Consider the following 57,671-nt stretch of genomic DNA (forward strand, 5'->3'; position numbering starts at 1 on the left):
ATTACAAAGCGGATTTCAAATGGGCCGAGCACCAATTGAATGTGTTGAAGTCGGCGTCTACCCAGCTAATCGCCAATGATGCCATGGATTTGTATTTGCTGATCAGTGACAATACGGTGGCGGATTCGACCCAAACGGCTTTGAAGAAATTTGCCCGTGCCGATTATTTGCTGTACCAAAATAAAAAAGCAGAAGCATTGCAGGCGTTTCAAACTATTTTGAAAGAACACAAAGGGCAGGAAATCGAACCCATTACGCTTCTTCGCATTGGAAAATTAGAAGAAGAACAAAATAATATTCCGCAAGCCATTGCGAGCTACCGTCAAATTATTGACCAACATAAAGAATGCATTTATGTAGATGAAGCGACGTATTTTGCTGCAGAATTATACAATAAAACAGGGGATGCTGAAAAAGCCAAACCGCTTTATGAAGACCTTATTTTGAACCATGAAGACAGCATTTACTATGTGGATGCCCAGAAAAAATTCAGACGTCTTCGCGGAGACAAAGAACTCTAAGGAATTATTATACATTTTGAATTATAAATTGGAAATGTAAATCGGGACGAAAATGCCCTTTGCATTAAAGAATTTAAAAAACATACATGATACTATACAATGTAACCATTAACATTCACGAAAGCGTTCACGACCAATGGATGCGCTGGATGCAAACCAAACACATCAACGACGTATTGGCTACAGGGAAATTTTCTTCGGCGCGTATGGTCAAAGTTTTGGTAGAAGAAGAAATGGGCGGCGTCACTTACGCCATTCAATACACTACCGATAGCATTGAAACGTTGCAACGGTATTACGACGAAGATGCCGCGCGTTTGCGTGATGAAGGACAAAAATTGTTTGGTGACAAAATGTTGGCCTTTCGCACGGAATTGCAACTGATTTCGGAGCATTTTCAAAATAACTAAAACATACCCATGAATCAAGTTAGAGCCAAAAAACATTTAGGTCAGCACTTCCTGACCGACGAGACCATTGCCCGTCGCATTGGCGATACCTTGTCCTTGGAGGGTTACGATACCGTACTTGAAATTGGACCCGGAATGGGTGTTTTGACCAAGTATTTGTTGGAAAAAAACACCGACACGCACGTCATTGAAATCGATACCGAATCGGTTGACTATTTGTCCCAACATTACCCGAAATTACACGGAAAAATTCTGTCTAAAGATTTCTTGAAACACGATTTTTACAAAGAATTTGACGGAAAACCTTTTGCCATTACCGGCAATTTCCCCTACAATATTTCGACGCAAATTGTATTTAAAATGTTGGAAATGCGCGACCGTGTTCCCGAGTTTTCAGGAATGTTTCAAAAAGAAGTAGCCGAACGCATTTGTGAAAAAAAAGGGACGAAGGCCTATGGTATTTTGTCCGTTTTAGTGCAAGCCTTTTACGACGCCGAATACTTGTTTACGGTTTCCGAAGACGTCTTCAATCCACCTCCAAAAGTGAAGTCGGGTGTGCTTCGTTTGATCCGAAAATCCAATTACCATTTGGACTGCAATGAAAAAATGTTGTTCAATGTGGTAAAAACCGCCTTTAATCAACGCAGAAAAACGCTTAGAAACAGTTTAAAATCCTTAAATTTGCCCGATTCTTTGCGGGAAGATTCTATATTTGACCTTCGTCCGGAACAATTGTCCACCGAAGATTTTATCGAATTGACCCGAAAAATTGAGGCCTATGCAGTTTAAAATCAGTAAAGAATTACTGGATCAAATCGATAATTTGATTCTGCACAATAAGGAGCGTGAACTGCACGACCTCCTTAGCGAACTGCATTATGCCGATATCGCCGAGATCATGGAAGAACTCGATGATAATCAGGCTTCTTACATCTTTAGCATCCTCGATTCTGAAAAAACAGCCGATGTCCTCATGGAAATCGACGAGGAACTCCGTGTAAAAATTCTTAAACGGATGTCGGCCAAAGAGATTGCCGAAGAAATCGACGAACTCGATACCGACGACGCTGCCGATATTATTGCCGAACTCCCTCAGAGCAAAAAAGAAGAAGTAATCTCCGAGCTCGAAGACGTTGAACACGCCAAAGACATTGTGGATTTGTTGCGCTACGACGAAGATACTGCCGGGGGTTTGATGGGAAAAGAGTTGGTGAAAGTCAATGAAAATTGGAATGTGCTAACCTGCGTCAAGGAAATGCGCTTGCAGGCCGAAAATGTTACTCGTGTCCATTCCATTTATGTGGTCGACGATGATAACCGATTAAAAGGACGTTTGTCGTTAAAAGATTTATTGACCACTTCGACCAAAACGCCCATTAGCGACGTCTATATCAAAAAAGTGGATTACGTTCGGGTGAATACGTCCAATACCGAAGTGGCGCGCATCATGCAGAAATACGACTTGGAAGCGATTCCCGTGGTGGATGAAATGGGCCGACTCGTAGGGCGCATTACCATTGATGATATCGTGGACGTGATTAAGGAAGAAGCCGACAAAGATTACCAGTTGGCGGCCGGTATCTCGCAAGACGTTGAGGCGGATGACAGCATTCTCGAACTCACCCGTGCGCGTTTACCTTGGTTAGTACTTGCCTTGTTTGGCGGATTTATCTCCGTACATACACTTGGGTTGTTCGAACCCGCCATGAAAGAACACGGACAGTTGTTCTTTTTTACTCCATTAATTGCCGCGATGGCCGGAAATGTGGGCGTACAATCTTCTGCGATTATCGTGCAAGGTTTGGCGAATAACTCCATCAGCGGTTCGTTGTGGAACCGACTACTTAAAGAAATTTCTCTTTCGTTGTTAAACGGAATCATCTTAGCTACTATCTTGTTTTTGGGAAGTCATTTTCTCCTAGGCTATGCCACGCAAATTGGCGAAATCATTGCCGTAGCCTTGATTTCAGTGATTGTCATCGCTTCGTTGATTGGAACGTTTATACCGTTATTGTTGGATAAAATGGGTATCGACCCAGCATTGGCCACGGGACCTTTTATCACCACCAGTAACGACATTTGCGGGATTTTGATTTACTTCTCCATCGCTCGTTTGATTTTAGGATTCTAGGTCCGATTTCCAATTCCCCTTTCTTATCTTTGTTTGGAATCAAAAGCACACGTTTTGAAACCATCCGCTATTCGTATTTTACATTTGGATTCCAATCATCCCTTGCTTTGGGAACAATTGGAAGCTGCCGGTTTTTTGAATGAAGCCGATTATACTTCAGACAAAGCCACTGTGGAAACCAAAATTGCCCACTACCACGGCATCGTCATTCGCAGTCGTTTTAAAATTGACAAAACCTTTCTCGACGCAGCGACTCAACTGCAGTTTATTGCTCGGGTTGGCGCTGGTTTAGAAAGCATTGATATCGAATATGCCCAACAAAAAGGCGTTCATTTAATTGCCGCTCCAGAAGGGAATCGCAATGCGGTGGGTGAACAAGCCTTGGGGATGTTGTTGTCCTTAATGAATCAATTGAATCGTGCCGATCGCATGGTGCGCCAAGGGCAATGGGTGCGCGAAGGAAACCGCGGGTATGAGTTGGAAGGCAAAACCGTCGGGATTATTGGGTATGGGAATATGGGGAAATCATTGGCCAAAAAACTGCAAGGTTTTGAGGTTAAAGTGCTTTGTTATGACATCCAAGAAAATGTAGGCGATGCATTTGCCCAACAAGTCGATTTGGCCACCTTACAAGCCGAAGCCGATGTGTTGAGTTTGCACATTCCCTGGACGCCCGAAACAGATAAAATGGTGAACGCTGCTTTTATACAGCAATTTGCCAAACCCTTTTGGTTGATCAATACTTCGCGTGGGAAAAATGTAGTGACTGCCGATTTAGTCACGGCCTTGGAATCAGGGAAAATATTGGGAGCAGGTTTGGATGTATTGGAATATGAAAAACTCTCGTTTGAAAGTTTGTTTACCGATGACAACCGCCCCGAAGCATTAGCCTATCTTTTACAATCAGAAAAGGTTTTGTTGACGCCGCATATAGCGGGGTGGACTTTTGAAAGTCATCAAAAATTAGCCCAAACCATTGTAGATAAAATTAAAATGCACTACGGATTGGCCGAGCAAATAGTACCCGAACAACCCCGAGTTACTGGCTTGGGTGGGTTTTTCTTTAAATCCAACAATCCAAAAGCATTGCGCGAATGGTACGGAACGCATTTAGGAATTCCTGTGGATGATTACGGTTGGTCATTTTGGTGGAAAGATGCCCAAGGGCAAGATGCCATGACGCAATGGTCGCCTTTTGAGGCGGGATCGGACTATTTTCAACCCAGTGAAAAACCGTTTATGCTAAATTATCGAGTAAGCGATTTGGAAGGATTGTTGGAAAAATTAGCTGCTCAAGGTGTAACAATAGTGGGGGAACCGCAGTCGTATGACTATGGAAAGTTTGGTTGGATTATGGATCCTGAAGGAAACAAAATCGAACTTTGGGAGCCAATAGATAGTGGTTTCAAATAATTTTCTTACTTTAGAACCGACAAGCTGAAAAATTATATCAACCTAAAAACAAAAATTATGGATTCACAAAAAGTAGACATGTTCATGATGGCTAATTCAAAATTCTTCGAAGCACATCATTTACCTGCTATTCGCGAGCGTTTATTAAGTTTAGACGAGTCAAAATGGGCTATGGTTCAAACTACTCAATTCAAAGACCCTACTACAAGTTTAATCATCTCTTTATTAGCGGGTGGTTTAGGAATTGACCGTTTCTACATTGGAGATACGGGATTGGGTATTGCGAAGTTATTAACCTGTGGTGGATTAGGAATTTGGAGCATTGTGGACTGGTTCTTAATCATGGGTGTAACACGTGAGAAAAACATGGAAAAATTCCAAAACGCTTTATACTAAAAGCTAAAAAAATATGACCCGAAATCGGTTGTACACTATCGTCATGATTGTCTCCATTTCGGGTTTGTTTTATTTAATTTACAGTTATTTTAGAGATCCAGATACCGGTGTTGGTTTATGCCTTTTCAAAAATGCAACCGGTTATCCTTGTCCGTCTTGTGGTACAACCCGTTCAATAAAACATTTGTACCAAGGCGAATTTTACAAAGCCATGATGACCAATCCATTGGGTTATGTAATGGCAATTGTTATGCTTGTCGTACCGTTTTGGGTAGGCTATGATTATGTTACCCGTAAATCGGGATTCTTTTATTTTTATCAAAAGTCAGAGGCTTTCCTTCGTAAACGCCCTGTTGCAATTGTATTAATTGGCTTGGTTCTTGCCAATTGGATTTGGAATATTTATAAACAGCTATGATTCAAAACCTCAATTTTCCCTATAAACCCTCTGAGCACGAAGCCGAAAAAGCATCCAACAGTTATTTGATGTCTTTAGTTGCTTTGGTCGCGGGGTTGCCGTTGCCTATTATCAATTTAATAGCCACGTTTTTCTTTTTTATTGCCAACCGAAAAGGCACCTATTTTGTGCGTTGGCATTGTACCCAAGCCTTGTTTTCCCAAGCGGGCTTGTTGTGCATGAATAGCTTTGGTTTCTGGTGGACCATTGACATTATTTTTTATAATTATCCGATTTCAGGTTCGTACTTCGCTTATCTGTTTACGGTAATTCTATTCAATATCACCGAATTTATATCGACCATATATTTAGCCGTGACTACCCGAAAAGGAAAACACGTCGAATTGTGGTTTTTTGGTCCTTTAACAAATTTAATCTGTAAGCCCGATGCATCAGCTCAATAAAGTTATTATTCAAGGAATTGTCCTTTTGGCCTTATTTTTCGGTTTGTTTTTTGGATTATCCCAAATCGATTTTATCAAAGTATTCCATATCAAGCAAACGAAATTGAATACCGCAAGTAAATTGGGTGATGTGCTTTGGAAACAAGTAGAAGAAAGTGAAATCATTATCCATAATGATACCTTACAAAAAACCTTGGATTCTTTGATTTCTCCAATTCTAGAAGCCAATGATATCCCAAAAGATTCCATTCATTTGCACCTTGTCGAAAACAGTCAGGTGAACGCCTTTGCCATGCCAAATAATCACTTGGTGGTGTATACCGGTTTGATCAAAGATTGTAAAAAACAAGAAGCGCTACAAGCGGTTTTGGGTCACGAAATTGCGCACATTCGCAAGAATCACGTGATGCAAAAGTTATCCAAAGAAATCGGGTTGTCGGTATTGCTATCGGCCTCAGGCGGGAATGGCGCATTAATTCGTGAAATACTCAAAACACTTTCTTCATCGGCGTATGATCGCGCGTTGGAAAAAGAAGCCGACTTAACCGCGGTTGATTATTTGATGAAAGCCAACATTAACCCGAAACCCATGGCTGATTTCATGTACCAATTGGCCCAAAAAGACGTTATGCCCGATGGTTTTGGTTGGATTTCAACCCATCCCGAATCCGAAGATCGCGCCCAATATATCCTCAGTTATGTAAAAGGTAAAAAAATAGGCAATAAACAAATGCTCAGCTCAAAAGGCTGGGAAACGTTTAAAGAACGTATTGCGGAAGAAGACTAAAAGTAAAAAACAAAAACCTGACACTTACGTCAGGTTTTTTGTTTTTTAAGGAGCAGGGTTGGGATGTAATTCCTGTATTTTTTGAATGCCGGCTAACACGTCATCAGAGAGTTCGATCGAAAACGCATCGAGGTTTTCTTTTAATTGTGCCAAACTCGTAGCGCCTACAATGGTTGAGGTCACAAACGACTGACGGTGTACAAAAGCTTCCGCCAATTGCACCAAAGTTAGACCGTGTGCTTCCGCTAATTCTTTATACAAACGCGTTGCTGTAAAACAGTTTTCGTTGGTGTAGCGCGTGAAATTGGGGAACAACTTCATTCGCGAATTTTCGGGATAGCCGTTTAAATATTTTCCTGATAAAAATCCGAAAGCCAAAGGAGAATATGCCAATAAGCCCACACCTTCGCGGTAGCACAATTCGCTCAATCCCACTTCAAACAAGCGATTCAACAACGAATACGGATTTTGAATCGTCGCGATGCGCGGTAATCCATGACGCTCACTTTCTTGTAAGAAACGCACCACGCCAAACGGATTTTCATTGGAAACGCCAATATGTTTGATTTTCCCTTCTTTGATTAAACCGTCAAAAACCTGCAATACTTCCAAAATATTGTCTTGCCATTGGGTGTCAAAATCGGTTAACCCGCGTTTCCCAAACATATTCATTATGCGTTCGGGCCAATGCATTTGGTACAAATCAATATAATCGGTTTGGAGGTTTTTCAAACTCAAATCTACCGCTTCGTGCAAACTCTTTTTGGAAAAATCCAACGGCTGACGAATGTATTCCATGCCGCGGTTGGGTCCGGCAATTTTCGTTGCCAACACCAATTTCTCGCGTTCACTCGCCCCAATTTTCTTAATCCAAGTCCCAATAAATCGTTCGGTACTTCCAAAGATTTGCGCATTCCCGCCGATGGGGTACATTTCGGCCGTATCGATAAAATTAATCCCGCGCTCAATGGCGTAATCCAACTGGTCATGGGCTTCAGCTTCGGTGTTTTGGTTACCAAAGGTCATCGTGCCGAGGCAAATCGTACTCACTTTCACATCGGTACGGGGAAGAGTCGTGTATTTCATGGTTTGGGTGATTGAGGCACAAAAGTACACAATTCTAAAAAAGGCGGTTAACGAACTTTTGTTAAACAAACCTGAAAAATACATAGAAGCGATACTTGAAATATGTAATTTTACTTTTTATAAATCCGCAAGTCATGAAAGCCCTTTTAATGGAAGATGATTTGGTGTTGTCCAAAGAAGTGGTTCACTTTTTACACCAAATGCAGTTTGAATGTGATGCCGTTTTTGATGGAGAAACCTTTTTTCGCCAACAGAAATCAGGGGGCTATGACATTTATTTATTAGACATCAATGTGCCTAAAATTAACGGACTGGATGTGTGTAAAAAAATCAGGGAGACGGATGCGACAACGCCCATTTTGATGTTGACCGCTTACCGCGATATTCAAGACAAACTGGATGCGTTCAATATGGGCGCCGACGATTACTTGGTGAAACCGTTTCATTTTGACGAATTGTTTGTGCGCATTCAAGCCTTATTGCGTCGCAGCAGTCAGCCCCAAGAAGCCAAAGAATTGATTGTTATCGGCGATTTAGAAATAGATGTTCGGGAACAATCAGCCAAACGAGCCGGTCAGAAAATCGAGTTGACGCCGAAAGAATACCAACTTTTACTGGTATTAGCAAAAGCCAACGGACGCACCTTGTCCAAACATTCGATTTCGGAACAAATGTGGGACAATCATTTTGATAGTAATCTCAACACGATTGAGGTGTACATTAATTTTTTACGCAAAAAATTGGATAAAAATTTTGATTCCAAACTCATCCATACCCGTCCAGGATTTGGGTATTATTTAGCGGAACAAGCATGACCTTAAAACGAAAAATTGCCATTAATGTATCCATTGCCTTTTCGATTTTATTCGGATTGGCGGCCACTTACATTTATATCAGTTTTTCCAATTTTAGGAAAGAAGAATTTAAAGATCGCTTGACCGAAAAAGCGTTGACTACCGCCAAGTTGTTGTTGGAAGTAAAAGAAATTGACAACACCATTCTCAAGTTAATCGATCAAAACACCATCAACAAACTCTACAACGAAAAAACCTTGGTGTTTGATGGTCAGTATAAATTGGTCTACCAAAGTTTGGACGATTCCAAAATCAAGTATACCAAAGATGATTTGGTAAGGTTGAACAATGAAAAATCATTTTATAAAGTCAATGGCGACCAAGAGCTTTTAGGAATTTATTTGCCTTTTGAAAACACCGATTACTATGTGTTGATTTCAGCGCAAGACAAATACGGATATTCTAAGATGCAGTACTTGTTGTATTCCTTAATTATTACGTACATCATCAGTATTACGCTGGTTTGGTTGCTGACCTATTTTTTCATCAAAAAATTATTGCAACCCTTGGATGAATTCCAAAAAACAATCACGACCATTTCTGCCAATGCTTTAAATATTCATTTGGTCGAAAATCAAAGTCACGACGAAATCAATTTGTTGACCAAAGCCTTCAATCAAATGTTGAATCGTTTGGAGTTTTCCTTCAATACCCAAAAAGAATTTACGTCCAACGCATCTCATGAATTGTATACGCCGCTTACGCGAATTTCATTGCAGTTGGAAAACTTAATGAACGCGGGTAACCATCCCCCAGAAACCGAGCAGTATTTGAAAAACATCAATAACGATGTGCACCAAATGGCGGATTTGATTAATTCCTTACTCTTGTTGGCCAAATTAAATCAGGATGAAATTGGCAAGAAATTGGAAACGTTACGCGTGGACGATTTGGTTTTTGATGCTTATAGTCAGATGCAACGCAACTTCCCCGATTTCACCATGCATTTTGAGTTGGAAGATAACGAAGCGGTTGACAATGCTTTCGAAATTCATGGGTTTAAATCTTTGCTGCAAATCGTCATCGTGAATCTTTTAAAGAATGCTTACTTATATTCTGAAGATAAAAAAGCCACCGTATTGATTCAGCAACCCGATGCTTCAACCACGCTTGTAACGGTTAAAAATTCCGGAAAAACACTAACTGCAGAGGAGCAACATAAATTGTTCCAACCTTTTGCGCGGGGAGAAAATTCGGCCAACATTCATGGCTCCGGATTGGGATTGCGGATTGTAAAACGAATTTTGGATTTTCATGGAGCCGAAATTCAGTATACTGCAGACGGCAAAACGAATCAATTTCAAATCGTATTTTCAGCCTAAAATTTCATTTAAGGTAAAATTAAGTCGGTTGTAAGGTCACTTTAAGGTGGATGCCGAAATTTTGTATCGTAAAACCTACGATATGAAAACCTTTACGTATTTATCGTTTCTCTTGTGTACCATCGGGATGATGGGACAACAAAAGTTGACGCTTCAAGATTGCGAACGTCAATTCTTAGACAAAAATTTAATGCTTCTCGCCAGTCACTACAACATTGACCAAGCGCAAGCGGCAGTCCTGCAATCCAAAATTTGGGATTTACCACAAGTAGGCGGTGAAGTCAATGCTTGGGCGCCCAACAATGATCAAAAGTTTTTTAATGCGGGAAAAGAAGGTCAGAAAGCCGCCTACATTCAACAGGTGATTAAAATTGGGGGCCAGCGCAAAAACCAAATTGAATTGGCTAAATCCAATGCCGCTATTACCCAATTGGATTTTGACCAACTACTTCGGGATTTAAAATTTCAATTGCGTACCGCTTTTTTTGCCATTTACTTCGACACCCAATCCATTGCCGAAATTGACAAACAACGGGACAATTTAAAAACATTGATTGATGCCTATTCGTTACAAACCCAAAAAGGCAATGTGTCGTTAAAAGACTTGGTGCGCTTACAGAATTTGTATTTGAGTTTAAAAAGCGACCGCAATGCATTGATGACGGAAATTTTGGACAACAAAAACGTACTCATTACACTTTTAAATTCAAATGACATCAATTTAACACCGGCGCCAACTCCACAAGAATTGGAAGTCTATCAAGCCGGATTGCTTTACCAACCCGAACAGTTGCAACAAATGGCTTTAACCAACCGCCCCGATGTTTTGCGCAGTCAAAAAGTATTGGAAGCCGACAATTGGAACATCAAATTACAAAAGTCGCTTGCCTTGCCATCGATTACTTTGGGCGCAGCCTATGACCAACGCGGAGGGGCTTTTAATAACCAAACCAATTTGACGTTGGGTATTCCATTACCGCTTTGGAACCAAAATAAAGGCAACATCAAAATTGCCAAATTTCAATTGGATCAAGACAAGGCCGGAAACCAACAAAAGAATTTGGAAGTCCAAAACGAAGTGACCACAGCCTATCAAAAGTACGTCGAGTTGAAAGATAGCTTTGTATCATCTCGCAGTCCGATTGCTCAAGATTTGGAAACCGTTTATCAAGGAATTTATACCAATTTCAAGAAAAGCAACATCAGCATTTTGGAATTTACCGATTTTATGGAAAGTTATAATTCCAGTGTTATTACACTAAATCAATTTCATAAAAACCTAATCAATGCCTGTGAAACGCTTAATTACGCCACAGCCGCTAAACTTTTTTAAAAACCAAATCGTATGAAAACAACCGTTTTAAAATATACCCTTATTGCCTCCTTAGTTGTTTTGGTTTCTTGTTCTAAAAAAGAAGAAACTGAGAAAAAAGAAGTATTTCAAATCACCGATGTGATGCTGAAAACGACTCAATTTGCCAAAGTAGAATCCCAACAATTAAAAAATGAGTTGCGCTTTTTTGGAAAGATTAGTGCCGACAAAAACAAAATGATTGAGGTCTATCCTGTAGTGGGAGGTAATGTAGAAAAAGTCTATGTCGAATTGGGTGATTACGTAAAAAAAGGACAAATTATGGCCACCATCCGCAGTACAGAAGCGGCCGGTTATGAAAAGGATTTGCAGGATGCCCGCAGTCAGGTTCTGGTGGCCAAAAATGCCCTGAAAGTCGCCCAAGAAATGTTTGAAGGGAAGTTAGTGACCGAGAAAGAAGTGTTGCAAGCCAAAAGTGATTTGTCTGTGGCCCAATCGCAGCTCAATCGCATGCAACAAACTTATAAAATCTACAACCTCAAACCGGGCTCGATTTACCAAGTCGTAGCACCGATTAGCGGGTATGTAATTCAAAAAAACATCAATCAGGATATGCAATTGCGCAGTGATCGCACCGACAATATTTTTGACGTAGCCGATACCAATGATGTTTGGGCGATTGCCAATGTGAACGAAAGCGATATCAATCAGGTGGGCTTGGGCATGGACGCTTCGGTTTCTACGTTATCCAATCCCGATAAAAAGTTTTCGGGTAAAGTGGATAAGATTTTTAAAGTGATCGATCCTGAAACCAACGCCATGAATATTCGTGTGGTGTTGAATAATTCCGCGTCACTTTTGGTACCCGAGAGTAAAGCCACGATTAACGTGTCTTATAAAGAAAACAAAAGTATGTTGGCGATACCTGCTTCGGCTTTAATTTTTGACAACAACAAAAATTATGTGATGGTGTATAAATCCAAAACCAATTTGGAAACCCGTCCTGTGGAAGTTTTTCGCCAAGTGGGCGATATCGCTTATATCGCTTCGGGATTGAACGAAGGAGAAACGGTGATTACACACAATCAGTTGTACTTCTACGATGCATTAAATGATTAATCCAAAACCAACTACACTATGAATCGTTTTATTCGAAATATCATTGCTTTTTCCCTAAAAAATAGAGCGTTTACGTTCTTTTGGGTCGGCATCATGGCCATCAGTGGGTTTTTGGCTTTTAAAAATATGCCTATTGAAGCGTTTCCCGACGTGACCAATACGCAAATCATCATTATCACCCAATGGAATGGGAAAAGTGCCGAAGAGGTAGAGCGTTTTGTTACAACGCCTATCGAGTTGTCAATGACTTCCTTACAGAAAAAAACCAGCGTGCGCAGTACGTCCATGTTTGGGTTGTCGGTGATCAAAATCATTTTTGATGATGGAGTGGATGATGCCTTTGCCCGTAATCAGGTTAATAACCAATTACGTAACGTGAATTTGCCCGATGATGTCGAACCAGAAGTGCAACCGCCTTACGGGCCAACAGGTGAGATTTTCCGGTATACGTTGGAAAGTAAAACCCAAGATTCACGCTATTTGTTGACCATTCAAAATTGGGTGGTGGACCGTGCTTTGCGCTCTGTTCCTGGGGTAGCCGATATCAATGCTTTTGGGGGACAAACTAAAATTTTTGAAATCAGTGTGGATCCTCGCAAATTGGAAAAATACAAATTAACACCACTTCAAGTGTACGATGCGGTAAGCAAAAGCAACTTGAATGTGGGCGGTGATGTGATTGAAAAAAATGGACAAGCCTATGTAGTTCGCGGTATCGGCTTGTTGCAATCCATTCCTGATATTGAAAATATTATTGTCACCCAAGATAACGGAAATCCTGTTTTGGTGAAAAATTTAGCGACCGTAAATGAAGGTTCGATGCCCCGTGTGGGTCAGGCCGGATTAAATGATAATGAAGATGTGGTCGAAGGAATAGTGGTGATGCGCAAAGGCGAAAATACGCCTCAAGTCTTGGAACGCGTAAAAGAAAAAGTGCACGAACTTCAAACAAAAGTATTACCCAAAGATGTAGAATTGAAAGTTTTCTACGATCGGGATAATTTAATGGAATTCTGTACGCATACAGTAATGCACAATTTGGTCGAAGGAATTCTTTTAGTAACCTTGATGGTCTTGCTATTCATGGCCGATTGGCGAACAACTGTGGTGGTTTCGATTATCATTCCACTAGCGTTGTTGTTCTCGTTCTTCTGTCTGAATTTGATGGGCATGAGTGCCAATTTATTGTCGTTGGGTGCAGTCGACTTCGGAATCATCATCGATGGCGCCGTCGTCATGGTCGAAGGGCTCTTTGTCATGCTCGATCACAAGGCGGCACAACTCGGCATGGAGAAATTCAATAAACTCGCTAAAGGCGGTTGGATTAAAAAAACAGGAACCGAAATGGGGAAAGCGATTTTCTTCTCCAAAATGATCATCATTACGGCCTTGTTACCCATTTTCTCTTTCCAAAAAGTAGAAGGAAAAATGTTCTCACCATTGGCCTATACACTTGGGTTCGCCTTGTTAGGCGCCTTATTGTTCACCTTGACCTTGGTGCCTGTTTTGTCGCATATGTTGTTGAATAAAAATGTGAAAGAAAAAAACAACAAGTTTGTGGATTTCTGGAATCGAATTGTAGAAAAAGGGTTCCGATTCACCTTTCACCACAAACGATTAACCTTAACAGTTGCCATCGGGATTTTAGCGGTCACTTTGGGTTTGGCGAAGTTTTTAGGAACCGAATTCTTACCGCCGTTGAATGAAGGGGCTTTGTGGGTAACAGCTGAAATGCCAATGAGTGAAAGCTTAGAGGAAAGCGTAAAAATGGTAAAAAAATTGAAAAATGAAATTGTCAGTTTTCCTGAAGTCAATGGCGTGTTGACACAAACCGGAAGAAGTAATGACGGGACCGATCCTAGTGGATTTTATTTTGCACAAATGCAAGTGAATCTGAAACCAAAATCCGAATGGAAACGCAAAATTTCCATAGATGAATTGGTAGATGAAATGGATCATAAATTAAAAAAGTATCAAGGGATTACCTACAATTATTCCCAACCCATTATTGATAATGTAGCAGAGGCCGTGGCTGGGTTTAAAGCTTCCAATGGGGTAAAAATATATGGGGAAGATTTAAAGAAATTAGATAGTTTATCCAAAATTGTGCTCGATCAAATCAAGAATATTGATGGTGTAAAAGAACCAGGAATCATTCGCAATATCGGTCAGCCGGAGTTGAGTGTGACGTTGGATAAAGAGAAAATGGCCGCGTATGGTGTATCTATTGCCGATGCGCAAGCAGTGTTGGAAATGGCTTTTGGCGGAAAAACAGCGACACAGAAGTATGAAGGCGAACGCAAATTTGATATCCGTATCCGGTACGATAAAGATTACCGAAAAGATTCCGATGATATGGGGAATTTGATGGTGCCTACCTTGCGTAATACCAAAGTCCCACTTAAAGAGATTGCCGAAATTAAAGCGGCAACAGGGGCTGCCTTTGTATATCGTGATGATTTAAAACGGTATATTGGAATCAAGTTTTCTGTTCGTGACCGCGATTTGGGGAGCACTATTGCTGAAGCACAAGAAAAAGTTGCTAAAAATGTAAAATTACCAGAGGGTTATCAATTGGGATGGATTGGTGAATTTGAAAACCAAGTGCGTGCCACCAACCGTTTAGGACAAGTGGTTCCTGTAAGTTTGATTTTGATTTTTGTCTTGTTATTCATCATGTTTGGAAAAATCAAAGATGCGGCATTGGTCTTGGCGAATGTTCCTTTCGCCTTGATTGGCGGGATTTTGGCGTTGCATTTAACCGGAATTAATTTCGGGATTTCTGCCGGAGTTGGATTTATTGCCTTGTTCGGAATTTGTATTCAAAATGGGGTGATATTGATCTCTGAGTTCCATAAGAATTTGAAAGCGAATATGGATATGGAAAACTCCATTTTACAAGCGGTGAAAGTGCGTACGCGCCCTGTTGTTATGACGGCTTTGATGGCGGCTATTGGTTTGATGCCTGCTGCGCTCTCCACCGGAATTGGATCAGAATCCCAAAAACCATTGGCGGTTGTGATTATCGGTGGTTTGATTTCAGCAACGATATTAACGTTATTGGTATTCCCCATTATTTTCTGGGTATTCAATCGTGTAAAAAATGAAGAAATAATTTAAAAAAAAGAAGCGCTAAAGCTAGTTAAACGCAATGATAGATTATGGTTAGGGTTGATTTTCTACTTTGGTAGAAATGAAAAAAGGGGTCGAAATTCGGCCCCTTTTGGTGTTTTTATAATTCGTCCAACATTTTGGAAATCTCATCCAATTTGGGTGTCAAGATGATTTCGATGCGTCGGTTTTTGGCTTTGCCTTCGGGTGTGGTGTTGGGCATTAAAGGTGCATATTCTCCACGACCGGCTGCGGTCAAACTTTGACGGTTGATGTCTTTATTTTCAGAAAGAATGTTGACGATGGCTGTGGCGCGTTTGGTGGATAAATCCCAGTTGCTTTCAATACCGCCGCCAATGTTTCCTAAGATTTTATCGTCATCGGTGTGGCCTTCGATCAATACCGAAATGTCGGGGTTTTGTGCGAGCACTTTTCCTAATTCCACCACGGCTTTTTTCCCTTCAACACCCACGGCCCAGCTACCCGTTTGGAACAACAATTTGTTTTCCATAGAAACGTAAACTTTGCCGTTTTTTTGTTCGATTGTCAATCCTTTTCCTTCAAAAGCATTCAAGGCTTTGGAAAGATTGTCTTTCAAACGTTTCATGTTGGCATCTTTTGCTGCGATGTAGGCTTCTAGTTCATTTAAACGTTTCGAACTCGCTTCCAATTCAGCGCGTAATTTATTCAAACGCTCTTGTTCGGCCGCGATGGTTTTTTCTTTGGCTTCTAATTGCGCTAAGAGTTCGCGGTTCTTGCTAATGTTGCTGCTCAGTGCGTCATTGCTGTCTTTTTCAAGTGCAGAATAAGCGGCTTGCAAGTTTTTCATGTTTTTTTCAGAAGCTACGAGTTCGGTTTGCAATTTATCGCGGTCGGCTTTGAGTTTGTCGTAATCCGCTTTGAGTTTGGCTCCATCCAATTCGAGCTGTCCTTTGGCTTTTTGCAAGTTTTCATTTTCGTCCGCCAATTGACGGTTTTCTTTTTTCAAATCGGCGTATTTGTTTTCCAATTCGTTGTAAATCTTTTTGGATACGCAGGAGGTTGACAAGGTAATCAGTGCCAGACCTAAAGTTACTTTTTTAATCATTTTGCTTTTGTTATTTCGGTTTGGGGAAGGTTATACAGTTCAGTTAATTTCGACAACAATCGGACAATGGTCGGAGTGTTTGGCTTCGGGCAAAATTACAGCACGGTGCAAACGATCGCGCAGGGGTTCGCTCACCAAGTTGTAATCGATGCGCCACCCTTTGTTGTTGTTACGAGCATTGGCGCGGTAACTCCACCAGCTGTAGTGGTGCGGTTCTTTATTAAAATGACGGAAACTATCGATGAATCCCGATTTCATAAAGGCATCCAACCACGCGCGTTCTTCGGGTAAGAAGCCCGAAACGGTGGCGTTGCGAATGGGATCGTGAATATCGATGGCTTCGTGACAAATGTTGTAGTCGCCGCAAATGATGAGATTGGGCACACTTTTTTTCAAATCGTTAATGTACGCTTGAAAGTCGTCCATGTATTTGAATTTATGATCCAATCGATCGATGTTGGTTCCCGAAGGCAAATACAAACTCATTACGGAAACATCACCAAAGTCGGCACGCAAGTTACGCCCTTCAAAGTCCATGTGTTCGATGCCTGTTCCAAATTCGACATGTTTCGGTTCGATTTTGGATAAAATGGCCACACCGCTGTACCCTTTTTTTTGTGCTGAAAAATAGTATTGGTAAGGATAGCCGGCGGCGGTAATGGCTTCGGTCGGGATTTGGTCTTCGGTGGCTTTAATTTCCTGAAGGCAAATTACATCGGGATTGGCTTGTTGGAGCCAGTCTAGAAATCCTTTGGTAATGGCTGCTCGAATTCCGTTGACGTTGTAAGAAATAATTTTCATGAATGATTTAGAATTCTGGGAGTAAAATGTTCCCTTTTGTCATTTGTTCAAAAATACTGATTTCGTCGGAACTGCAGGAACGATGTGGAAAAATTATAATAAATGTTTAACCTTTTTTTCGGGAAAAGGCTAAAATTTAAAATCGCTATTGGGAAGAATTGTTATCTTTGTTTTTTCACAATAAGCACACAACAGAAGAAGTAAATGGGTTTAGTCACAGCGAAAGAAGTAGCCAAAGCAATTAAAGCGGACAAATACGGTGTATTCGGTACGTTTGCAGGTTGGTTACTGATGAAAACACTTAAAATTTCGACGCTGAATAAAATCTATGACCGCAACAAGCATTTGAGCGAATTAGAGTTTTTGAATGCGATTTTGGACGAATTCCAAATCAAATTTGAAATCCCGGAAGAAGATTTAAAACGTTTACCCAAAGACGGAGCTTACATTACCATTTCCAACCATCCTTTAGGTGGAATAGACGGTATTTTATTATTGAAATTAATGTTGGAGCGCGAGCCCAATTTTAAAATCATTGCCAATTTCCTATTGCACCGAATCGAACCGATGAAGCCGTATATCATGCCGGTGAATCCGTTTGAAAATCATAAAGATGCCAAGTCGAGTGTTGTTGGAATTAAAGAAACGTTGCGTCATTTGAGTGATGGCAAACCGTTGGGGATGTTTCCCGCGGGAGAAGTTTCAACCTACAAAGATGGAAAGTTGGTGGTCGATAAAGAATGGGAAGAAGGTGCCATCAAAGTGATTCGTAAGGCCCAAGTTCCTGTGGTTCCCATTTATTTTCACGCGCAAAATAGCAAGTTGTTTTATCGATTGTCCAAGATCAGTGATACGATGCGCACGGCGAAGTTACCATCGGAGTTACTGACGCAAAAGGACCGAACGATTAAAGTGCGTATTGGGAAACCGATTTCGGTGAATGAGCAAAACGAACACGAGAATTTAGAAGATTATTGCGAGTTTTTACGCCGCAAAACCTATATGTTGGCCAATTCCTTTGACGATGAGAGTAAGTTTCAAGCGTTAAATGGATTGAAGCCCGCTAAAAATGTTAAGCAAATTGCCCATCCCGCCAATCACGATAAAATATTAGAAGATATAGCTGAGGTGCGCAAAGGCGATTTCCGTTTATTGCAAAGTAAAAACTATGAGGTTTTCCTAGTTTCTGCGGATAAAATTCCAAATATTTTGCACGAAATAGGCCGACTGCGTGAAATTACCTTCCGTGAAGTTGGTGAAGGAACCAACGAGTCCTTGGATTTGGATAAGTTTGACAAATACTACCAACACATGTTTTTGTGGGATGAAGAAACCCAACAAATTGCAGGTGCTTACCGCATGGGATTGGGGAATGAAATATTCCCGCAATACGGAATCGATGGATTTTATTTGAATGATTTGTTCCGATTCGAACCCGAATTGCATTCCATGATGTCACAGTCGATTGAAATGGGAAGGGCCTTTATTATCAAAGAATACCAACAAAAACCGATGCCGTTATTCTTGTTGTGGAAAGGTATCGTGCATACCACGTTACGTCATCCCGAACACAAGTATTTGATTGGTGGCGTGAGTATTAGCAATCAATTTACGGAGTTTTCGAAATCCTTGATGATTGAATTTATGAAGTCGCATTACTATGATCCGTATGTGGCGCAATATATTCACCCCAAAATGGAATACAAGGTAAAGTTGAAAGATGCCGATAAAGATTTTGTCTTCAACGAAGCGGAAGCCGATTTGAATAAATTCGATAAGATTATTGATGAAATCGAACCTGGAAATTTGCGCTTACCCGTTTTGATTAAAAAGTATATCAAACAAAATGCGCGTGTGGTGGCTTTTAATGTCGATCCACTATTTAATAATGCCGTTGACGGTCTGATGTATATTCGCATCGCCGATTTACCCGAAAGTACGGTAAAGCCCGTAATGGAAGAGTTTCAAGCCGAACTGGAACGAAAAATGGGAGAAAAATAAACGACTATAAATAGAAAGCCCTTCAGATTCTGAAGGGCTTTTTTAATTATTCAAACAGTATTTTTTCTGTGTAAGTGGCGCCGTTTTGGTTAATGTGTAAAAAATACATTCCGGGTGCAACCCCTTCAAAGTTTAATGCAATTGTTGAAGTGGTTTCAGGCTTGTGTTCGGCAATTGTTTTTCCCGTAAGATCGGTCAGTTGAATGTGATCGATTGCGACAAGTTTTGGGTTTTGGATTTGAACTATTCCCTTTGTTGGATTGGGAGCTACCGCTAACCCAAGGGCTGAAAATTGGGCGGTATTGAAAGAAGCATCTGTGATTCTAAAAATAGTGCTTCCTCCTGTAACATACAATTCGCCATTGACATCTTCACCAAATGTGGTGAAATTATTATTTCCATTGAAATAAGGCGTGTACGTTATACTTCCAGTGGCGATGTCTAAAATACCCATGCGGTTTTGGCAATAATCAGCGAAGTAATATTTGTTCAACATGTTGGGGTATAAACTTCCTGTATATACATAGCCGCCGGTAATGGAACAGCCTCCTGTAGCGGCGTGGGTATATTCAGCAACGGGAGCAATCATGCCTGTTGTATTCGAACAAGATGCATACACCGCCGTTCCTTCAAAACATTTCCAGCCAAAATTGAGTCCGGTATTTGGAAGTGGCGTTGAAATACGATTGATTTCTTCCACAGCATTTTGACCCACATCAGCAATCCATAAGTCGCCATTCAAACGATTAAAAGAGAATTTCCAAGGATTTCGCAAACCTAAGGCCCAAATTTCTTGTTTACCACTTTCGTTGATAAAAGGATTGGTGGGCGGATAGCCATAATTCAGAGAGCCAGCAGTCGTATTGACATCCAAACGTAGCATTTTACCTAAGTAAATTCGGGAGGGCGTAGTGGCATTTACCGTTAGGTTTTGCGCAAAATTTTGGGGATCTCCACCGCTGCCGCCATCTCCCATACCGATGTATAAGTAGCCATCGGGTCCAAATTTTAACGTTCCTCCGTTGTGGTTGTTGTAGGGTTGATCGATGGTCATCAAGATAGTTCCTGTAGGATTGGCCACATTGGGGTTGGAACTACTTACCGTGTAACGCGCAATCACGGTGTCGCCTGCGAGATCGGTATAATTTACAAAAAACTGACCGTTTGTGGCATAATTGGGATGAAAGGCTAATCCCAAAAAACCTTGTTCGCCACTATTTACGGTTAATGAGGAAATATCCAAAAAAGGAGTGGTGACCAAAGCATTGTTTTGGATAATCCGAATCTGTCCGCCTTTTTGTACTACAAACAATCGGGTATCACCACAGTGGGTAATTTCAACGGCACCCGATAAACCAGTGACATAGGTTTGAAGGCTAATGATTTGCGCCATAGATAGGCAGCTCCAACCTAGGAGTAGGAGTGAGTAAATCTTTTTCATGTGTTTTTTTGTTTTTACTAAGGTACAAAAAGTTAAAGACCTGACAATCAAATAAAAAATCCCGAGTTTCCCCGGGATTTAAGGCGTGAATAAAAAATGTGTGTTTTTGTTAGGCTTATAAATTATCGATGATTTTGTCTTTGGGATAGCGCACTTTATAACTGATCCGTATTTTTTTGGATTCGTTGGGTGCCAATTTGAGATCCCATGTCATGAAACCTGTTTCTGGATTGACGGATGCTTTGCCGTCTTCCAACAATTCGATCGTAATATCTTTATCCGAACTCAACGGATATTGATCTTTTAAAGTCAAATTAATTTCTTCTTTTTTATTGTTGCGAATGGTAATGTCATACGTAAACGTTTGCTCTTTGTACGAAGACAAAAACTTGGTGCCCGATTTATCGACCACTTTCTCGCGTTTGATAGAAATCTTTTTGTCGCGTCCCATGCTCAAACTCAAAGTGTCTCCCGTTTGCTCAGGATTGATGAAGGTTTTGCCCACATTCATTTCTTCAAATACAATATTGGCTTCGCCTGGTAACAAATTGTATTGGCCGTAGTTGTCAATTTTAGCCAACAAATACGCTTCTTTCTCCAATCGTGGCGCACTGTAGAATTTGTAAGTGGCCGGAATCTGGATTTCTTTCAACGACACACTGTGCATTTTTCCATTGGACAACACATCATACGGTATGTCAATGTCGAAGTTCACGTTCAGTTGGGATTCGGAGATTTGGGTGTAGTCGTCGATACCATTGTCAAATTCACCGTCAGTGTCTGTTGTATCAGTGTATTTATAATCTTTTTTTACAGCGTCATTTAAAGTATAAGCATTTAATGTGGTTCTATAACCTTGTACAACAACTTCTTCAAGTCTATTGGTTTGATACCTCAAAAACCACGCTTGTTGCAACGGTGCTTCGTTACTTTGGTTGGGGTTGCCGCTGGACAAACTCATTTTGATTTTTTTCCAATCAATACCGGTCGTTTGCCAAACTTGGGCTTTGTACAGCAATTGAATCGGGTCTTTAATGCTGTTGGCACGTAAGTCATACATGGGTTTCCACCCCGCATTGTTGGTGATGTATGAAAAATTCAAGGTGACATTCCCCGCGACTTCGTTTAAGACTTGCAGTACCAATTTCCCCTTCGACATTTTTTCTTCCTTGGCGGTATTCAACTGCAAACGTGCATTTAAGTTGGCCAAAGTTTTGTTCCACTTGGTTTCTTTTTCTTTGAACGCTTCAATTTGGTTGTCGAGTTCGATGCGTTTCGCTTTATAATACTCCACCATTTTTATCAATTCGGCGGTATTCAAACCCGAATTGGCGCCACCCACTTGTTGGTTGGTGTCTAACAAGCCAATGGTTTGTTGGTACGAATAAATTTGAATCTGTACTTTTTTGATTTCCTTTTTAACGATTTCAATACTATCGCGCACCTTTTTAATAGCGGGATTGCTTTCGTCAATTTCGTATTCGGAGATGTAATTTTTAGTAAACTGCACCGACATTACGGTTACCGATTTCGGAGCTTTGATTTGCAACGTACTCTCGTTGATGTAATCGGCTACATTTTTAATTACGATTTCGCTATTTCCAACGGGCAAATTCAATTGGGCCGAATGTTGGAGTTCTGCACCGCTAAAGTAAACCGTGGCGCCTTGAGTTTTGGCTGTCGTAAACAAGGGTTTTTGGGCCAAGATACTCACAGGAAGGAGCAGCAGCCAAAGGATATTTTTCATGTTTGGTTTTCTGTTGGTTAAGGATATTAACGTCGGTTTCATGATTTCTATTGTTTTGAAATTATAATTTTCCAATCGATTTGTTTTTATCGGAACGAACGGTATAGCTCAACCGCACCTTTTTGGTTTCGTTGGGTTGCAATGCGATTTTCCACCGTAAAAAGCCTTTATCCGTGTTCACTAAAGCTTTTCCGTCGTTGGTGAGTTCGATGGAAATACTTGAATCATTACTCAACGGATATTGGTCGCGAAGGTCAACCGTAACCGCTTCTTTTTTATTATTTCGAAGGGTGATTTCATACGTAAATTGCTGTTCTTTTTGAGACGACAAGAACTTAGTCGCTGATTTTGCTTTCACTTTTTCTCTGAGAACAGTGATTTTTTTGTCCCGACCCAAACAGACACGCAAAGTATCTTGGATTTCATTCGGATTGAGTTGGGTAGTGCCTACAACAGTTTCGTCAAAATACAATTGGGCGGTTCCTGGCAGCAGATTATATTTTCCAAAATCGGTGATTTCCGCCATTAAAAACACATCCTTGTTCATTTTTGGTACGGTATAAAATTGGTAGTTGGCCGGAATCTCAAGATTTTTAATTTCGATACCGTGTTTTTTCCCATTGGATAAAATAGCATATGGCAAATCAATGTCAAACGAAACGTTGAGTTCCCGTTCTACTACTTCGGTATAATCGGAAACGTTTTGTTTGGTCGTAATTAAAATGACCCCGTTACTGGCGCGACTTCCGTAAATGGAAACTGCACTCGCATCTTTTAACACTTCCACACTTTTTACAGCTTGAGGCGGAAGATTTCTAAAATCATCTGAACTGGCTGGCTTACCGTCAATAATGTATAAAGGTTCGGCATTGGCATTTAAAGAAGAATATCCCCGAATCATAACTGCACTTTTTGCGCCAGGATTCCCTGTTGCTGCAGTAATATTGACACCAGCCAGTTGACCTTGCAATGCATTCAAAACAGGAGCATTTTGCTGTATAGCCACTTTTTCTTTCCGTCCATACGGATTGCGGTAAACCAACGTCCACGCTTGTTGTAACGGCGCTTCGTGTTGAGTGGCCGGATTTCCGTTGGAGAGCGTGAGTTTGATAGAATTCCAATCGATGCCAGTGGTTTGCCACAACTGACTTTTCATCACCAATGCTAAAGGTTGGGTTAGGGATGTCGCTTTAAGGTCGTAGGTAGGTTCCCAGCCCGCCAAGGTTGTTGTGTAGGTTATTTGAATCGGATGTGTTCCCGCTTGTGCAGTACTGAGATACAACACCAATTGCCCTTTGGATTTAACGGATGAATTGGGTTGGGGTGTTAATTGTTGGTTCCAAAAATCCAGCTGCTTTTGGTACTTGACTTGCTTTTCACCCAACACAAAAGCTTCCCAGGAAAGTTCGTAGAGTTTGGATTGAAAATAGAGTGAATAATTCGCCAATTCTTGAGTCACAATCCCCGTATTATTGCCACTCAGCTTGGTGTTAGCATTCAACAAGGCAATTGTTTTTTCTACAGCTCCTTTTTGGATGATAATGGATTGGAGTTTGGATTGAAAAAAGCGAATGCTGTCGTGGACTTTGGCGAGTTCGGGACGTTCGTATTCAGGATCAAATTCGGTAGCGTAGTGTTGCGTGAATTGGGTGGCCAAAACGGTAACCGACTTTGGTGTGCTAATGCGCAGTGATGATTCATCCAATGCATTGGCGATATTAGAAATCACTAATTCTGAAGTTCCTTCAGGCAAAGTAACGCGGGTTGTATGTCGGAGTTCGGCACCGGAGAAATACACGGTTGCCGATTGGAGTTCGGCTTGTGCAAAAACAGGCTTTTGGGCCCATATTGTGCACGAAAATAATATGAGGAAAAGAAAGGCTTTCATGGTTATTATTTCAATTGGAAGTAGTATTCGGTTTTGTGGTACCAACTCGATTGATTGCCGTTCGGATAACTGTGTACATAGCGCAAACAGATGCGATTATCGCGTAAGGAAAAGACCACCCATTTCCCATTATACGGCGCGCCACGTGCTTCCGAAAGTAAGTTGACCATGAGTGGGTCACCGCTGTAGAGCAAGGTGTCTTGGCGGTAGAATTTCACAAAATCCAATAGCATAGTGCCCGAAATTATATTTCCAGGATTACCCACGGCGAGTTCCGAAATGTCATAGCGTTGATTCGGCCTATTTTCGTGCCAACCCGATTGGTAGCGGTAGAGCAGTTCCCACTGACTTTCGGGCGTGATTTTTTGATCACTCTCTTTTTTGGGATTGGAATTCCAAACGGTTAGCGTGGCTAAATCCCGTTTGATAATTTCAGGATCGGTGATTCGGGTCAAATATTTATCCAAAGGAGTATCGCTTTGGGTGAAGCTCCAAAGGAAAAGACACAAGAGAAGGAAGAGTAGTTTTTTCATACAAAGGCTTTTCAAATAAGAGGAGCTATTGTATGAAAAGGTTGGAAAGGAAGTTTATTTTTCCTTTTCTAAGGAAACACCAAGTGCAATGATATTGGGGAAATACGGAAATTCAAAGGTGTTTTCGAAAGTAAAGGTGTAGGTTCCGGGTTCGAAATGTTTTTGGGTAAAAAGCGACTGTTTCACATCACAAACATCGCCGGTACAATCACCCACTTCTTCTCCTTTGTCATTTTTAATATTAAAATCGACCGATTGGTTTTCTAAAACTTCATTTTTTGCAATGGAGAAATGTAAAGGGAGTTTTGGAAATTGCGACCCGTATACAAAACTACCGTTCAGGAATCCGTTGTAGTTGCCCGCTTCTTTCACCGTAAGGGAAAACGTCTTTTTATCTGATTTTAACCACTGATGATTTTCTGGAAAATCATACGATTCGCGAATCACAGTTTCATTTTGACAAGCTTGTAATAGTAATGCAAGCAATACGAAGGGTAAAAATTTGATGTTCATGGTCGGTATTTTTTTAGCTAACGTTAAAAAGCTAAATTTTCGTATACCTTTTTAAAATTCAGGGAATTCTATTCCTAAACTATCTATTGAAATCGAGTCCGTTGCATTCCCCTTAATGCGATATTGGGCCGGACCCGTTAGATGCAAGGGTTGATGAAATCCGAGGGTGTCTTCAGCGGTAATTAATTGGCGGCGCAGCATCAATTTGGCTAAAAAATCTTGTTGTTGAACGGCAAATTTCTTTTGTTCCCGATTCGAATCAAAACGGTACATGAAGCCTTTGGGTTTTGGTACAATAGTCGCTAAATACAAACATTCTTTTAGCGTGAGATCAGAAGGTCTTTTTTGGAAATAATATTGAGCAGCTTCCCCAATTCCGTATACATTAGGGCCCCATTCAATGATGTTGAAGTAAACTTCAAGCATGCGCTCTTTGGTAGCGATGCGTTGGTTTTCTAAAATATACACCAACAGTATTTCTTCCAATTTTCGCGAAAGCGTTTTTTCTCGGGTAAGAAAAACATTTTTCACTAATTGCATACTAATCGTACTGGCGCCACGGGCAAATTTTTTGGTGCGAATGTTTTTGGCAATGGATTGTTTAAATGCTTCCGTGATGAATCCGCGGTGGTGCATAAACGAAGGGTCTTCGCTGGTCAATACGCATTTTTGCAAGTAGGGCGAAATTTCAGAAAGCGGTGTATACATTGGATTGTCGATACTCACCAAAATGGGACGCTGAGGCACACCTCGCTCCATAGCACGGTAGACAAATTCGGTGTTGATTTTACTGAGATCAGCAGCGCCATAAAGCACGATTTTTAACCCTTCCGGTTGCAGTTTGTTTTCAAAAACAACTTCATTGGGTTTTTGGTCATTGTATTTAAAATCCAACGAATAACTAAAACTCCCCATGGTTTTCATCCCTTCAAAATGGGAAAACAATCCTTTGGGTAAGGCATCGATAAAGTCTTGGGCTTTCGTTTTTGGGATGTGAAGTTGGAGTGCATAGGTTTTACCCTCTTCTTTTTCATAGAAAAGATACGGACGGCATTTCAACTTGCCTAAAGTGAGAAGCGAACTTGAATCCAAGGCAATGCTGCGTTCGCCAATAATCCAATGAAAATCCATCCGGGCATTGGCGACTTCCACGTCTTTTGAGGCAATTTTCGGATGGTTAAGCACCAATTGTTGAATGGAAGCAAAACCGTCAGTATGAAAATCACCGCTGTCCATTCCCATATTATCCAAATGAAAGCGCGCGGATTGAAAGGCGGTTTTCAAATGAAATTTATGTTGTAAATAGGGTAAAACTAACGTGTCGTTCTTTTGATTTTTAAAAATCAAATCGGCTTTACGATTCCGTGGATCGGCAAATCCAGAAAGTTGCCATTGTTGATGAATTTCGCCTTCGGTAAGTTGGATTGCGGTTTTTAATTGTTCGTTGTGCAAAGCCAATTGGGTAAAATCCAAATGCACTTTATGTCCTTTGTCATTGATTTTAAGGGCAAAACCTGTAATCTCCATTTGGGTCGGAATCAGGTTTAAGAATCGGGACGACAGACGGTTGGCCAATTCAGCATAATCCAAAGTCGTCGTTGTATTTTGTTTTTCTTTTTTGCGAAGAAAGGCATCAAAATTAGATCCGTTTTTGGTTTTTACCAATTGAATATAACCCCGATTGATTTCCAAATCGGTGATTTGTAGCGTACCTGTGAGTAATTTCCAAAGATTAAAACCGGTACGTAGGTGTCCGACATAAACCAAAGTATCGGCATGATGCGGCGTAAGGCTGATGCCTTCGATTTCAATATGGTTTAAGCCTTCAAAATGCGGGTTTTTCACGACCAATTCGCATTGGTAGTCGGATTGCATTTTAACAGCCGCTTTGGCGATAATTTGTTCCAAAATGGCATTGCGGAAGGCAAAACCCAAAACAATTGCCAGCACTAGTATTCCAAGAATACTGAAGCCAAGGGTCCTTATTTTTTTACGTGAAAAGTTTAATCGTTTCATCCAAATAATTCACTGACTACTTCTTCGATTTTGGAGACTAGTACGATACGGATTTTGGCATTGGGCACCGTAATTTTATTGTATTTCGAAACAAAAATGGTGGTAAAACCCAGTTTTTCGGCTTCTTGAATCCGTTGTTCAATGCGGTTCACAGGCCGAATTTCTCCGGAGAGTCCGACTTCCCCAGCGAAACAAACGTCTTTGCCTACAGCGATGTCTTCATTGGATGAGAGAATGGCGCCAATAACTGCCAAGTCAATAGCGGGATCATCGACAGAAATTCCACCGGTGACATTTAAGAAAACGTCTTTGGTTCCTAAACGGAAGCCCGCACGTTTTTCCAAAACTGCCAAAATCATGTTTAAGCGTTTGGCATTATAACCCGTAGTGCTGCGTTGCGGCGTACCGTAAACGGCTGTGGACACCAAGGCTTGAATTTCGATCATTAACGGTCGCATCCCTTCCAAGGTAGAGGCAATGGCGGTACCTGATAGTTCTTCTTCGCGGTGTGAAATCAAAATTTCCGATGGATTGGACACTTCGCGTAAACCCGAACCTTGCATTTCGTAAATTCCGAGTTCGGCGGTCGAACCAAAGCGGTTTTTTAGGGCACGCAAAATGCGGTACACATGATTACGGTCACCTTCAAACTGCAAAACCGTATCCACCATATGTTCGAGAATCTTGGGTCCGGCAATGTTTCCATCTTTGGTGATATGGCCAATTAGGATAACAGGAACGTTGGTTTCTTTGGCAAATTTGATCAATTCGGCGGTACATTCACGAATTTGCGAAATACTTCCGGCGGTGGATTCGATATAATCGGTGTGCAGCGTTTGAATCGAATCAATAATCAGGATTTCAGGATCGACTTCCTGAATTTGACGGAAGATATTTTGTGTTTTGGTTTCGGTAAGAATGAAGCAACTTTCGTTGTTGGGGTTAATGCGTTCGGCACGCATTTTTATTTGTTTCTGACTCTCTTCTCCTGATACATATAAGGTTTTGTAGGGAAGCATGAGGGAAAGTTGTAATAATAATGTACTTTTCCCGATACCGGGTTCGCCCCCCAATAAGATGACTGAACCGGGAACAATGCCGCCTCCGAGCACGCGATTGAGTTCGCCATCACCCGTGTTTAATCGGATTTCTTGAGACGAATCGATTTCTTTTATTTTGAGAGGCTTGGGTGCTTTTTTAACTTCGGTGGTCGCTTTCCAAGCCACTTTTTCTTCTTTCTGAATAATTTCTTCAACAATGGTATTCCATTCTTTGCAGGCATTGCATTGCCCTTGCCATTTGGCGTATTGGGTGCCACAATTTTGACAGAAGAAGGTTGTTTTTAGTTTTGCCATTAATTTGATTAACGCTTATTTTTTCTTGACTTGTGGTTTGAGTTCTTCCATTTTATCCATCATCATATCTTTGGTCAAATCGCCAATTTCTTGCAATTGAAATGCATTTTGATAATGTTTCATGGCCATTTTTAAATCGCCATTATTTTCATAAAAACGCGCCATGTGGTAATCTGCCAGCATGGATTTTGGGTAGGCTTTTCGCGAAAGTTGGGCCAATTGTTCAAACTCATTAAACGCTTTATTTTTAATGATGGCTGCTTCAATGGCTTTGAAATCATTGATACGAATATTCATTTTCATACCTAATGCTTTTTCAACCAATTCGTATTTGTTTTTCAGATAATCGGCATAACCAGAGGTGAGTGTGACGATTTTTTCCTGAAACTCATTGGTTGAAATGGGTTGATATACCGAGAAAAATTGGTACAACGCGCTAGGGATGGCAAAGGGGACAAGTGAATAATGTGAGCAACCTTTAAAATCATCAAAACGATAATTAACCGTGCTAATGTTGGCCGCTTTAAAGTTAGTGTCCAAAGCCGTTATTTTATCTTTTATCGTTTTGATATCCCCATCTGCGGATGCTACATAATAAAACATATTGTTTTTGAAGGTAGCCATTCGTTCGGGAATATGGATTTCCATATCGAGCGGCATAACGGGGCTTAACGATATGTAGGCATTGAAAATGGGGTTGTCTTTGTATAAATAGAAATTCATAAAACCGGCGGTGACATCGTGACCTGCAACAATTTTAAAGGGTGCAATGCGTAAGTTTTTTTGAAGATAAGGCAGTAATTCGCCGCCAATAAATTCATAAAATGATTCGCCGATTCCTTCTGGAAGTCCAGTAGTTTCATCCACTTTACATTCTTCATCACGTTCGGTATCGGTGGTGTGATTGAGTCCGACCAAAATCACTTCGGGTAAATCATCCCAATAGTACCCGTATTTCAAAGTTCCTAAAATGGGGTCAAAGAGATAATCTCCATCAAGGGCCAATAATAGAGGAAAGGCTCTTTTGGTGTCTTTATTGTAAGAAGGGGGGAGCGAGATGGAAAGGTAACGGTATTTATCCAAGCGATTGGAAAAAATACTGTCTTTAATTACTTGACCAAATCCGTTTAGACTCAGGGCTAGAGCTAAAATCAGAAGTGTTTTTTTCATTTTTTGTTATCCGGTTGATTTTTGTGATTAGAGTCAACCAATATAACAATTATTTTCTATTCATGATAGGTAAAAGTAGATATCCTATTAATCCTAATAAAATGGTGAGTACCGTTTGAGAGGTCCATGCTAACCAACCAAAGGCAACACTAATTTCTTCGGGGATGTTGTAAAGTCCGAAAATGAGTGAAATGGAGAGTGGAAACGCGCCGATTCCGCCGTTGGTAAATCCGATGGCTAAACTTCCAAAAATAAAGCCCATGATGACAATGTTAAAGCCGATATTTTCCGTTTCAGGAAGGGCGAAAATAGGGATATAGAACATGATAAGGTAGCAACCCCAAATTAGAAAAGAATGGAAGATGTACTGCCATTTTTTTTCCATGTACCATACACTCAATATGCCTTCGGTGAGTCCGGCCAATTTTTTCTTAAGCTTTAACAAGATGGACCATTCTGCATAAATCCAAATGACAAGAAAAAGGACAGCCATTACAAGAAATGCGATACCTGAAAAGGCAATCGTTCGCAAGGAAACATTTTGATCAATAAAAAATTGATGGAGTTTTTCGTATTGCAATACAAATCCGATGATTACAAATAAGAAGAAGATGGCTAAATCGATAATTCTTTCGGCAACAATGGTTCCGAATGCTTTGTCAAAGGGAACATCTTCGTATTTTTTTATCAGGGCGGCTCGGGTAACTTCCCCAGATCGTGGAATCGTTAAATTGACTAAGTAGGATACACAAACGGTGAAGAAATTGTTGCTCATTTTGGTTTCGTAACCCAAATGTTGGAGGGCAAATTTCCAGCGGTAAGCACGTGCACCATGACTAATTACGGCAACCAGTAAAGAGAGTAAAATATAAAAATAGTTGGCGTTCCACAAACTGTTTTTTATACTGTCTAATTCATGGGTTGAAAGGGAATTGTATTGATAATAGATAATTCCACACCCAATGAATAATGGTATAATTAAAAGTAGAAAATTTTTAATTGATGTTTTCAATTAGTTTTACTTCAATAAATTGGTGGTTTCGTCAGGGAATACAAGCCAAGGCTTAAAGGTTTTTGCTTCTTCAAATTCCAATAAAGCATAGGAAATGATGATAATGATATCGCCAGCATGAACCTTTCTAGCTGCGGGACCGTTGAGTGTAATTTCACCAGAATTTCGGGCGCCTTTGATGGCATACGTTTCAAAGCGTTCGCCGTTGTTGATATTTACGATGGCCACTTTTTCACCTTCAATCAAATTGGAAGCATCCATCAAAGCTTCATCAATAGTGATACTGCCGATGTAATTTAAGTCGGCGCCGGTCACTTTTACACGGTGAATTTTAGATTTAACTACTTGAATTTGCATGGGGGCAAAGGTAAATTAATTTAATGAAATTGTGTCTATAAGTCGGACATTGTTTGCAAAAACCGCAATGAATATCCGATAGGTTTTGTTTTTCGATTTTCGAATACAAGTTTGAAGTGTTGCTTCGTCGGCGATTTCAACATATTCGAGTTGGAAAAGCGGGTGGTTTTGAAACACTTTTGCAACTCTTTTTTTAAGAGCAGAAGTCGATTTGTTTGGAAAAAGGGATTTAATTTCTTGTAATGTTTTGAAGATAATTCCGGCTTCTTTACGTTCGTGGTCACTTAATCGTTCATTTCTTGAGCTCATCGCGAGACCATTGGCTTCTCTAAAAATGGGGCAGCCGACGATGGTCACAGATAGCTTTTCTTTGGCGACTAATTTTTTTACAATTTGGAGTTGTTGAAAATCTTTTTCACCAAAATAAGCGAAATCAGGTTGGACAATTTCAAACAGTTTTTTGACTACAGTACCCACACCATCAAAATGTCCGGGTCGAAATTTGCCTTCCATTTGGTGTTCTAATCCGTCAAAATCATAGGCTTTGGATTGGGTGTTGCCTTCATAGATATCTTGAACGGTAGGAGCATAAACGATTATATCTTCAGAAACACGTTTAATTTTTTCCAAATCGGCTTCTAAGGTTCGGGGGTATTTTTCTAAGTCTTCAGGATTATTGAATTGTGTAGGATTGACAAAAATGCTGATTACCGTTAGGGCGTTGTTTTGTAATGAATTACGAAGCAAAGAAAGGTGTCCTTCATGTAAAGCACCCATAGTAGGTACAAAACCGATTGTGGTATTGGGCTTCTTTAAAGTGGTAAGGTGTTGCGAAAGCGCAACTTTATGTTCAAAAACCAACATCGATTTGTTTTATGAAATAGGGTACAAACTTACTATGTTTCGTGAAAAACTCCATAAAATTTTGTAGTTTTGCGTGTTTTTTAAACAGCAGTAAAACCAAAACCAACAATAATCAACCCATGGAAGATAAGAGGATATTGTATGTATCATCTGAAGTAGTGCCGTATTTGGCTGAAAATGAGGTGTCTTTAATGTCGTATGATGTTCCAAAAATGATCAATGATCAAGGAGGACAAATTCGTATCTTCATGCCAAGATATGGAAATATTAATGAACGCAGACATCAATTACACGAAGTAATTCGTCTTTCAGGGATGAATTTGGTGGTTAATGATGTTGATATGCCTTTAATTATTAAGGTAGCTTCTATCCCGAAAGAGCGCATTCAAGTCTATTTTATTGATAACGACGAATATTTCAAAAGAAAATCAACGTTTACAGATGAAGAAGGGGTGATGTATCCTGACAATGACGAGCGTGCCATCTTTTTTGCAAAGGGTGTAGTAGAAACGGTTAAGAAACTCAATTGGGTGCCTGATATTATTCATGTTCACGGATGGTTAGCTTCTTTGCTACCTGTTTACATGAAGCATTATTACAAACACGAAGCGTTATTTTCAGAGACAAAAATTGTAACATCTGTTTACAATACTGGCTTTGAGGGTAATTTGGATGCTGCAGCTATTGATAAAGTAAAATTTGACGGAATTCCTCAGGAAAGTGTACAGGTTTTGGAGCAGCCGAATTACGCGAATTGGATGAAAGTAGCTGTTGATCATTCCGATGCAGTAATCATTGGGTCAGAAAATTTAGACGGAGGTTTAACAAAAATTATAGAATCTTCAGGAAAACCTTTTTTACCTTTCACCCCAAAAGAAGCCTTTGCGCAAGCGTACACTTCTTTTTACAAGCAAATGTTATAAATTGGTTTTTATGAAATTAAAGCAGTTAGTCGCGGTTTTTAGTCTATTTTTTGTATTGTCATTAGTTTCCTGTGACAAAGAGTTTTCCGATGTTGGAGCGGATTTGGTAGGGGATGAACATTTTGGACTCAACACAACGACATATGACGTTACCGCATACAATCAGGCAACAGGTGATGTGCAAACGAATGATATGGCAATTCAATCGTTGGGTTATTATAACAATCCTGTTTTTGGGAAAACCAAAGCGAGCATTGTAACCCAGTTGGAATTGGCATCCACAAATCCAAAATTTTACGCACCTGAAGCAGTAGATTCTGTGTATATGCACATTCCGTATTACACAACAATCACTGATCTTGATGATTCAGGAGCGCCGATTTACAGGTTAGATTCTTTATTGCCTGCATTTGATGAAACAAACACTCCAAAAATAAAGTTAAGCGTGTTTGAGTCGGGTTACTACATTCAAGATTATGATCCAAGCACCAATCTTCAGCAAGTGCAACGGTATTATTCCAACCAACAATCTGAATTTGAAGCGGTAATTGCGAATGGAGGACAACGTTTAAACGACGACAATAGCAATCCAAAAGATGCAACAATAACCGACTATAGTCAAAATGATCAATTTGTTTTTAGTAACAAACCCATTGTTTTTTATAAAACAAATGGTGATGTACGCGAAACACTAGCGCCGGGGATGTACATGAATTTGAATAAATCATTTTTTCAAAATAAATTTTACAATGCGCCATCTGGATCACTTTTGAATAACAATACGTTTAAGAATTATTTTAGAGGATTGTTTTTCAAAGTAGAAAGTGCTTCTGGAAGTGATAATCAAGGTACATTAGCTCGTCTTAACATAACACGAGGAACGATTACTGTGGTTTATAAAGATTTTCAAAGTCAATCCGCTTATGAAAATAGTTTGACGGATCCAACCATTAAAAAAGTTAGAAAGAAAATCACGATTAACTTAACCGGTCGATCGGTAAATTTTTTTGACACTGATTATTCCAATCCCATCACTCCAAATGTGACATTAGGGGATGAGCGTTTGCAAATAAAAGGAGGAAAAGGATCAATGGGTGTAGTTAGCTTATTTGGTGGGCAAGCTACTTCAAGTTCGCCTTTGATTCAGCAAATGAAAAACGAAAATTGGTTGATTAATGAAGCCAATATGATTTTTTACATCGACAAAACCGCGATGACCAATGCGCCAGAGCCGAATCGAATTTTATTATATGATTTAGATAATCATCGACCCGTAATTGATTATTATAATGATTTAACAACTTCTGTAAGTTCTAAATACAATAAAGTAGTACATAGTGGGATAATTTCAAAAGGGACTGATGAGCGCGGTGAGTACTACAAAGTGAGATTAACTAATCACATACGAAATATAGTTGAACACGATTCAACCAATGTGCGTTTAGGGTTAGTTGTTACAGAGAATATTAATAATGTAAATCGAGCCTATTTGAAAGTACCTTTCACAGTAGGGTCAAAACAAGCTAAATACGTACCTGCGATGTCTGTGGTGAATCCATTGGGGACCATTTTATACGGTTCAAATTCCAATGTTCCTGCGGATAAACGTATTAAATTACAAGTTTACTATACCAAACCTGACTAATAAAACAAACAGATTATGTGTGGAATCGTTGGATATATAGGACACAGAGAAGCTTATCCTATCGTAATTAAAGGATTAAAGCGATTAGAATATAGAGGATATGATAGTGCCGGAGTCATGTTGTATGATGGTTCCGACTTAAAAGTATCAAAAACCAAAGGAAAGGTTTCTGATTTGGAAGAACGTTCCACAAAGGAAATTTCGACTTCGGGAACAATTGGAATGGGACATACCCGTTGGGCTACACATGGTGTGCCTAATGATGTCAATTCGCATCCTCATTTGTCCAATTCAGGAAATCTTGCCATTATTCATAATGGTATTATTGAGAATTACGAACCTTTAAAAAAGGAGCTAATCAATAGAGGATATACCTTCAAGTCTGATACAGATACAGAAGTATTGGTAAATCTTATTGAAGATGTTCAAAAGAAAGACGGACTTAAATTAGGAAAAGCGGTACAAGTTGCCCTTAACCAAGTTGTGGGTGCTTATGCAATTTGTGTGTTTGACAAAAACAAACCGGATGAAATTGTAGTTGCTCGTTTGGGTAGTCCGTTGGCTATTGGAGTGGGTGAAAACGAGTTTTTCATTGCATCTGACGCCTCTCCTTTTATTGAATATACGTCTAATGCTATTTATTTGGAAGATGAAGAAATGGCTATTGTGCGTTTGCATAAGCCTTTGAAAATTCGAAAAATTAAAGATGATTCCTTGGTTGACCCCTACGTTCAAGAGTTGCAAATGAATTTGGAACAAATTGAAAAAGGAGGTTATGATCACTTTATGTTGAAAGAGATTTATGAGCAACCCAATGTGATTAAAGATACGTATCGCGGTCGTTTGCATTCCACTACAGGAATCATTCAAATGGCTGGTGTAGAAGATAATTTAGAGAAGTTTTTAAATGCCGATCGTATTTTAATTATTGCCTGTGGTACGTCTTGGCATGCCGGATTGGTAGCTGAATATATTATCGAAGAGTTTGCTCGAATTCCTGTTGAAGTAGAATATGCATCTGAGTTCCGTTACCGCAATCCAATTATCACTCCGAAAGATGTGGTTATTGCCATTTCTCAGTCGGGTGAAACGGCTGATACTTTAGCCGCTATTAAATTGGCCAAAGAAAAAGGGGCCTTTGTTTTTGGCGTGTGTAATGTGGTAGGTTCATCCATTTCGAGAGAGACCAACGGTGGGGCTTATACCCATGCAGGTCCAGAAATTGGGGTAGCTTCTACAAAAGCCTTCACTACCCAAATTACAGTATTAACCATGATGGCTTTGCGTTTGGCTAAAGCTAAAGGAACTTTATCTAATTCGGACTATTTCCGCTATTTACAAGAGTTGGAGTTAATTCCTGAAAAAGTGTTAGAAGCCTTAAACACTAACGATATTTCTAAAGAAATTGCCGCTATTTATAAAGATGCTTCCAATTGTTTGTATTTAGGAAGAGGATACAATTTTCCAGTTGCTTTAGAAGGTGCATTGAAATTAAAAGAGATATCCTATATTCACGCCGAAGGATATCCAGCTGCAGAAATGAAGCACGGTCCGATCGCTTTGATTGATGAAAAAATGCCAGTGGTAGTCATTGCTCCAAAGCAAGGGCACTACGATAAAGTGGTGAGTAATATACAGGAAATTAAATCCCGTAGTGGGAAAATTATTGCCATTGTGACTAAAGGCGATGTTCAAGTGAAAGAATTAGCTGATCACGTGATTGAAATTCCTGAAACTTCAGATGCTTTATCACCGTTGATTACTACAATTCCGTTACAATTATTGTCGTATCATATCGCAGTATTGCGTGGGTGTAACGTCGATCAACCGCGTAACTTGGCAAAATCAGTTACGGTTGAATAAGCAATATAGAAAATAAGAAAAATAGAAGCAGGACCTAGTTCCTGCTTTTTTTATGAAAAAAAATAAGAACCAAAAAATTCCTTTTAAAATTGATAATTCACAGGGTGATTTTAACAAGAGTATTGCTTTTTATTTACCGATTCACTGTTAAATTAGTTTAAAAAATTATCAGATTAGAAAAATTATGCACGCATAATTAATAATTTCAAAAATATTCGTATTTTGGCTACATAAACCAACAAAATAATATCAGATGAAGATTTACCATCTTTTTGTAACGCTGTTGTTCTGTGCAGTGAGTATGGCACAAACAACGATTACAGGTTCGGTTAAGGATAGCAAAAACGAACCTGTGCCAGCAGCCAATGTTAAGGTTGCCGGAGAATCTTCAGGAACTGTCACGGATGCTGACGGTAAATTCACCCTGAAAGTTTCCAAAAAACCACCTTTTACCATTGAGATTTCCAGTATTGGATTTGCGGCTCAAAAGGTGCAGATCACTTCAGCTTCTCAAAATGTAAGCGTGGTGCTTCAAAATGAAGATACCCGTTTGGAAGAAATTGTTGTTTCTGCTTCACGTACACCTGAGCGAATCAAAGAATCTCCGGTTACTATTGAGCGTATGACCGTTAAGGACATCAAGAAGACAGCTTCACCTTCTTTTTATGATGGGTTAGAGAATTTAAAAGAGGTACATATGAATACTAGTAGTATGTCTTTTAAATCCATCAATACACGTGGTTTTGCTACGGTGGCCAATACACGTTTTATGCAGTTGGTTGACGGTATGGATAACTCTTCACCATTGTTGAACTTCGTGTTAGGAAATCTTATCGGGATTTCAGAATTGGATGTGCAAAGTGTAGAGTTGTTACCAGGAGCATCTTCAGCGTTGTATGGAGCAAATGCCTTTAATGGTATTTTGTTTATGAACAGTAAGAGCCCTTTTACAAGTCAAGGAATTTCTGCGTATGCCAAATACGGTCAAACCAATCAAAAAGCAGCGGGAGCGAATGAATATGTGGATTATGGTGTGCGTGTTGCGCATGCGTTTACTAAACATTTTGCAGCCAAAGCTAACTTTTCATTCATGAAAGGTACCGATTGGTATGCAACAGACTATCGTGATAAAGATTTAGTGAATAATATCGGAATGGATCGTTCGGCACCAAACTATAATGGTATTAATGTGTATGGAGATGAGGCTTCAACAAACATTAGAGGTGTTGCGACAGGAATGTTAAATGCAGGGGTAATCACACCAGCACAATTTTCTGTATTCCAACAAATTTTACCTAATTACAATGTGTCACGTACAGGATATAATGAGGTAGATTTAACAGACAATAAAGTACGTAATGCTAAAGTCGATTTCTCGTTACATTTCAAGCCTTGGGGCGATGATAATGAAATCATTTGGCAAAGTAAATTTGGATTTGGTAATACTGTGTATCAAGGAGCCAACCGTTATTATTTGAATGGCTTTTTTATGCAACAACATAAATTAGAATTGAAAGGGAAAAACTATTTCATTCGTGGTTATTTCACTACAGAAGATGGCGGAAATTCCTACGACATGTTGTTCACCGGTTTGAATGTTAACCGTCAATGGAAATCAGATGCTACTTGGTTTGGTCAATATGCTGCAACCTATGTGCAATCTACTTTAGCAGGGGCTACACCAACACAAGCGCATGCAGCTGCTCGTAATATAGCAGATACAGGTCGTTTAATTCCGGGTACACCAGAATTCCAAGCAGCATTCAATAGAGTAATCGCGGATTCTGATGTGTTGACTGGATCAAAATTGGTTGACGACTCTAAATTATACCATTCGGATGCCAACTATAATTTTAAAGATTTAATCAAATTTGCTGAAATTCAAGTGGGTGGTTCATTCCGTATGTATGAATTGAATTCATTAGGAAGAATTTATACTGACAAAGGAACAGATATTCTTTACAGAGAACACGGTTTGTATACTCAAGTTCAAAAGAAATTCATGGAAGACCGTTTGAAATTTACAGGTTCGGTTCGTTATGACAAATCGCAAAACTTTGACGGGAATTTCTCACCACGTGTATCTTTAGTTTATTCAGCTGGAGAACAAAAAAATCACAACTTCCGTGGGTCTTTCCAAACCGGTTTCCGTAACCCAACGACGCAAGATCAATATATCGGTTTTAACGTAGGTAGTGCAGTTTTACTTGGGTCTGCACCCGATAACTTAATTCGATATACAGAAACATTACCAGTTACTTCGGCTTCAGGTCAAGCTATTGTTGGAGGTACATCGACTACGATTAACGGTAACAATGCTTACTATAACTCGTATACCGCTTCTTCCGCTTCACAGTTTGCGGCTTTGGCTAGTACAGATCCTGTTGCGGCTTCTGCCTTATTGCGCAAAGCGAATGTGAACTTGGTGAAACCAGAAACGGTAAAAGCTTTTGAATTGGGCTATCGCGGACAAATCAAAAACTTATCGTATGATTTAACAGGATATTACAATATTTACAATGACTTCATTGGAAACATCAATGTGGTAACTCCTTTGTATGGTACAGCACAAGATGCTCCAAATCCATTGGCAGGCCCTACTAACCCAGGAGCACAATCGATTGATGCATTAGCAACAGGCAATACCCGCGTATTCCAATTGTATACGAATACAGATGTTGAGGTGCGGTCATTAGGTTTCGGTGCTGGATTAAATTATAAATTGCCAAGAAACTTTGAAGTAAGCGCTAATTATAACTATGCACAATTTGATTTTGATCAAGGCAAAGATCCAGGGTTTGAAGCAGGTTTCAATACACCAAAACACCGTGTGAAAGCGAGTATCAGCAATGATAAATTGTTCAAAAACTTCGGGTTTAACATTAGTGGGCGTTGGAATACAGGTTATCAATGGGAATCTACTTTCGTAGATGGTTACATCAACGAAGCAACTGTATTTGATGCACAAATCAATTACAACATCCCAAAATTGAAAGCAATTATTAAGTTGGGAGCGACCAACCTTGGTGGTAAAGAATACCAACAAGTGCTTGGAGCTGGTTTTATCGGAAGTCAATATTTTGCTTCTTTAACGCTTAACCCATAATTTTTAACTTAAAACATCTTTTACCATGATAAAGAATTTTAAATGGCTGTTTGTTGTAGCAATTGCTTTCACAGCCTGTAATAATGATGATGAGGTGGTAGCCGATCCCAATTCTTCTGACGGTCAGCCATTGACCGCGGGAACTGCGGATTTCTCCAAATATGTTTCATTAGGAAACTCATTAACGGCTGGTTTTTCAGATAATGCATTATTTATCGAAGGACAAAAAGGGTCCTATCCCAATTTAATGGCTCAAAAATTTGCGCTAGTTGGTGGTGGTGAATTTAAAATCCCCTATATGAATGATAATGTGGGTGGATTATTAATTGGAGGAACACAAATTCAAGGGCCACGTTTGTATTTCAATGGTTCTGCACCAGTAAGTGTAGCAGGTACACCTTCAACAGAAGTAACGAATGTTTTGACTGGTCCATTTAATAATATGGGTATTCCAGGTGCAAAGAGTTTCCATTTAGTAGCCAATGGCTATGGAAATGCTGCAGGTGTATTATTGGGTCAAGCCAATCCCTATTTTGTGCGATTTGCATCTTCACCAACGACAAATGTATTGGCTGATGCAGTGGCTCAAAACCCAACATTTTTCTCCTTGTGGATTGGAAATAATGATGTTTTAGCTTATGCAACTTCTGGAGGAACAGGAGTAAACCAAGTCGGAAATTTGAACCCAGCAACCTATGGTTCAAATGATATTACTGATCCAAACGTATTTGCCAATGTATATTCAACTCTGGTGAATGGATTAACAGCTAATGGAGCTAAAGGTGTAGTAGGTAATATTCCTGATGTGACTTCTGTACCGTTCTTCACTACGGTACCAACAGACCCAATTCCGGGATTACCCGCTGCAAGTGCTGGTCAGTTGAATACATTATTTGGTGCTGTTAACCAAATTTGTTCCGCAATTGGTCAGCCCGCTCGTTTTCAAACTTTAGTGGCTGATGACAGTAATGCTGCAACAACAGAGAAAAATCCGTTGTTGATTGCTGATGAGACTTTAGTTGACTTGTCTGGTCCAATTGCTAGTGCGTTGTCTCCAGTTTTAGGTCCAACAACAGCAACTTTCGTAGGTAGTCTATACGGAAAAGCGCGTCACGCTAGTAACACAACCGGCTCTCGTGATTATATTTTATTGCCAGCACGAACAGTTATTGGTACAACCACAGCTAGTGCGCCATCACCTTTTAATACGGTTGGGGTGTCTTATCCAATGCAAGACAACACTACGTTGACTGCTTCAGAAACGGCAGAAGTAAAAACAGCGACTACCGCATTCAATAATTCAATTGCAACTATCGCCGCATCAAAAGGATTGGCATTAGTAGATGCAAATACATTATTAACCCAAGTAGCCAATGGCGGAATTTCCAAAGACGGATTTAATGTTACCTCTGTGTATGTAACAGGCGGTGGCTTCTCATTGGATGGTGTACACCCAAGTCCGAGAGGCTATGGTTTAATTGCTAATGAATTCTTGAAAGCCATTAATGCTACGTATGGATCTAATTTCAAAGGGTACAATTTCGGCGACTTTAGAATCTTATACCCAGCCAGTTTGTAATTATTAATTATATGTTATTTCAAAACCACCGTAATTTGCGGTGGTTTTTGTTTTTATACAGAATTGTAGGCGGTTTCAAGTTTCCGTTTGGAAAAAATCAATAAAGGCTTAAAAAAATCAATTTTTTGTATTGATTTTCTATTTCGAAAATGTATCTTTGCACTCGAAAAAAAACCGACGTTTTTTCAAATCTAATTCGCTATTAAATAAATACATAAGTAATGTCAAACGCAATAGGAAAAGTTTCACAGATCATCGGTCCGGTTGTTGACGTGGTGTTCAATACTAAAGAGCATGAGTTACCCAGAATTTACGACTCGTTAGAGATTGTAAAAAAAGACGGTACAAAGTTAATCCTTGAGGTTCAGTCACATATCGGTGAAGATTCGGTACGTACGATCTCAATGGACTCTACCGACGGATTGAGCAGAGGTGCCGTTGTACAAGCAACAGGAGCGCCTATCCAAATGCCAATCGGTTCAGATATCTACGGACGTCTTTTTAACGTAGTAGGTGATGCTATCGATGGTTTGGGAGATTTACCAAAAGAAGGTGCAAACGGGATGCCTATCCACAAAGCAGCTCCAAAATTTGACGAACTTTCAACTTCAACAGAAGTGTTGTTCACAGGGATTAAAGTAATTGACTTGATTGAGCCTTATGCAAAAGGAGGGAAAATCGGTTTGTTCGGTGGTGCCGGTGTAGGTAAAACCGTATTGATCCAAGAATTGATCAACAACATCGCTAAAGGTCACGGTGGTCTTTCTGTATTCGCTGGTGTAGGAGAACGTACCCGTGAAGGAAACGACTTGTTACGTGAGATGTTGGAGTCGGGAATTATTAAATATGGTGACGATTTCATGCACTCTATGGAAAATGGAGGATGGGATTTGTCTAAAGTAGATAAAGCAGGAATGCGCGATTCAAAAGCGACATTCGTTTTCGGTCAGATGAACGAACCACCAGGAGCACGTGCTCGTGTAGCATTATCAGGTCTTTCTATCGCTGAGTATTTCCGTGATGGAGCTGGTTCTGATCAAGGGAAAGACGTATTGTTCTTCGTAGATAACATTTTCCGTTTTACACAAGCGGGTTCTGAGGTGTCTGCGTTATTAGGACGTATGCCTTCTGCGGTAGGTTACCAACCTACATTAGCAACAGAGATGGGGGTAATGCAAGAGCGTATTACATCTACGAAAAAAGGTTCGATTACTTCCGTACAAGCGGTTTATGTACCTGCGGATGACTTAACGGATCCAGCGCCTGCAACAACGTTTGCTCACTTGGATGCTACAACCGTATTGTCTCGTAAAATTGCAGAGTTAGGTATCTATCCTGCGGTAGACCCTCTAGATTCTACTTCACGTATCTTGACACCACTTATTTTAGGAGATGAGCACTACAACTGTGCACAACGCGTGAAAGAGATTCTACAGAAATACAAACAATTACAAGACATCATCGCCATCTTAGGTATGGAAGAGTTGTCTGAAGAAGATAAATTAGCCGTATCACGTGCTCGTCGTGTACAACGTTTCTTGTCTCAACCCTTCCACGTGGCGGAACAATTTACAGGTATCCCAGGAGTATTGGTAGATATTAAAGATACCATTAAAGGATTTAACATGATTATTGACGGTGAATTAGACCACTTACCTGAAGCAGCTTTCAACTTGAAAGGAACTATCGAGGATGTGATCGAAGCGGGTCAAAAAATGTTAGCAGAAGCATAATTCAACTATTTTAAATGATAAATTTTGAATTATAAATTAATTTAAAATCTAAAATTTAAAATTTAAAATAATATCTAATGATTTTAGAAATAGTATCACCCGAAGCTACGTTGTTCAAAGGAGAAGTTACTGCGGTAACGCTTCCTGGAGTAGATGGATCATTCCAACTCTTAAACAACCACGCTCCCATCGTTTCGATTTTGAAAGACGGTGCTGTGAAAATTACAGCAACTTCGTTCAACTTTGAGGAAACTGTAAAAGGTCGCTTTACCAAAATTAACGACCAAAATTACAGCTTGTCCATCAATTCAGGAACAATCGAAATGAAAGACAATAAAGTTATTGTATTGGCCGACTAATATCGACCCTTACAAATCCTATAAACCCGGTGCAGCTTTGTATCGGGTTTTTTTATAGGGAGCAATTTCCGGCTCTCCGCTGTACCTGCCTGCCTTGGGTAGGTCTCCCTCCTAACATCGGGAGGATGCCGCTGCGACCTGACTGCCGAAATGAGGTAGTTCCGGGCTAAATCACGTATATTTGAACGATGAAGTTTCCAGAAAATTTACAACATAAGTTATTCCAACGCCAAGCGGCAAATGCCTTGCGCCAATTACCCGTTTACGGTAATCGGTTGGACTTTGCCTCCAACGATTATTTGGGATTTGCACAAAATGCCGCCTTGTTTGAGGCCGTACATGATTTTCTGATCTCCCGAAATAGCAAAACCAATGGCGCTACCGGCTCGCGCTTAATTTCGGGAAACCATTCGTTATATTCAGAAACGGAAGCAGCCATTGCTCAATTTCATCAAGCGGAATCGGCCCTGATTTTCAATTCGGGTTATGATGCCAATGTGGGCTTTTTTAGTGCCGTGCCACAACGCGGTGATGTTATTTTGTATGACGAACTCTGCCATGCCTCCATTCGGGATGGTTTGCAAATGAGTAAAGCCAAATCCTATAAGTTCAATCACAACGATCCCGAAGAGCTGCAACAATCTCTTGAAAAATGGAATTCCAAACGGACGGCTGAAAATCACTTCGAAATCTATGTCGCACTCGAAACGGTCTATTCTATGGATGGTGATACGCCGCCGCTGGAAGAAATTGTCCTACTATGCGAACAGTACAATGCCTATCTTGTAGTTGACGAAGCCCATGCCTTGGGGGTTATGGGGGAACACGGTGAAGGTGTCGTGCAGTATCTCAACCTACAATCTCGTATTTTTGCCCGTATCGTTACGTTTGGCAAAGGCTTGGGTTGTCACGGCGCTGCAATATTGGGTTCTCATGAATTACAGTCGTACTTGGTCAATTTTGCCCGAAGTTTTATTTATACTACCGGTTTGTCTCCGCATGCCGTTGCAACGATTCACGTGGCTTATCAGTTTTTGCAACAAGAACAAGCCACCGTGCAAGCGCTACAAACGCGCATTGTGCACATGAATCAAGAAATTAAGCGCCTCGGACTCCAACCGCTCTTCGTGTATTCCAAGTCGGCGATACATTGTGCTATTATTCCGGGAAATGACAAAGTTCGCGCGATCGCTCATTCGTTGCAAGAGGCCGGATTTGAGGTCAAACCCATACTTTCCCCCACTGTTCCCGAAGGACAAGAACGCCTTCGATTTTGTTTGCATGCGTTCACGCCGTTACAATCAATTACTGCAGTTCTAGAACGACTGGCCAGCACTTTATTTCAATAGGAGCAGGAATCCGCGGTAGGGACCAACCTTGTCGGTTGGCAGGTAGAAGCAAAGTGCCCTGCCTGACGCCAGGAAGGCCGGCACTGCGGATAGCCCGGGCCGGAGGCACCGCCCAAATTAATAAGCTTTCGTTAAAATTTGATGGTATTTTCCAATCACTTCCCGAACTTTGCCAAAAAAATGAAGGCATGAAATTATTTATCACAGGGATTGGAACCGATGTGGGAAAAACTGTGGTCGCAGCGATCGTTACAGAAGCGTTGGAAGCCGATTATTGGAAACCCGTTCAGGCGGGAGATTTGGAAGATAGCGATACGCATAAAGTTCGTCGTCGTGTATCCAATGCCAAAACCCAATTTCACCCCAATGCCTATGCGTTACAAACGCCCGCGAGTCCGCACCTAGCCGCAGCTCTCGATGAGATTGCTATTGATGTAGCGCAAATTCAAGAGCCGACAACCGAAAATCATTTGGTGATTGAAGGGGCAGGCGGTGTATTTGTACCGTTAAATGCTAAGGATTGTGTCATCGATTTGATTCGCCCCGACTATCAAGTGATTGTAGTTTCGCGGCATTATTTGGGCAGTATCAATCATACTTTGTTGACGATAGAAGCTTTGCAAGCGCGAAAAATAAACATTGCAGGGATTATTTTTTCGGGGGACGAACATGAACCGACGGAATCCATTATTTTACAAAAAACAGGCGTTCCTTTTTTAGGACGCATCAATAACGAACCCTATTTTGACGAAAATGTAGTGCGCGATTATGCTGAGCAATTGCGTGAAACCTTGTTAAAATTGGGATAAGAAAAAAGAGAAAAGAAGCAAGAAGAAAGAGTTGTCTCATACTTCTTTACGTTAATAATATGAATTTATCTGAAAAAGACCAGCTGTACAACTGGCATCCGTATACGCAACACCAAACAGTAGGTTTGTTACCTGCCATTGTCAAAGGGCAAGGTGCGGTGTTGTGGGATGAAAACGGCAAAGAATATTTGGATGCGATTGCATCGTGGTGGGTGAATCCCTATGGGCATTCCAATCCCGTGATGGCGGAAGCGATTTACAAGCAATTGACTACGCTCGAACATGTTTTGTTTGGGGGGTTTACGAATAAACCTGCAGTGGAATTGGCTGAAAAATTACTTGCATTGTTGCCTTCTAATCAAAAGAAATTATTCTTTTCGGACAACGGTTCGACCGCAGTTGAAGTCGCTCTCAAAGCGGCTATGCAGTTTTTTTACAACAAAAAGGAAGTTCGACGCCGCATACTTGCCTTTGACGATGCTTTTCATGGCGATACTTTTGGAGCGATGGCTTCGAGTGGCATTACCTTTTTTACGGAAGCATTTCAGGGTTCACTGGTCGATGTATACCGCATTCCAGTGCCTGTCGATGGGCAAGAGGCGCATGCATTACAAGTGTTGGAAGAGCAATTACAAACGGGCGAATTTGCTGCTTTTATCTTCGAGCCCTTGTGCCAAGGCGCTGCGGGAATGGTGATGTATAGTGCTGAAGTTTTGGATAAAATGATACTGTTATGTCGCAAATACGGCGTGTTTACAATTGCCGATGAAGTGATGACGGGTTTTGGAAAAACGGGAAAGAACTTGGCTTGCGACTATTTAACGGAACAACCCGATATGATGTGCTTGTCCAAAGCCTTGACAGGCGGCACTATTCCCATGGCGATTACGTCGTTTACCCAAGAAATTTTTGACGGATTTTTAGACACGGATGTCAACAAAGCCTTGTTTCACGGACATACGTTTACGGCGAATCCGACGGGTTGTGCAGCAGCATTGGCCAGTATTGGATTGTTGGAATCGGATGAAATGCAAGCGAATATTCAACGAATTCATAAGCATCATTTGGTTTTCGCCGAAAAAATGAACGCGCATCCTCGGGTAAAAACGACGCGGGTTTTGGGTGTTATTTTTGCGTTGGAGATTGCTCGTGAAGGCGTGGAAAGTTATTATGGAAATTTCCGAAATCGCTTGTATCAATTTTTTATTGAAAATGGTGTGATTTTACGTCCAGTGGGGAATATCGTCTATATTTTACCGCCGTACATCATGACCGATGCACAATTGGAAAAAGTGTATGAAGTGGTGGAAGCTGCTGTAAACGTAATTAATGATGAACCCAGATAAACTACCCAATTTCAAAGGAGATATCGGAATCTATTTTAGGAGAAACTCCCCTGTTTTGTTGTACGCCGTTGCATTAATCATTTTGGTGTCCTCGACTCTTATCTTTGGCGAATCCATCCTTTACTTATTTTTCCCAATTGCAACTTTGTGTATTATCCTTTTTATTTTAGCTACGGCTCCTGATAAATATGTAGTTTGTTTTTATGAAAATGAACTGATTTATCATAAAGGGAAAAAAAGTCAATCTTTTTCCTATCAGTCCATTAAAGAAGTTAAATCTACGTGGTCAAAAGCAGGTTGGATGTTCGTTTTACGAATGGATGATTGCCGTCCCATTCGCTTTTGTTTGGGTGTAGATTATGTACAAAGTAGTTCAGTTGAAGATTTTGAAAAGTTCCTTCAGGAAAAGGCTTCAGAGGCAAAATTGAAATTTCAAAAGGATCATTTTCACGGTTGGTTTTAGTACCTTTGCATTTCAAAAATATCCAGTGAAACACCGTATTTCCATTACTGCTTTAGCAACCGTATCGCCTTTGGGTTCGGATGTACGAACTATTCGTGAGGCGTATACTTCTAAAGCCACCTCGATTCAAAAAAAGCGTGTTGGGGCGCAAGAGTATTGGGTGGCTCCCTTAATGGAATCCGATCAAGCACGTTTAGCGGCCATTCGACTCTCGGAGGCGAAGTACAAAAACTTGGATCCTTCTGTGATTATGGCGTTGGATGTGAGTCGGCGTGCCGTAGCACAAGCCGGTTGGCAAGCGGGCGATGCGATTGGTATCAATATCGGTTCGTCGCGCGGTGCTACGCAGTTGTTCGAACAATTTCATCACGAGTTTATCACTACAGGCAAAACTCCGACCTTGAGTTCGCCCACCACCACTTTGGGCAATTTGTCGAGTTGGGTTGCCCACGATTTAAAGTCGGCCGGACCCGAAATTTCCCACTCCATCACTTGTTCGACTGCCTTGCATGCTATTTTAAATGCCGTGGCTTGGTTGGAAGCAGGAATGGCCGATCGATTTATTGCAGGTGGAAGTGAAGCCCCATTGACTCCATTTACCTTAGCTCAAATGCAAGCGTTAAAAATTTACTCTCGAGAAACCGATGGGTATCCGTGTAAGGCCATGGATTTGGATAAACTTCGCAATACCATGGTGTTGGGTGAGGGGGCAGGCGTAGTGGCTTTGGAGCGCAATGCCAAAAATGCGTTGGCTTATATCACAGGTTTGGGTTATGCTACGGATGAATTGGAACACAATATTTCCATTTCGGATGAGGCGGTTTGTTTTCAAAAATCGATGACAATGGCGATGGGTGATTTGCCTTTTTCTGAAATCGATGCCATTGTAATGCATGCACCAGGAACCATTAAAGGCGATTTGTCGGAATACAAAGCGATTCAAAAAGTATTTGGCGATAAATTACCGTTATTGACTACCAACAAATGGAAAATCGGTCACACTTTTGGCTCATCAGGGGTCTTGAGTTTGGAGTTGGCTGTGTTGATGTTGCAGGAACAAACTTTTTTCGGAACTCCTTTTGGATCTTCAATTTCCCTCACAAAACCGATGAAAAACATTTTGGTGAATGCAGTAGGTTTTGGAGGAAATGCGGTAACACTATTGATTTCGCTATAATTCGGGGGCGGTTTTTTCGAATTCATGGGCTTTTTCAAAAACCCGATCATTTTCCCACCCTTTTCGCAATAGGTAATCACAAAATTTCTTTTTCTTTTTTAGGAGATTTGACTCACGAATACTTTCCCATTGGTGGATAGCGAGTTGGTCAAAAGTGGTTTCATATTCCTCAGGGTTGATTTCTTTCAACGCTTTCTGAATGAGAAAATCTGAGATTTGGCGCGCTTTTAATTCGATTTTGATCCGCACCTTACCCCATTTTTTTTGATGGAATTTACTTACAGCAAATAACAAAGCAAAACGCTCTTCGTTTAAATAATTGTTATGCAAGAGATAGACAATAATTTCGTCTTTTTCAGCGGTCGAAATCGCGTATTCTCTTAGCTTTTGCTGGACTTCAGCATGACAGCGTTCCTGATAGGCGCAAAATTGCTCCATTTTAGAGCGGACTTCTTTCGGGGAAAGTGCTGAATTTGAGGTCAAAACGTAAAAAATTGAGTGTTAAATTGTTAATAATTTAGTAATACAAAACTATTGAAATTCTGTGATTTGGATGTAATTTTGTAAGCTGGAAAAAAATTAACTTTTATGCTATTCAAAAGAGTATTTTTAGTTGTACTACTACTTTTAAAATTTACTACGTATTCCCAAGTAAATTTAACGGCTGGAGCACCAACCTATTTTGAAAACTTTAATACGTTGGCAAATACAGGTACTCCGACATGGACAGACAACACCACGCCGCTTGTTGGTTGGTACAGTACTAAAAATGGTACAACCTATGGAATCAATACAGGTTCAAACAATGCGAATAATGTCTATAGTTTTGGTGCTAGCTTAGCAACAGATAGAGCTTTAGGTGCAATTTCTACAGCTACAACTCATCGTTTTGCAGTTCGAATCAAAAATAACGATCCTGTACAGAGTATTACTTCTTTAACCATAAATTTTACAGGGGAACATTGGCGTGTAAACACTACGACTCAAGCATTAGTTTTTGAATATCAAAAAGGTGCTACTGCATTAGCAACGGGAACTTGGACAGCAGATACAAATTTAGATTTTGGAAATTTAAGTACTGGAGCAGCAGCAGCTATAGACGGGACGTTACCAGCAAATCAAGCAGCAAAGTCTTCTACAATTACGATTACATTAGCTCCTGGCGAAGAAATTTGGTTACGATGGACAAAATCGGCTACAAATAGTCATGGTTTAGCAATTGATGATTTGAATATAGCGGCCACTTTTGTTTCTCCCTGCACTCCGCCAACTAATCCTACAGGCTCTATTACAGGAACTACCCCCGCATGTTCGTCCACAACATTGACGTATACGGGAACGGCTACTGCGCCTGTGGTGAACTATTGGCAAACGTCAGCTACAGGAATGTCTACAGCCAATAATGCGGCTTCACCTTTAGCGGTGACTACTTCTGGAAATTATTATGTACGTGCTTATGATCCAACCTCGGGTTCGGGGTGTTGGTCAACTACGGCTGTTGGGCCGTATGCAGTGGTGATTAATCCTGCTGTATCGATTACCACCCAACCCACAAATCAATCCATTGCAGCGGCACAGAATACGACTTTCACTGTCGTAGCTTCTAATGCAACGGCTTACCAATGGCAAGTATCCACTGATAGTGGTGCTACATGGACCAACTTAACCAATACCGGTGTTTATACTACAGTAACTACAGCAACCATGAACATTACTGGGGCAACCTTTGCGATGAATGGATACCAATACCGTTGTGTTGTAAGTGGAACGGCTCCATGTGCTGCGGTGAATTCAACAGCGGCAACATTGTCTGTTGTGAATGCGATAAATACCATTGCCGATTTAGGAACACAAGTAACCGCTGCTTTTGTCCCTCAAGCAACATTGGATCATGTAATTTTTAAATTTCAAGTGAGTCCGACGGTTACTACCAATCTTCAAGGTATTGCCAACGTGGTAACTGCGGGGACTTATGTTTCTGCGGATATTGTGAATTTGAAAGTTCGTTATTCAGCCGATAATGTGTTAGACGCTGCGGATATAACCTTAAGTACATTAACCACTCCGGGTGTAGCAGGGGCCAAAACTTTTCCGGCTTTTACTGCTCAATCAATTACTGGTGGTACTACAGGTTATATTTTCATTACCGCAGATGTTTCAGCAACGGCAGTTGTTGGGAATACGATTTCTTTAAATGCAGTTACTACGGCAAATTTAATTTTCTCTTTAGGAACAAAAACGGGAACTACGACTGCAGGTGGTACACAAACAATTGCGCCTTCTGCACCTTTAGTGCCTGCGAGTTTTACCAAAGGTTGTACAACCAATACTACGCAAATTTTGAATTGGACGGCGCCAGCTTCCGGGTCTTATGATGGTTATATAGTAGTAGCTCGTCAAGGTGGTTTAAATCCGCATGCGATTACTTCGTTAGTGGCTTCCTCACAAACCTTCAATACTGATTTTTCATTAGCACCCACTTATGGAAGTACAGCACCCTTATCGCGCGTAGTCTATATTGGAACGGGTACAACGGCTACGATTACAGGTTTGACTACAGGTGCGACCTATGTTTTTGAAATTTATACTTTTAGAAATAACGGTCCGACTAACTCAGTCTATTCCACAACATCACGCACGACTACACAATTGATCGGACTCAACAATGTAACAAGTGCTTCGTCAACAGCGGGGAATACCACCGGATTGATTGGTTGGGCAAATCCTAATGCCATTTGTTATGATCAAGTGTTAGTTGTTGTAACAAGTGCGGCGGGTATTACTTTCACGCCTACTGGGGATGGAAGTGCTTATACTGCGAATCCAGCATTTACAGCTTTTAATCAAGTGGTCTATGCTTCCAGTGGTAACAATGTAAATATTACAGGATTAACCAATGGCGTTACCTATTATGTTGAAATTTTTGTTCGCTTTGGAACCCAATGGAGTACAGGTGTAGAAGTAAGTTGTACACCACAAAACATAGTACCTACGGTTTTTAAAACGGGGGATTTGTTGTTGATTGCTTATAACAATAATGCTGCTGGAGGAGATGATGATATACGTTTAGTTACATTAGTTGATGTGAATCCAGGGACTAGCTTTTTATGGACTAATGCAACTTATGAAACAGGAGGCTCACCTGCCGCAAATGTGAGAACCGATAAATGGTATGAATGCCGCGCAGATATCGCTCCTACAGGAAATGTACCCTATTTGGAATTTACCTACAATGGTGCTACACCTATACCTGCCGGTTCTGTTTTTTGTATTACAACCGATAACGGCGGAACAGCAACCGTTATTTCTTGTGTTTCGCCATCAGGAACAACGTATACAACTTTTACAATTAGTGGAAAATCGGCAGATGGTAACTCTTTATTGAGTCATACTTCTGTAAATGTATCAACATCAAATCCAGACTCCATGTTTTTGATGCAAGGCTATTTTACGTATAATGCTTCGGGCTCAACATTTACAGGTACAGTATTGTCAGGTGTTCAAGATGGTGGTTTGTGGTATACTTTAGCAGATGATTTAAGTGGCGTGGTTACTCCATCTGCTAATCTTCGCAGATCTAGAAAACACCCTGCATTGGAATGTGCTTCATTGCAAGCAAATACGACAACAGGTACTTATGCTCGTAGTTATACGGTATCTCCGGCAGCCACGTATACTGTAGGAAATAGAGCCTATTTGATTGGAAATATTGTAAATTATTCCACCAATTGGACGAGTAGTTTCGGGACTTGTCCTTCACCTTCACCTTTTGTAATTAACGCTTCAGACCCTTTTAACAAATGGAATGGTTCAGCCAATACTAATTGGTTTGACTGTAATAACTGGAGTTTGCTTACAATTCCTGATGAATTAACAGACGTGGTGATTGATAATACGGCTGTTAATGATGCCGTAGTTGATTATACTGCAGCTAATTCAGATACTTTTTCAGATTTGGCAAAATGTAAAGATTTAACGGTTTCTGGGCGTAAAGTCCAAGTGCAAGGAAATGTCTTGAATAAATTGGAAGTACATGGTAATTTAGTGCTTAGCGGGACTGGAGTTGTTGATATGGATGATTCTAATTCAGCTACAAATGATGGTCAATTGTATTTGTATGGGAATTGGACGAATTCAATTTCTAATGCCGCTTTTGAGGAAGGAAATGGGACCGTTCATTTTGTAGGAAGTGCAACACAAGTGATTAACTCCAATGTGCATACCAATGTAGAGCAGTTTTACAATGTGGTTTTGGACAATGACTTTACTACTGCTGTTTCCAATAATTTGTATGCTAAAGGAAATTTAGAATTGAAAATCAATAAAATATTGACCATTGGAACGGGCGATCATGTGTTTGCTTATAAGAAACTAACCAGCAATGGAGATATTATCATAAACAATTCAGGTCAATTGGTACAAGTAGATGAAACCGACACCAATGATGGGGATTACTCGGGAACAAAATTCCGTTTGACACGAACAGCACAAGCAAAGCATTATGACTATATTTATTGGAGTGCGCCAACGGAGAATTACATGGTAACTAACTTGCCTACCGATTACCATTATTTCTGGAATCCGACTTACGCCAATACCAATGGAACACAAGGGAATTGGAATAGTGCCTCAGGTTCTATGGTGAAAGGAAAAGGGTATATCGCTAGAGCGTCCAATAATTCAACTACAGCCGTGGCATTATCAGCTACATTTACAGGTAAACCCAATAACGGTCAACTGACATTACCGATTAGTCGTGGAAATTATGATGGAGCGGATTATGATGCAGATTTAACGAACGCCACCAATGCCTTAACAACGAGATACGACGACAACTGGAATTTAGTAGGAAATCCATATCCTTCAGCTATTGATGCTGAGGAGTTTTTGGTGCTCAACCAATCGGTTATTGAAGGATCTATTTGGGTTTGGAAGCATGGATTGAATCCGACTTCATCTACAAGTCCGTTTTACAATAACTACCAATACAATTATAATCCGACTTCAGATTACATCAAATACAACGGGTTAGGTTCAACAGAGCCCGACACATTTGCAGGGAAAATCGCTTCTGGACAAGGGTTTATGGTGAATATGTTGCATGCTGCGGCGACACCTAATACGTTAACTTTTACCAATAATCTTCGTGCAGATGCTTCAATTATGTCGTATGACAATACCGATTTCTTCCGTGCGAATTGGATGCAAAATCAGAAGCACCGTATTTGGTTGGATATTGTAAACACTAATACAGGTTCGAAAGATCGTACACTCGTAGGCTATGCCACCAATGCCACCAATGGTCGTGATCAATTGTATGATTGTATATCAAAAATCACAGGTGATTTGAGCGTGTATTCCATGATTCAAGATGAACCGTTTTCTATTCAAGGAAAAGGATTGCCTTTTAATAGTAATGATCGCATTCCTTTAGGGGTAAATGTGAATACCAACGGTACTTATCAATTGGCTATTTACAAAACCGATGGCTTATTTGCGGGTCAGCAAGCAATTTACATTGAGGATAAAGTGACGGGTCATTTCCATGATTTAAAAGCAAGTCCGTTTACATTTACCTTGCCTCAAGGTGTGTATAATAATCGTTTCGTGTTGCGTTTCAATGTCCCAGGTTCAAGTTTAAGCAATACTGATTTTACATCATCACAGTCAGTGATTACTGCGGTAAAGAATCAAGTAATTACTGCGCAATCTGCAGAAGAGCCTATTCAAGAAATGCACGTGATGGATGTTTTAGGACGAACGCTTTGTTTGGTTAAAGGGAATGATACAAATTCGCTTGCCACTCCTGCTTTAGAAGTTGCTCACCAAACCGTAGTCGTTAAAATACAATTAGAAAGTGGAATTGTTGTTACTCGAAAAGTGCAATTGTAATTTCAATTATAAGTAATAAAAAAGTCCCGATGTTGTCGGGACTTTTTTTATGAAGTAAAATAGTTTTTATTTTCCTTTAATTGAAGCTTTCACATTACGTTCAATGCTATGGCCTGGACGTGACCATTTTGGTTTTTCACCTAAGGGTTGGAACTGTGAATCTTCCGCTTCAATCGTTTTGGGTTGCATTAATTTGATGAATGGTTTTTGGGGTTGCAATCCAAGTAATTCAAACATTTTCATGTCTTCGTTTACATCTGGATTAGGTGTAGTCAATAACTTGTCACCCGCAAAGATTGAATTGGCTCCTGCAAAGAAACACATGGCTTGTCCTTCGCGCGACATTTCTGTTCGACCCGCAGACAAACGAACTTGTGTTTCGGGCATCACAATACGTGTAGTGGCTACCATACGAATCATTTCCCAAATTTCAACAGGTTTTTCATTTTCCATTGGCGTACCTTCTACAGCTACTAGTGCGTTAATTGGCACCGATTCAGGTTGTGGATCAAGTGTCGCTAATGCTACTAACATTCCGGCACGGTCTTCAACACTTTCCCCCATACCAATGATACCACCACTACAAACAGTAACATTTGTTTTGCGAACATTTTCAATAGTTTGAATACGGTCTTCAAATCCGCGGGTAGAAATCACTTCTTTATAATATTCTTCAGAAGTATCGAGGTTATGGTTGTAGGCATACAATCCTGCTTCAGCCAAACGTTGCGCTTGGTTTTCGGTTAACATACCCAACGTACAACACACTTCCATGTCTAGTTTATTGATCGTACGCACCATTTCCAACACTTGGTCAAATTCAGGTCCGTCTTTCACATTTCGCCATGCGGCTCCCATACAAACACGAGAGGAACCTGAGGCTTTAGCCCGTAAAGCCTGAGCTTTCACTTGGTTTACCGACATTAAATCGTTTCCTTCAATATCGGTATGGTAGCGTGCCGCTTGTGGACAATAACCACAATCCTCTGGACAGCCGCCTGTTTTAATTGATAAAAGTGTTGACACCTGAACCACATTAGGGTCATGATGTAAACGGTGTATAGATGCTGCTTCAAATAACAAATCCATTAAAGGTTTGTTGTAAATAGCAATAATTTCTTCTTTGGTCCAATTATGTCTAATTTCACTCATATGTGAAGGGTTTTAAGAATTTCAAAGGTAACGAATTCCTTTGGTTTTGCAATATTATGACTGAGCGTCTAAAAAGTAGTCAGCAGCTATTTGTTTGTCTTTGGCTATCTGTGACTTAAGCGTGTTGAGGTCTTCAAATTTTTGTTCTGGGCGAATGTATTCAATCAATTCAAGCGTGATTTTTTCACCATAAATTGAAGTGTTAAAGTCAAATAGATGAATTTCGATACTTTGGGATTGACCGTTTACAGTAGGCCGATTACCGATATTCATGACACCTTGACACTTCTTATTATCGATATGGGCAAAAGCAATATACACTCCATTGCACGGAATTAATTTTTCAGAAGTCTCTATCGCTATATTCGCTGTTGGAAAACCAATTGTTCGTCCAATTTGTTGGCCTTGAACAACAGTTCCATTCAATGTATAATTGTATCCCAAATAGTCATTGGCAATTTTGATCTTGCCTCGATGAAGTGCTTCACGAATTTTAGTAGAACTAATGGTGATTTCATTTATTTCTTCCGCAGAAATCTGTTCAACTTCAAATCCGTGTACAGCTCCAAAATGAATTAGGTCTTCTATGGTTGCTGTTCGGTTACGACCAAATCGGTGATCATAGCCAATAATGATTTTTTTTACATTGAATTTTTTAACCAGAACATTCACAACAAATTCTTCTGCAGTGAGTCGCGAAAATTCTTTATCAAATGGATGAATGACTAAGAAATCAATATTTTGATGGGCTAACAAAACTTTTTTTTCTTCAATAGAATTTAAAAGTTGTAGGGAAGAGGAGTCTTGTAATACGGTTCTTGGATGTGGGTGAAATGTAAGCACTAAACTTTTTAACTCCATTTTTTGAGCAGATTCCGTAAGCTTTTTAATTATTTTTTGATGTCCTAAATGCACACCGTCAAATGTGCCTAAAGTCACTACAGTGCCTTTGGATGTTGGGAATTCTGCTATGTTAAAAAAGGTTTCCAAATCTTCAAAACGATGGCTCCAAAGGTAGGGTATTTTTAGAATTAAAAACTAATGTATTTACAAATGGGCTGAATTAACAAAATTTCAGCAAAAAACTTATATATTTGTTAGCTATTATAACCAATCTAATTAAAATGAAAAAAAGTTTACTACTTTCTGTAATTTTCTTGGGTTTGGCTACTGCCAATGCACAAACAGGTAGATATTGGTCTCCTGCTGAAAAGCGTGCAGATATTGAAAGAGCCAAAGGAACGTTCAGAAGTACATTTCCTACGCAGTATGATTTGTATACTTTGAACTTCAACCAAATTAAATCAAAATTGTTTACAGTTGTTGACCAACCTGGGGCAACCTGTGTAATTACTTTACCTAATTCTCAAGGTAAATTGGAAGATTTTATTGTGAATGAAGCTTCCAACTTTGACGCTGAATTACAAGCACAATTTCCTGAAATCCGCGCTTTTTCTGGTAAAAGTACTGTTGATCCATCGGCTTACTTAAAGTTGAGTATTGCTCCACAAGGAATTAAAACTGTGGTTTTCAGAGCCGGTACTACAAGTGAATTTATGGAGCCTTTTTCTGCTGATGGAAGTACTTATGTTGTTTACAACAAGAGTAACAATGGTCAAGCTATGGCATGGAAATGTGATGTAAATGATGAATTCGGTGGAATTGCTGCGCCAAATAATCGCAATACAGGAAATGTTGCTTTAGCAAGCAATGGTGTTTTAAAAACGATGCGTTTGGCACAATCTTGTACAGCTGAATATTCCAACTATTTTGGTGCTACAAGTGCTGCACAAGTAAATTTAGTTTTAGCAGCCTTTAATGCTACTTTAACACGTGCAAACGGTTGTTACGAGAAAGATTTAGGAGTGCATTTAAACATTGTAGCTCAGTCAACTAACGTAATTTATTACAATGCGGCAACCGATCCTTATTCAGCTGCTGGAACAGGAGCTGGAGGTGCTTGGAATACAGAATTACAAAATACGTTAAGTGGTAATTTAACCGGTACAGGAACTACATTGGCAGCAAATAATGCCGCTTACGATATAGGTCACTTGTTTGGTGCTTCAGGTGGTGGAGGTAATGCAGGTTGTATTGGATGTGTTTGTACAGATGATACAGCAAGTACTACGGATAAAAACAAAGGTAGTGGATATACCTCCCCTGG

The 57,671-nt window shown here is 40.2% G+C and carries 46 protein-coding genes and 1 pseudogene (2 of these 47 running past the window's edge); 30 read left to right on the forward strand and 17 right to left on the reverse strand.

What is annotated here, in order from left to right; genetic code table 11:
- From EQG61_RS03300 to EQG61_RS03340, 10 genes and pseudogenes are all read left to right on the forward strand, one after another.
- A protein-coding gene (locus EQG61_RS03300) for a tetratricopeptide repeat protein (RefSeq protein ID WP_129460462.1) crosses the window boundary here: on the forward strand, nucleotides 1-521 show its final stretch. Its footprint begins 1,255 nt before the window's first position; only the last 521 of its 1,776 coding nucleotides appear in the window; its start codon lies off the left edge, out of view; its stop codon occupies nucleotides 519-521.
- Nucleotides 522-607: 86 nt separating this feature from the next.
- Nucleotides 608-931 (forward strand): DUF4286 family protein, encoded by a 324-nt coding sequence (locus EQG61_RS03305; RefSeq protein WP_129460463.1) that lies wholly within the window; start codon nucleotides 608-610, stop codon nucleotides 929-931.
- 9 nt (nucleotides 932-940) lie between these two features.
- Complete coding sequence (gene rsmA, locus EQG61_RS03310; protein WP_129460464.1) at nucleotides 941-1,720, forward strand: 16S rRNA (adenine(1518)-N(6)/adenine(1519)-N(6))-dimethyltransferase RsmA; 780 nt, start codon at nucleotides 941-943, stop codon at nucleotides 1,718-1,720.
- The gene (mgtE, locus tag EQG61_RS03315) at nucleotides 1,710-3,062 is read left to right on the forward strand and encodes a magnesium transporter (RefSeq protein WP_129460465.1); all 1,353 of its coding nucleotides are present in this window, start codon (nucleotides 1,710-1,712) and stop codon (nucleotides 3,060-3,062) included. The genes rsmA and mgtE overlap by 11 nt, the downstream gene beginning before the upstream one ends.
- A gap of 54 nt (nucleotides 3,063-3,116) precedes the next feature.
- Nucleotides 3,117-4,064 (forward strand): annotated as a pseudogene (locus tag EQG61_RS03320) (2-hydroxyacid dehydrogenase); the annotation flags it as partial.
- The gene (locus EQG61_RS13930; protein ID WP_394345557.1) at nucleotides 4,056-4,475 is read left to right on the forward strand and encodes a VOC family protein; all 420 of its coding nucleotides are present in this window, start codon (nucleotides 4,056-4,058) and stop codon (nucleotides 4,473-4,475) included. The pseudogene EQG61_RS03320 and the gene EQG61_RS13930, both read left to right, overlap by 9 nt.
- A gap of 57 nt (nucleotides 4,476-4,532) precedes the next feature.
- Entirely contained in the window at nucleotides 4,533-4,871 is a 339-nt protein-coding gene (locus EQG61_RS03325) for a TM2 domain-containing protein (protein ID WP_129460467.1), read from the forward strand.
- A 13-nt stretch (nucleotides 4,872-4,884) separates the two neighbouring features.
- Complete coding sequence (locus EQG61_RS03330; protein WP_129460468.1) at nucleotides 4,885-5,289, forward strand: DUF2752 domain-containing protein; 405 nt, start codon at nucleotides 4,885-4,887, stop codon at nucleotides 5,287-5,289.
- The gene (locus EQG61_RS03335; protein ID WP_129460469.1) at nucleotides 5,286-5,732 is read left to right on the forward strand and encodes a hypothetical protein; all 447 of its coding nucleotides are present in this window, start codon (nucleotides 5,286-5,288) and stop codon (nucleotides 5,730-5,732) included. The genes EQG61_RS03330 and EQG61_RS03335 overlap by 4 nt, the downstream gene beginning before the upstream one ends.
- On the forward strand, nucleotides 5,716-6,519 hold the full coding sequence (locus EQG61_RS03340) for a M48 family metallopeptidase (protein WP_129460470.1): 804 nt from the start codon (nucleotides 5,716-5,718) through the stop codon (nucleotides 6,517-6,519). The genes EQG61_RS03335 and EQG61_RS03340 overlap by 17 nt, the downstream gene beginning before the upstream one ends.
- A 45-nt stretch (nucleotides 6,520-6,564) precedes the next feature.
- Here EQG61_RS03340 and EQG61_RS03345 read toward each other — a convergent pair whose 3' ends face one another.
- Nucleotides 6,565-7,605 carry an aldo/keto reductase gene (locus EQG61_RS03345; protein ID WP_129460471.1) on the reverse strand — a complete coding sequence of 347 codons (1,041 nt, stop codon included), beginning with the start codon at nucleotides 7,603-7,605 and terminating at the stop codon, nucleotides 6,565-6,567.
- A gap of 134 nt (nucleotides 7,606-7,739) precedes the next feature.
- On the opposite strand from EQG61_RS03345, the gene EQG61_RS03350 reads away from it, so the two are divergent.
- From EQG61_RS03350 to EQG61_RS03370, 5 genes are all read left to right on the forward strand, one after another.
- A complete protein-coding gene (locus EQG61_RS03350) occupies nucleotides 7,740-8,420 on the forward strand; it encodes a response regulator transcription factor (protein ID WP_129460472.1) in 681 nt (226 codons plus the stop codon).
- Entirely contained in the window at nucleotides 8,417-9,781 is a 1,365-nt protein-coding gene (locus tag EQG61_RS03355) for a sensor histidine kinase (RefSeq protein WP_129460473.1), read from the forward strand. The genes EQG61_RS03350 and EQG61_RS03355 overlap by 4 nt, the downstream gene beginning before the upstream one ends.
- An 82-nt stretch (nucleotides 9,782-9,863) precedes the next feature.
- Nucleotides 9,864-11,114 carry a TolC family protein gene (locus tag EQG61_RS03360; RefSeq protein ID WP_129460474.1) on the forward strand — a complete coding sequence of 417 codons (1,251 nt, stop codon included), beginning with the start codon at nucleotides 9,864-9,866 and terminating at the stop codon, nucleotides 11,112-11,114.
- Nucleotides 11,115-11,126: 12 nt separating this feature from the next.
- Nucleotides 11,127-12,212 carry an efflux RND transporter periplasmic adaptor subunit gene (locus EQG61_RS03365; protein WP_129460475.1) on the forward strand — a complete coding sequence of 362 codons (1,086 nt, stop codon included), beginning with the start codon at nucleotides 11,127-11,129 and terminating at the stop codon, nucleotides 12,210-12,212.
- Between the two features lie 18 nt (nucleotides 12,213-12,230).
- Nucleotides 12,231-15,332, forward strand: a complete 3,102-nt coding sequence (locus EQG61_RS03370; RefSeq protein ID WP_129460476.1) for an efflux RND transporter permease subunit — start codon at nucleotides 12,231-12,233, stop codon at nucleotides 15,330-15,332.
- Between the two features lie 112 nt (nucleotides 15,333-15,444).
- On the opposite strand, the gene EQG61_RS03375 is transcribed toward EQG61_RS03370, so the two are convergent.
- Nucleotides 15,445-16,410: an OmpA family protein gene (locus EQG61_RS03375; RefSeq protein WP_129460477.1), complete on the reverse strand. Its 966-nt coding sequence runs from the start codon at nucleotides 16,408-16,410 to the stop codon at nucleotides 15,445-15,447.
- A gap of 39 nt (nucleotides 16,411-16,449) precedes the next feature.
- Nucleotides 16,450-17,211 (reverse strand): exodeoxyribonuclease III, encoded by a 762-nt coding sequence (locus EQG61_RS03380; RefSeq protein WP_129460478.1) that lies wholly within the window; start codon nucleotides 17,209-17,211, stop codon nucleotides 16,450-16,452.
- A gap of 204 nt (nucleotides 17,212-17,415) precedes the next feature.
- Between EQG61_RS03380 and EQG61_RS03385 the strand changes: the two genes are divergently transcribed.
- A complete protein-coding gene (locus tag EQG61_RS03385) occupies nucleotides 17,416-19,212 on the forward strand; it encodes a GNAT family N-acyltransferase (protein WP_129460479.1) in 1,797 nt (598 codons plus the stop codon).
- A 46-nt stretch (nucleotides 19,213-19,258) separates the two neighbouring features.
- On the opposite strand, the gene EQG61_RS03390 is transcribed toward EQG61_RS03385, so the two are convergent.
- From EQG61_RS03390 to panC, 11 genes are all read right to left on the reverse strand, one after another.
- Nucleotides 19,259-20,653 (reverse strand): PQQ-dependent sugar dehydrogenase, encoded by a 1,395-nt coding sequence (locus tag EQG61_RS03390; protein ID WP_129460480.1) that lies wholly within the window; start codon nucleotides 20,651-20,653, stop codon nucleotides 19,259-19,261.
- A gap of 115 nt (nucleotides 20,654-20,768) precedes the next feature.
- Nucleotides 20,769-22,442, reverse strand: a complete 1,674-nt coding sequence (locus EQG61_RS03395; protein ID WP_235829015.1) for a DUF4139 domain-containing protein — start codon at nucleotides 22,440-22,442, stop codon at nucleotides 20,769-20,771.
- Nucleotides 22,443-22,461: 19 nt separating this feature from the next.
- The gene (locus tag EQG61_RS03400; RefSeq protein ID WP_129460482.1) at nucleotides 22,462-24,288 is read right to left on the reverse strand and encodes a DUF4139 domain-containing protein; all 1,827 of its coding nucleotides are present in this window, start codon (nucleotides 24,286-24,288) and stop codon (nucleotides 22,462-22,464) included.
- 5 nt (nucleotides 24,289-24,293) lie between these two features.
- Nucleotides 24,294-24,821, reverse strand: a complete 528-nt coding sequence (locus EQG61_RS03405; protein WP_129460483.1) for a hypothetical protein — start codon at nucleotides 24,819-24,821, stop codon at nucleotides 24,294-24,296.
- A 54-nt stretch (nucleotides 24,822-24,875) separates the two neighbouring features.
- Nucleotides 24,876-25,334, reverse strand: coding sequence for a gliding motility lipoprotein GldH family protein (locus EQG61_RS03410; protein ID WP_129460484.1), 459 nt, complete (start codon nucleotides 25,332-25,334; stop codon nucleotides 24,876-24,878).
- A 51-nt stretch (nucleotides 25,335-25,385) separates the two neighbouring features.
- Nucleotides 25,386-27,284 (reverse strand): transglycosylase domain-containing protein, encoded by a 1,899-nt coding sequence (locus tag EQG61_RS03415; protein WP_235829016.1) that lies wholly within the window; start codon nucleotides 27,282-27,284, stop codon nucleotides 25,386-25,388.
- A gap of 62 nt (nucleotides 27,285-27,346) precedes the next feature.
- Nucleotides 27,347-28,705 carry a DNA repair protein RadA gene (radA, locus tag EQG61_RS03420; RefSeq protein WP_129460486.1) on the reverse strand — a complete coding sequence of 453 codons (1,359 nt, stop codon included), beginning with the start codon at nucleotides 28,703-28,705 and terminating at the stop codon, nucleotides 27,347-27,349.
- Nucleotides 28,706-28,720: 15 nt separating this feature from the next.
- Nucleotides 28,721-29,875: an alpha/beta hydrolase gene (locus EQG61_RS03425; RefSeq protein ID WP_129460487.1), complete on the reverse strand. Its 1,155-nt coding sequence runs from the start codon at nucleotides 29,873-29,875 to the stop codon at nucleotides 28,721-28,723.
- Nucleotides 29,876-29,924: 49 nt separating this feature from the next.
- Nucleotides 29,925-30,887 (reverse strand): lysylphosphatidylglycerol synthase transmembrane domain-containing protein, encoded by a 963-nt coding sequence (locus EQG61_RS03430; RefSeq protein ID WP_235829017.1) that lies wholly within the window; start codon nucleotides 30,885-30,887, stop codon nucleotides 29,925-29,927.
- A gap of 6 nt (nucleotides 30,888-30,893) precedes the next feature.
- The gene (gene panD, locus EQG61_RS03435; RefSeq protein ID WP_129460488.1) at nucleotides 30,894-31,244 is read right to left on the reverse strand and encodes an aspartate 1-decarboxylase; all 351 of its coding nucleotides are present in this window, start codon (nucleotides 31,242-31,244) and stop codon (nucleotides 30,894-30,896) included.
- Between the two features lie 15 nt (nucleotides 31,245-31,259).
- On the reverse strand, nucleotides 31,260-32,108 hold the full coding sequence (panC, locus tag EQG61_RS03440) for a pantoate--beta-alanine ligase (RefSeq protein ID WP_129460489.1): 849 nt from the start codon (nucleotides 32,106-32,108) through the stop codon (nucleotides 31,260-31,262).
- Nucleotides 32,109-32,227: 119 nt separating this feature from the next.
- Here panC and EQG61_RS03445 point away from each other — a divergent pair, with 119 nt between their 5' ends.
- The 12 genes from EQG61_RS03445 (at nucleotide 32,228) to EQG61_RS03500 (ending at nucleotide 48,460) form a co-directional block, all read left to right on the forward strand.
- On the forward strand, nucleotides 32,228-33,031 hold the full coding sequence (locus tag EQG61_RS03445; RefSeq protein WP_129460490.1) for a glycogen/starch synthase: 804 nt from the start codon (nucleotides 32,228-32,230) through the stop codon (nucleotides 33,029-33,031).
- Nucleotides 33,032-33,041: 10 nt separating this feature from the next.
- Nucleotides 33,042-34,676: a DUF4270 domain-containing protein gene (locus EQG61_RS03450; protein ID WP_129460491.1), complete on the forward strand. Its 1,635-nt coding sequence runs from the start codon at nucleotides 33,042-33,044 to the stop codon at nucleotides 34,674-34,676.
- Nucleotides 34,677-34,691: 15 nt separating this feature from the next.
- Complete coding sequence (gene glmS, locus EQG61_RS03455; protein WP_129460492.1) at nucleotides 34,692-36,539, forward strand: glutamine--fructose-6-phosphate transaminase (isomerizing); 1,848 nt, start codon at nucleotides 34,692-34,694, stop codon at nucleotides 36,537-36,539.
- Between the two features lie 253 nt (nucleotides 36,540-36,792).
- Nucleotides 36,793-39,645: a TonB-dependent receptor gene (locus EQG61_RS03460; RefSeq protein ID WP_129460493.1), complete on the forward strand. Its 2,853-nt coding sequence runs from the start codon at nucleotides 36,793-36,795 to the stop codon at nucleotides 39,643-39,645.
- A 25-nt stretch (nucleotides 39,646-39,670) separates the two neighbouring features.
- Nucleotides 39,671-41,224: a G-D-S-L family lipolytic protein gene (locus tag EQG61_RS03465; protein WP_129460494.1), complete on the forward strand. Its 1,554-nt coding sequence runs from the start codon at nucleotides 39,671-39,673 to the stop codon at nucleotides 41,222-41,224.
- A gap of 221 nt (nucleotides 41,225-41,445) precedes the next feature.
- Complete coding sequence (gene atpD / locus EQG61_RS03470) at nucleotides 41,446-42,957, forward strand: F0F1 ATP synthase subunit beta (protein ID WP_129460495.1); 1,512 nt, start codon at nucleotides 41,446-41,448, stop codon at nucleotides 42,955-42,957.
- A 77-nt stretch (nucleotides 42,958-43,034) separates the two neighbouring features.
- Nucleotides 43,035-43,316: a F0F1 ATP synthase subunit epsilon gene (locus tag EQG61_RS03475; protein ID WP_129460496.1), complete on the forward strand. Its 282-nt coding sequence runs from the start codon at nucleotides 43,035-43,037 to the stop codon at nucleotides 43,314-43,316.
- 188 nt (nucleotides 43,317-43,504) lie between these two features.
- Nucleotides 43,505-44,665, forward strand: a complete 1,161-nt coding sequence (locus EQG61_RS03480) for an aminotransferase class I/II-fold pyridoxal phosphate-dependent enzyme (RefSeq protein WP_129460497.1) — start codon at nucleotides 43,505-43,507, stop codon at nucleotides 44,663-44,665.
- 188 nt (nucleotides 44,666-44,853) lie between these two features.
- Nucleotides 44,854-45,474: a dethiobiotin synthase gene (bioD, locus tag EQG61_RS03485; RefSeq protein ID WP_129460498.1), complete on the forward strand. Its 621-nt coding sequence runs from the start codon at nucleotides 44,854-44,856 to the stop codon at nucleotides 45,472-45,474.
- A gap of 59 nt (nucleotides 45,475-45,533) precedes the next feature.
- Nucleotides 45,534-46,820, forward strand: coding sequence for an adenosylmethionine--8-amino-7-oxononanoate transaminase (gene bioA / locus EQG61_RS03490; protein ID WP_129460499.1), 1,287 nt, complete (start codon nucleotides 45,534-45,536; stop codon nucleotides 46,818-46,820).
- Nucleotides 46,804-47,283 carry a hypothetical protein gene (locus EQG61_RS03495; protein WP_129460500.1) on the forward strand — a complete coding sequence of 160 codons (480 nt, stop codon included), beginning with the start codon at nucleotides 46,804-46,806 and terminating at the stop codon, nucleotides 47,281-47,283. The genes bioA and EQG61_RS03495 overlap by 17 nt, the downstream gene beginning before the upstream one ends.
- 25 nt (nucleotides 47,284-47,308) lie before the next feature.
- Complete coding sequence (locus EQG61_RS03500) at nucleotides 47,309-48,460, forward strand: beta-ketoacyl synthase N-terminal-like domain-containing protein (protein ID WP_129460501.1); 1,152 nt, start codon at nucleotides 47,309-47,311, stop codon at nucleotides 48,458-48,460.
- On the opposite strand, the gene EQG61_RS03505 is transcribed toward EQG61_RS03500, so the two are convergent.
- Nucleotides 48,455-48,898, reverse strand: coding sequence for a regulatory protein RecX (locus EQG61_RS03505; protein ID WP_129460502.1), 444 nt, complete (start codon nucleotides 48,896-48,898; stop codon nucleotides 48,455-48,457). The two genes, EQG61_RS03500 and EQG61_RS03505, sit on opposite strands and share 6 nt — an antisense overlap.
- A gap of 150 nt (nucleotides 48,899-49,048) precedes the next feature.
- Between EQG61_RS03505 and EQG61_RS03510 the strand changes: the two genes are divergently transcribed.
- The gene (locus EQG61_RS03510; RefSeq protein WP_129460503.1) at nucleotides 49,049-54,352 is read left to right on the forward strand and encodes a hypothetical protein; all 5,304 of its coding nucleotides are present in this window, start codon (nucleotides 49,049-49,051) and stop codon (nucleotides 54,350-54,352) included.
- 66 nt (nucleotides 54,353-54,418) lie between these two features.
- Here EQG61_RS03510 and bioB read toward each other — a convergent pair whose 3' ends face one another.
- On the reverse strand, nucleotides 54,419-55,504 hold the full coding sequence (gene bioB, locus EQG61_RS03515; protein ID WP_129460504.1) for a biotin synthase BioB: 1,086 nt from the start codon (nucleotides 55,502-55,504) through the stop codon (nucleotides 54,419-54,421).
- Between the two features lie 54 nt (nucleotides 55,505-55,558).
- Nucleotides 55,559-56,494, reverse strand: coding sequence for a bifunctional riboflavin kinase/FAD synthetase (locus EQG61_RS03520; protein WP_129460505.1), 936 nt, complete (start codon nucleotides 56,492-56,494; stop codon nucleotides 55,559-55,561).
- A 134-nt stretch (nucleotides 56,495-56,628) separates the two neighbouring features.
- Here EQG61_RS03520 and EQG61_RS03525 point away from each other — a divergent pair, with 134 nt between their 5' ends.
- Nucleotides 56,629-57,671: the 5' portion of a zinc-dependent metalloprotease gene (locus EQG61_RS03525; protein WP_129460506.1), read on the forward strand. 1,729 nt of this gene lie beyond the right edge of the window; the window shows 1,043 of its 2,772 coding nt (coding positions 1-1,043); it begins with the start codon at nucleotides 56,629-56,631; its stop codon lies beyond the right edge, outside the window.

Origin of the sequence: Flavobacterium stagni (assembly GCF_004122105.1) — a bacterium.
Lineage (GTDB): Bacteria > Bacteroidota > Bacteroidia > Flavobacteriales > Flavobacteriaceae > Flavobacterium > Flavobacterium stagni.

What these genes read in the sequence shown, in the direction of transcription:
- EQG61_RS03305 (WP_129460463.1), top strand. Translation starts at nt 608, where the DNA reads ATGATACTATACAATGTAACCATTAACATTCACGAAAGCGTTCACGAC.
- rsmA (WP_129460464.1), top strand. Translation starts at nt 941, where the DNA reads ATGAATCAAGTTAGAGCCAAAAAACATTTAGGTCAGCACTTCCTGACC.
- mgtE (WP_129460465.1), top strand. Translation starts at nt 1,710, where the DNA reads ATGCAGTTTAAAATCAGTAAAGAATTACTGGATCAAATCGATAATTTG.
- EQG61_RS13930 (WP_394345557.1), top strand. Translation starts at nt 4,056, where the DNA reads ATGCACTACGGATTGGCCGAGCAAATAGTACCCGAACAACCCCGAGTT.
- EQG61_RS03325 (WP_129460467.1), top strand. Translation starts at nt 4,533, where the DNA reads ATGGATTCACAAAAAGTAGACATGTTCATGATGGCTAATTCAAAATTC.
- EQG61_RS03330 (WP_129460468.1), top strand. Translation starts at nt 4,885, where the DNA reads ATGACCCGAAATCGGTTGTACACTATCGTCATGATTGTCTCCATTTCG.
- EQG61_RS03335 (WP_129460469.1), top strand. Translation starts at nt 5,286, where the DNA reads ATGATTCAAAACCTCAATTTTCCCTATAAACCCTCTGAGCACGAAGCC.
- EQG61_RS03340 (WP_129460470.1), top strand. Translation starts at nt 5,716, where the DNA reads ATGCATCAGCTCAATAAAGTTATTATTCAAGGAATTGTCCTTTTGGCC.
- EQG61_RS03345 (WP_129460471.1), bottom strand. Translation starts at nt 7,605, where the DNA reads ATGAAATACACGACTCTTCCCCGTACCGATGTGAAAGTGAGTACGATT.
- EQG61_RS03350 (WP_129460472.1), top strand. Translation starts at nt 7,740, where the DNA reads ATGAAAGCCCTTTTAATGGAAGATGATTTGGTGTTGTCCAAAGAAGTG.
- EQG61_RS03355 (WP_129460473.1), top strand. Translation starts at nt 8,417, where the DNA reads ATGACCTTAAAACGAAAAATTGCCATTAATGTATCCATTGCCTTTTCG.
- EQG61_RS03360 (WP_129460474.1), top strand. Translation starts at nt 9,864, where the DNA reads ATGAAAACCTTTACGTATTTATCGTTTCTCTTGTGTACCATCGGGATG.
- EQG61_RS03365 (WP_129460475.1), top strand. Translation starts at nt 11,127, where the DNA reads ATGAAAACAACCGTTTTAAAATATACCCTTATTGCCTCCTTAGTTGTT.
- EQG61_RS03370 (WP_129460476.1), top strand. Translation starts at nt 12,231, where the DNA reads ATGAATCGTTTTATTCGAAATATCATTGCTTTTTCCCTAAAAAATAGA.
- EQG61_RS03375 (WP_129460477.1), bottom strand. Translation starts at nt 16,410, where the DNA reads ATGATTAAAAAAGTAACTTTAGGTCTGGCACTGATTACCTTGTCAACC.
- EQG61_RS03380 (WP_129460478.1), bottom strand. Translation starts at nt 17,211, where the DNA reads ATGAAAATTATTTCTTACAACGTCAACGGAATTCGAGCAGCCATTACC.
- EQG61_RS03385 (WP_129460479.1), top strand. Translation starts at nt 17,416, where the DNA reads ATGGGTTTAGTCACAGCGAAAGAAGTAGCCAAAGCAATTAAAGCGGAC.
- EQG61_RS03390 (WP_129460480.1), bottom strand. Translation starts at nt 20,653, where the DNA reads ATGAAAAAGATTTACTCACTCCTACTCCTAGGTTGGAGCTGCCTATCT.
- EQG61_RS03395 (WP_235829015.1), bottom strand. Translation starts at nt 22,442, where the DNA reads ATGAAACCGACGTTAATATCCTTAACCAACAGAAAACCAAACATGAAA.
- EQG61_RS03400 (WP_129460482.1), bottom strand. Translation starts at nt 24,288, where the DNA reads ATGAAAGCCTTTCTTTTCCTCATATTATTTTCGTGCACAATATGGGCC.
- EQG61_RS03405 (WP_129460483.1), bottom strand. Translation starts at nt 24,821, where the DNA reads ATGAAAAAACTACTCTTCCTTCTCTTGTGTCTTTTCCTTTGGAGCTTC.
- EQG61_RS03410 (WP_129460484.1), bottom strand. Translation starts at nt 25,334, where the DNA reads ATGAACATCAAATTTTTACCCTTCGTATTGCTTGCATTACTATTACAA.
- radA (WP_129460486.1), bottom strand. Translation starts at nt 28,705, where the DNA reads ATGGCAAAACTAAAAACAACCTTCTTCTGTCAAAATTGTGGCACCCAA.
- EQG61_RS03425 (WP_129460487.1), bottom strand. Translation starts at nt 29,875, where the DNA reads ATGAAAAAAACACTTCTGATTTTAGCTCTAGCCCTGAGTCTAAACGGA.
- panD (WP_129460488.1), bottom strand. Translation starts at nt 31,244, where the DNA reads ATGCAAATTCAAGTAGTTAAATCTAAAATTCACCGTGTAAAAGTGACC.
- panC (WP_129460489.1), bottom strand. Translation starts at nt 32,108, where the DNA reads ATGTTGGTTTTTGAACATAAAGTTGCGCTTTCGCAACACCTTACCACT.
- EQG61_RS03445 (WP_129460490.1), top strand. Translation starts at nt 32,228, where the DNA reads ATGGAAGATAAGAGGATATTGTATGTATCATCTGAAGTAGTGCCGTAT.
- EQG61_RS03450 (WP_129460491.1), top strand. Translation starts at nt 33,042, where the DNA reads ATGAAATTAAAGCAGTTAGTCGCGGTTTTTAGTCTATTTTTTGTATTG.
- glmS (WP_129460492.1), top strand. Translation starts at nt 34,692, where the DNA reads ATGTGTGGAATCGTTGGATATATAGGACACAGAGAAGCTTATCCTATC.
- EQG61_RS03460 (WP_129460493.1), top strand. Translation starts at nt 36,793, where the DNA reads ATGAAGATTTACCATCTTTTTGTAACGCTGTTGTTCTGTGCAGTGAGT.
- EQG61_RS03465 (WP_129460494.1), top strand. Translation starts at nt 39,671, where the DNA reads ATGATAAAGAATTTTAAATGGCTGTTTGTTGTAGCAATTGCTTTCACA.
- atpD (WP_129460495.1), top strand. Translation starts at nt 41,446, where the DNA reads ATGTCAAACGCAATAGGAAAAGTTTCACAGATCATCGGTCCGGTTGTT.
- EQG61_RS03475 (WP_129460496.1), top strand. Translation starts at nt 43,035, where the DNA reads ATGATTTTAGAAATAGTATCACCCGAAGCTACGTTGTTCAAAGGAGAA.
- EQG61_RS03480 (WP_129460497.1), top strand. Translation starts at nt 43,505, where the DNA reads ATGAAGTTTCCAGAAAATTTACAACATAAGTTATTCCAACGCCAAGCG.
- bioD (WP_129460498.1), top strand. Translation starts at nt 44,854, where the DNA reads ATGAAATTATTTATCACAGGGATTGGAACCGATGTGGGAAAAACTGTG.
- bioA (WP_129460499.1), top strand. Translation starts at nt 45,534, where the DNA reads ATGAATTTATCTGAAAAAGACCAGCTGTACAACTGGCATCCGTATACG.
- EQG61_RS03495 (WP_129460500.1), top strand. Translation starts at nt 46,804, where the DNA reads ATGATGAACCCAGATAAACTACCCAATTTCAAAGGAGATATCGGAATC.
- EQG61_RS03505 (WP_129460502.1), bottom strand. Translation starts at nt 48,898, where the DNA reads ATGGAGCAATTTTGCGCCTATCAGGAACGCTGTCATGCTGAAGTCCAG.
- EQG61_RS03510 (WP_129460503.1), top strand. Translation starts at nt 49,049, where the DNA reads ATGCTATTCAAAAGAGTATTTTTAGTTGTACTACTACTTTTAAAATTT.
- bioB (WP_129460504.1), bottom strand. Translation starts at nt 55,504, where the DNA reads ATGAGTGAAATTAGACATAATTGGACCAAAGAAGAAATTATTGCTATT.